Source organism: Paenibacillus sp. FW101-FHT12H11, assembly GCF_058790355.1.
Window position 1 is genome coordinate 1 of sequence record NZ_JBYTCO010000012.1, and the last position, 57,018, is coordinate 57,018.

54 protein-coding genes and 1 riboswitch (1 of these 55 only partly in view) are annotated in these 57,018 nt (G+C 49.7%); of the genes, 18 read left to right on the plus strand and 36 right to left on the minus strand.

Annotated elements, in window-relative coordinates; genetic code table 11:
• The first annotated feature begins 190 nt into the window (after positions 1-190).
• Positions 191-961: an exodeoxyribonuclease III gene (locus AC3WTJ_RS31590; RefSeq protein ID WP_492525062.1), complete on the plus strand. Its 771-nt coding sequence runs from the start codon at positions 191-193 to the stop codon at positions 959-961.
• Positions 962-1,317: 356 nt separating this feature from the next.
• On the opposite strand, the gene AC3WTJ_RS31595 is transcribed toward AC3WTJ_RS31590, so the two are convergent.
• From AC3WTJ_RS31595 to AC3WTJ_RS31610, 4 genes are all read right to left on the minus strand, one after another.
• Positions 1,318-2,193, minus strand: coding sequence for a spore germination protein (locus AC3WTJ_RS31595; protein WP_492525063.1), 876 nt, complete (start codon positions 2,191-2,193; stop codon positions 1,318-1,320).
• Positions 2,194-2,424: 231 nt separating this feature from the next.
• Positions 2,425-3,555 carry a hypothetical protein gene (locus tag AC3WTJ_RS31600; RefSeq protein WP_492525064.1) on the minus strand — a complete coding sequence of 377 codons (1,131 nt, stop codon included), beginning with the start codon at positions 3,553-3,555 and terminating at the stop codon, positions 2,425-2,427.
• A gap of 3 nt (positions 3,556-3,558) precedes the next feature.
• A complete protein-coding gene (locus AC3WTJ_RS31605; RefSeq protein ID WP_492525065.1) occupies positions 3,559-4,113 on the minus strand; it encodes a hypothetical protein in 555 nt (184 codons plus the stop codon).
• Between the two features lie 105 nt (positions 4,114-4,218).
• Positions 4,219-4,668, minus strand: coding sequence for a hypothetical protein (locus tag AC3WTJ_RS31610; protein WP_492525066.1), 450 nt, complete (start codon positions 4,666-4,668; stop codon positions 4,219-4,221).
• A 228-nt stretch (positions 4,669-4,896) separates the two neighbouring features.
• Between AC3WTJ_RS31610 and AC3WTJ_RS31615 the strand changes: the two genes are divergently transcribed.
• On the plus strand, positions 4,897-5,475 hold the full coding sequence (locus AC3WTJ_RS31615; protein WP_492525067.1) for a TetR/AcrR family transcriptional regulator: 579 nt from the start codon (positions 4,897-4,899) through the stop codon (positions 5,473-5,475).
• Between the two features lie 94 nt (positions 5,476-5,569).
• Here AC3WTJ_RS31615 and AC3WTJ_RS31620 read toward each other — a convergent pair whose 3' ends face one another.
• From AC3WTJ_RS31620 to AC3WTJ_RS31635, 4 genes are all read right to left on the minus strand, one after another.
• The gene (locus tag AC3WTJ_RS31620; RefSeq protein ID WP_492525068.1) at positions 5,570-6,406 is read right to left on the minus strand and encodes a sulfurtransferase; all 837 of its coding nucleotides are present in this window, start codon (positions 6,404-6,406) and stop codon (positions 5,570-5,572) included.
• 138 nt (positions 6,407-6,544) lie between these two features.
• Positions 6,545-6,835, minus strand: a complete 291-nt coding sequence (locus AC3WTJ_RS31625) for a hypothetical protein (RefSeq protein ID WP_492525069.1) — start codon at positions 6,833-6,835, stop codon at positions 6,545-6,547.
• 116 nt (positions 6,836-6,951) lie between these two features.
• A complete protein-coding gene (locus tag AC3WTJ_RS31630) occupies positions 6,952-7,425 on the minus strand; it encodes a GNAT family N-acetyltransferase (protein ID WP_492525070.1) in 474 nt (157 codons plus the stop codon).
• Positions 7,426-7,500: 75 nt separating this feature from the next.
• The gene (locus AC3WTJ_RS31635) at positions 7,501-8,172 is read right to left on the minus strand and encodes a hypothetical protein (RefSeq protein WP_492525071.1); all 672 of its coding nucleotides are present in this window, start codon (positions 8,170-8,172) and stop codon (positions 7,501-7,503) included.
• A gap of 39 nt (positions 8,173-8,211) precedes the next feature.
• Between AC3WTJ_RS31635 and AC3WTJ_RS31640 the strand changes: the two genes are divergently transcribed.
• Positions 8,212-8,715: a GNAT family N-acetyltransferase gene (locus tag AC3WTJ_RS31640; RefSeq protein ID WP_492525072.1), complete on the plus strand. Its 504-nt coding sequence runs from the start codon at positions 8,212-8,214 to the stop codon at positions 8,713-8,715.
• Here the strand turns inward: AC3WTJ_RS31640 and AC3WTJ_RS31645 are convergent.
• From AC3WTJ_RS31645 to AC3WTJ_RS31655, 3 genes are all read right to left on the minus strand, one after another.
• Positions 8,712-9,020 (minus strand): 4a-hydroxytetrahydrobiopterin dehydratase, encoded by a 309-nt coding sequence (locus AC3WTJ_RS31645; protein ID WP_492525073.1) that lies wholly within the window; start codon positions 9,018-9,020, stop codon positions 8,712-8,714. The genes AC3WTJ_RS31640 and AC3WTJ_RS31645 overlap by 4 nt on opposite strands.
• A gap of 65 nt (positions 9,021-9,085) precedes the next feature.
• On the minus strand, positions 9,086-10,894 hold the full coding sequence (recQ, locus tag AC3WTJ_RS31650) for a DNA helicase RecQ (protein WP_492525074.1): 1,809 nt from the start codon (positions 10,892-10,894) through the stop codon (positions 9,086-9,088).
• 35 nt (positions 10,895-10,929) lie between these two features.
• The gene (locus AC3WTJ_RS31655; protein WP_157318283.1) at positions 10,930-11,223 is read right to left on the minus strand and encodes a hypothetical protein; all 294 of its coding nucleotides are present in this window, start codon (positions 11,221-11,223) and stop codon (positions 10,930-10,932) included.
• Between the two features lie 191 nt (positions 11,224-11,414).
• Here AC3WTJ_RS31655 and AC3WTJ_RS31660 point away from each other — a divergent pair, with 191 nt between their 5' ends.
• Both AC3WTJ_RS31660 and AC3WTJ_RS31665 read left to right on the plus strand, forming a co-directional pair.
• A complete protein-coding gene (locus tag AC3WTJ_RS31660; RefSeq protein WP_492525075.1) occupies positions 11,415-13,007 on the plus strand; it encodes an SWIM zinc finger family protein in 1,593 nt (530 codons plus the stop codon).
• Positions 12,995-15,868, plus strand: a complete 2,874-nt coding sequence (locus tag AC3WTJ_RS31665; RefSeq protein ID WP_492525076.1) for a DEAD/DEAH box helicase — start codon at positions 12,995-12,997, stop codon at positions 15,866-15,868. The genes AC3WTJ_RS31660 and AC3WTJ_RS31665 overlap by 13 nt, the downstream gene beginning before the upstream one ends.
• Before the next feature lie 310 nt (positions 15,869-16,178).
• On the opposite strand, the gene AC3WTJ_RS31670 is transcribed toward AC3WTJ_RS31665, so the two are convergent.
• The gene (locus AC3WTJ_RS31670) at positions 16,179-17,366 is read right to left on the minus strand and encodes an EAL domain-containing protein (RefSeq protein ID WP_492525077.1); all 1,188 of its coding nucleotides are present in this window, start codon (positions 17,364-17,366) and stop codon (positions 16,179-16,181) included.
• Between the two features lie 217 nt (positions 17,367-17,583).
• On the opposite strand from AC3WTJ_RS31670, the gene AC3WTJ_RS31675 reads away from it, so the two are divergent.
• From AC3WTJ_RS31675 to pyrH, 3 genes are all read left to right on the plus strand, one after another.
• Positions 17,584-20,493: an ATP-binding protein gene (locus AC3WTJ_RS31675; protein WP_492525078.1), complete on the plus strand. Its 2,910-nt coding sequence runs from the start codon at positions 17,584-17,586 to the stop codon at positions 20,491-20,493.
• Between the two features lie 157 nt (positions 20,494-20,650).
• The gene (locus AC3WTJ_RS31680; RefSeq protein WP_492525422.1) at positions 20,651-21,946 is read left to right on the plus strand and encodes an MFS transporter; all 1,296 of its coding nucleotides are present in this window, start codon (positions 20,651-20,653) and stop codon (positions 21,944-21,946) included.
• Between the two features lie 237 nt (positions 21,947-22,183).
• A complete protein-coding gene (gene pyrH / locus AC3WTJ_RS31685) occupies positions 22,184-22,924 on the plus strand; it encodes a UMP kinase (protein WP_127456781.1) in 741 nt (246 codons plus the stop codon).
• Between the two features lie 114 nt (positions 22,925-23,038).
• On the opposite strand, the gene AC3WTJ_RS31690 is transcribed toward pyrH, so the two are convergent.
• Positions 23,039-23,938, minus strand: coding sequence for a GNAT family N-acetyltransferase (locus tag AC3WTJ_RS31690; protein ID WP_492525079.1), 900 nt, complete (start codon positions 23,936-23,938; stop codon positions 23,039-23,041).
• Between the two features lie 170 nt (positions 23,939-24,108).
• On the opposite strand from AC3WTJ_RS31690, the gene sigY reads away from it, so the two are divergent.
• From sigY to AC3WTJ_RS31705, 3 genes are read left to right on the plus strand one after another with little or no spacing between them, the layout of a single operon-like run.
• The gene (gene sigY / locus AC3WTJ_RS31695) at positions 24,109-24,630 is read left to right on the plus strand and encodes an RNA polymerase sigma factor SigY (protein WP_492525080.1); all 522 of its coding nucleotides are present in this window, start codon (positions 24,109-24,111) and stop codon (positions 24,628-24,630) included.
• A complete protein-coding gene (locus tag AC3WTJ_RS31700) occupies positions 24,631-25,008 on the plus strand; it encodes a DUF5345 family protein (protein ID WP_492525081.1) in 378 nt (125 codons plus the stop codon).
• Positions 24,998-25,222 carry a sigmaY antisigma factor component gene (locus tag AC3WTJ_RS31705; protein ID WP_127456785.1) on the plus strand — a complete coding sequence of 75 codons (225 nt, stop codon included), beginning with the start codon at positions 24,998-25,000 and terminating at the stop codon, positions 25,220-25,222. The genes AC3WTJ_RS31700 and AC3WTJ_RS31705 overlap by 11 nt, the downstream gene beginning before the upstream one ends.
• Positions 25,223-25,299: 77 nt before the next feature.
• Here AC3WTJ_RS31705 and AC3WTJ_RS31710 read toward each other — a convergent pair whose 3' ends face one another.
• Positions 25,300-26,100, minus strand: a complete 801-nt coding sequence (locus AC3WTJ_RS31710) for a DUF6597 domain-containing transcriptional factor (protein ID WP_492525082.1) — start codon at positions 26,098-26,100, stop codon at positions 25,300-25,302.
• Between the two features lie 92 nt (positions 26,101-26,192).
• Between AC3WTJ_RS31710 and AC3WTJ_RS31715 the strand changes: the two genes are divergently transcribed.
• Positions 26,193-26,642, plus strand: a complete 450-nt coding sequence (locus AC3WTJ_RS31715; protein WP_492525083.1) for an SRPBCC domain-containing protein — start codon at positions 26,193-26,195, stop codon at positions 26,640-26,642.
• A 52-nt stretch (positions 26,643-26,694) separates the two neighbouring features.
• On the opposite strand, the gene AC3WTJ_RS31720 is transcribed toward AC3WTJ_RS31715, so the two are convergent.
• Genes AC3WTJ_RS31720 through AC3WTJ_RS31735 form a run of 4 tightly spaced genes read right to left on the minus strand, consistent with a single transcriptional unit; the run spans position 26,695 to position 30,014 of the window.
• Complete coding sequence (locus tag AC3WTJ_RS31720; protein ID WP_492525084.1) at positions 26,695-27,366, minus strand: GNAT family N-acetyltransferase; 672 nt, start codon at positions 27,364-27,366, stop codon at positions 26,695-26,697.
• 17 nt (positions 27,367-27,383) lie between these two features.
• Positions 27,384-28,082, minus strand: coding sequence for a GNAT family N-acetyltransferase (locus AC3WTJ_RS31725; protein WP_492525085.1), 699 nt, complete (start codon positions 28,080-28,082; stop codon positions 27,384-27,386).
• 24 nt (positions 28,083-28,106) lie between these two features.
• Complete coding sequence (locus AC3WTJ_RS31730; protein WP_492525086.1) at positions 28,107-28,964, minus strand: carbon-nitrogen hydrolase family protein; 858 nt, start codon at positions 28,962-28,964, stop codon at positions 28,107-28,109.
• Between the two features lie 60 nt (positions 28,965-29,024).
• Positions 29,025-30,014: an acrylyl-CoA reductase family protein gene (locus AC3WTJ_RS31735; protein WP_492525087.1), complete on the minus strand. Its 990-nt coding sequence runs from the start codon at positions 30,012-30,014 to the stop codon at positions 29,025-29,027.
• 110 nt (positions 30,015-30,124) lie between these two features.
• Here AC3WTJ_RS31735 and AC3WTJ_RS31740 point away from each other — a divergent pair, with 110 nt between their 5' ends.
• Entirely contained in the window at positions 30,125-30,265 is a 141-nt protein-coding gene (locus AC3WTJ_RS31740) for a hypothetical protein (RefSeq protein ID WP_492525088.1), read from the plus strand.
• A gap of 153 nt (positions 30,266-30,418) precedes the next feature.
• On the opposite strand, the gene AC3WTJ_RS31745 is transcribed toward AC3WTJ_RS31740, so the two are convergent.
• Genes AC3WTJ_RS31745 through AC3WTJ_RS31755 form a run of 3 tightly spaced genes read right to left on the minus strand, consistent with a single transcriptional unit; the run spans position 30,419 to position 34,193 of the window.
• Entirely contained in the window at positions 30,419-31,999 is a 1,581-nt protein-coding gene (locus AC3WTJ_RS31745) for a UDP-glucose--hexose-1-phosphate uridylyltransferase (RefSeq protein WP_492525089.1), read from the minus strand.
• 25 nt (positions 32,000-32,024) lie between these two features.
• Positions 32,025-33,011 (minus strand): UDP-glucose 4-epimerase GalE, encoded by a 987-nt coding sequence (gene galE / locus AC3WTJ_RS31750; RefSeq protein ID WP_157318298.1) that lies wholly within the window; start codon positions 33,009-33,011, stop codon positions 32,025-32,027.
• On the minus strand, positions 33,012-34,193 hold the full coding sequence (locus tag AC3WTJ_RS31755) for a galactokinase (RefSeq protein ID WP_492525090.1): 1,182 nt from the start codon (positions 34,191-34,193) through the stop codon (positions 33,012-33,014). It abuts the gene before it with no gap.
• 198 nt (positions 34,194-34,391) lie between these two features.
• Here AC3WTJ_RS31755 and AC3WTJ_RS31760 point away from each other — a divergent pair, with 198 nt between their 5' ends.
• Positions 34,392-35,249, plus strand: coding sequence for an AraC family ligand binding domain-containing protein (locus AC3WTJ_RS31760; protein ID WP_492525091.1), 858 nt, complete (start codon positions 34,392-34,394; stop codon positions 35,247-35,249).
• Positions 35,250-35,690: 441 nt separating this feature from the next.
• Here AC3WTJ_RS31760 and AC3WTJ_RS31765 read toward each other — a convergent pair whose 3' ends face one another.
• The 6 genes from AC3WTJ_RS31765 to ilvA all read right to left on the minus strand — a co-directional run bounded on the left by AC3WTJ_RS31765 (position 35,691) and on the right by ilvA (position 43,784).
• Entirely contained in the window at positions 35,691-36,674 is a 984-nt protein-coding gene (locus AC3WTJ_RS31765; protein ID WP_492525092.1) for an ABC transporter permease, read from the minus strand.
• A 1-nt stretch (position 36,675) separates the two neighbouring features.
• A complete protein-coding gene (locus AC3WTJ_RS31770) occupies positions 36,676-37,755 on the minus strand; it encodes an ABC transporter permease (RefSeq protein ID WP_492525093.1) in 1,080 nt (359 codons plus the stop codon).
• Complete coding sequence (locus tag AC3WTJ_RS31775; RefSeq protein ID WP_492525094.1) at positions 37,748-39,289, minus strand: ABC transporter ATP-binding protein; 1,542 nt, start codon at positions 39,287-39,289, stop codon at positions 37,748-37,750. Before AC3WTJ_RS31775 ends, AC3WTJ_RS31770 begins: the two co-directional genes overlap by 8 nt.
• 127 nt (positions 39,290-39,416) lie before the next feature.
• The gene (locus AC3WTJ_RS31780) at positions 39,417-40,487 is read right to left on the minus strand and encodes a BMP family lipoprotein (RefSeq protein WP_407873186.1); all 1,071 of its coding nucleotides are present in this window, start codon (positions 40,485-40,487) and stop codon (positions 39,417-39,419) included.
• A 265-nt stretch (positions 40,488-40,752) separates the two neighbouring features.
• On the minus strand, positions 40,753-42,282 hold the full coding sequence (locus tag AC3WTJ_RS31785) for a putative bifunctional diguanylate cyclase/phosphodiesterase (protein WP_492525095.1): 1,530 nt from the start codon (positions 42,280-42,282) through the stop codon (positions 40,753-40,755).
• An 86-nt stretch (positions 42,283-42,368) separates the two neighbouring features.
• Positions 42,369-42,457, minus strand: a riboswitch (cyclic di-GMP riboswitch).
• A gap of 70 nt (positions 42,458-42,527) precedes the next feature.
• The gene (gene ilvA / locus AC3WTJ_RS31790) at positions 42,528-43,784 is read right to left on the minus strand and encodes a threonine ammonia-lyase IlvA (protein ID WP_492525096.1); all 1,257 of its coding nucleotides are present in this window, start codon (positions 43,782-43,784) and stop codon (positions 42,528-42,530) included.
• A 171-nt stretch (positions 43,785-43,955) separates the two neighbouring features.
• On the opposite strand from ilvA, the gene AC3WTJ_RS31795 reads away from it, so the two are divergent.
• A complete protein-coding gene (locus tag AC3WTJ_RS31795) occupies positions 43,956-44,117 on the plus strand; it encodes a hypothetical protein (protein ID WP_186456555.1) in 162 nt (53 codons plus the stop codon).
• 142 nt (positions 44,118-44,259) lie between these two features.
• On the opposite strand, the gene AC3WTJ_RS31800 is transcribed toward AC3WTJ_RS31795, so the two are convergent.
• Together AC3WTJ_RS31800 and rluF are read right to left on the minus strand one after the other, a co-directional pair.
• Complete coding sequence (locus AC3WTJ_RS31800; protein ID WP_492525097.1) at positions 44,260-46,617, minus strand: S-layer homology domain-containing protein; 2,358 nt, start codon at positions 46,615-46,617, stop codon at positions 44,260-44,262.
• A 150-nt stretch (positions 46,618-46,767) separates the two neighbouring features.
• Positions 46,768-47,496 carry a 23S rRNA pseudouridine(2604) synthase RluF gene (rluF, locus tag AC3WTJ_RS31805; RefSeq protein ID WP_492525098.1) on the minus strand — a complete coding sequence of 243 codons (729 nt, stop codon included), beginning with the start codon at positions 47,494-47,496 and terminating at the stop codon, positions 46,768-46,770.
• Positions 47,497-47,659: 163 nt separating this feature from the next.
• Here rluF and AC3WTJ_RS31810 point away from each other — a divergent pair, with 163 nt between their 5' ends.
• Positions 47,660-48,280: an NAD(P)-dependent oxidoreductase gene (locus AC3WTJ_RS31810; protein WP_492525424.1), complete on the plus strand. Its 621-nt coding sequence runs from the start codon at positions 47,660-47,662 to the stop codon at positions 48,278-48,280.
• Between the two features lie 76 nt (positions 48,281-48,356).
• Here the strand turns inward: AC3WTJ_RS31810 and AC3WTJ_RS31815 are convergent, their stop codons facing one another.
• From AC3WTJ_RS31815 to AC3WTJ_RS31825, 3 genes are all read right to left on the minus strand, one after another.
• The gene (locus AC3WTJ_RS31815; protein WP_492525099.1) at positions 48,357-48,662 is read right to left on the minus strand and encodes a hypothetical protein; all 306 of its coding nucleotides are present in this window, start codon (positions 48,660-48,662) and stop codon (positions 48,357-48,359) included.
• Positions 48,663-48,784: 122 nt separating this feature from the next.
• On the minus strand, positions 48,785-50,839 hold the full coding sequence (locus AC3WTJ_RS31820) for an ABC transporter ATP-binding protein (RefSeq protein ID WP_492525100.1): 2,055 nt from the start codon (positions 50,837-50,839) through the stop codon (positions 48,785-48,787).
• A gap of 43 nt (positions 50,840-50,882) precedes the next feature.
• Complete coding sequence (locus AC3WTJ_RS31825) at positions 50,883-52,628, minus strand: ABC transporter ATP-binding protein (protein ID WP_492525101.1); 1,746 nt, start codon at positions 52,626-52,628, stop codon at positions 50,883-50,885.
• 544 nt (positions 52,629-53,172) lie between these two features.
• On the opposite strand from AC3WTJ_RS31825, the gene AC3WTJ_RS31830 reads away from it, so the two are divergent.
• Positions 53,173-53,349, plus strand: coding sequence for a hypothetical protein (locus tag AC3WTJ_RS31830; protein ID WP_181646511.1), 177 nt, complete (start codon positions 53,173-53,175; stop codon positions 53,347-53,349).
• A 254-nt stretch (positions 53,350-53,603) separates the two neighbouring features.
• On the opposite strand, the gene AC3WTJ_RS31835 is transcribed toward AC3WTJ_RS31830, so the two are convergent.
• From AC3WTJ_RS31835 to AC3WTJ_RS31845, 3 genes are all read right to left on the minus strand, one after another.
• Entirely contained in the window at positions 53,604-54,155 is a 552-nt protein-coding gene (locus AC3WTJ_RS31835; RefSeq protein WP_492525102.1) for a DUF2231 domain-containing protein, read from the minus strand.
• Positions 54,156-54,242: 87 nt separating this feature from the next.
• Positions 54,243-55,085, minus strand: a complete 843-nt coding sequence (locus tag AC3WTJ_RS31840; RefSeq protein ID WP_492525103.1) for a M56 family metallopeptidase — start codon at positions 55,083-55,085, stop codon at positions 54,243-54,245.
• Between the two features lie 2 nt (positions 55,086-55,087).
• Positions 55,088-55,507, minus strand: coding sequence for a BlaI/MecI/CopY family transcriptional regulator (locus AC3WTJ_RS31845; protein ID WP_157318316.1), 420 nt, complete (start codon positions 55,505-55,507; stop codon positions 55,088-55,090).
• A 163-nt stretch (positions 55,508-55,670) separates the two neighbouring features.
• Between AC3WTJ_RS31845 and AC3WTJ_RS31850 the strand changes: the two genes are divergently transcribed.
• Complete coding sequence (locus tag AC3WTJ_RS31850) at positions 55,671-56,450, plus strand: pirin family protein (RefSeq protein WP_492525104.1); 780 nt, start codon at positions 55,671-55,673, stop codon at positions 56,448-56,450.
• Positions 56,451-56,913: 463 nt separating this feature from the next.
• On the opposite strand, the gene AC3WTJ_RS31855 is transcribed toward AC3WTJ_RS31850, so the two are convergent.
• A protein-coding gene (locus tag AC3WTJ_RS31855) for a hypothetical protein (RefSeq protein ID WP_157318318.1) crosses the window boundary here: on the minus strand, positions 56,914-57,018 show its final stretch. Its footprint extends 150 nt past the window's final position; the window shows 105 of its 255 coding nt (coding positions 151-255); its start codon lies off the right edge, out of view; it ends in the stop codon at positions 56,914-56,916.

Genomic DNA, 57,018 nt, shown 5'->3' on the forward strand with positions numbered 1-57,018 from the left:
TATGTAAATATTTTGAAATATAAGTAATGTTATTCATTTTTTTGAGTGATGTTAGGTTTCTCGCAAACGTAGTGGATTTCATCCAATGGGGCGTAAATCCCCCTCTCAAACCGCTCACTTAATGTAGCAGTAAAGATCTTATGTTACACTATGGTGAGAAATCATCGCGAACGTTAGGAGAAATTGACGAATGAAATTGGTATCGTGGAATGTAAATGGGTTGCGCGCATGCGTGAATAAAGGCTTCGTGGATTACGTCAAGGAGACGGATGCCGATATCATCTGTGTTCAGGAGACGAAGCTGCAAGAGGGACAAATCTCGCTCGAACTGGGCGAAGATTATAAGCAGTACTGGAACTATGCCGTGAAAAAAGGCTACTCCGGCACGGCAGTTTTCACCAGACTCGAGCCGCTTGCCGTCCGCTACGGCATGGAGGAAGATGAAGAGCCCGAGGGTCGGATCATCACGCTCGAGTTCGAAGAATTTTATCTGGTGACGGTGTATACCCCGAACGCCAAACGCGATCTTTCCAGGCTGGACTACCGCCTGGAGTGGGAGGATCGCTTCCGCAGCTATCTCGGCCAGCTGGACACGAAGAAGCCGGTTATTGCCTGCGGCGATCTGAACGTCGCCCACCAGGAGATCGACCTCAAGAACGCCAAGGGCAACCACAACAACTCCGGCTTCACCCTTGAGGAGCGTGGGAAAATGACCGAGCTGCTAGAGGCAGGCTTCATCGACACTTTCCGGCATCTCTACCCGGAACGCACCGACGTCTACAGCTGGTGGTCCAATATGCCCGGCGTGCGGGCGCGGAATGTCGGATGGCGCATCGACTATTTTATCGCTTCAGCGAGACTGAGCTCCAACATCGTTGCCGCCGATATTGACTGCGATATATTGGGCAGCGATCATTGCCCTGTTCGTTTGGAAGTGGATTTTAACCGGGGGAAAGGCTAGCTCCCTCTCCCGGGGGCCGGCTTCCTGTATGCTTCCTTTTATTTCTACGAATGTAATAGAGGCCTATTAAGAGCAACGGAATCATCATACAAATGCTGATATCGTAATAGCCCCAAACTTTGACCAAATATTTAAAATAAGCGGAATCCGGTATAGCAACAAAGATACATCAAAAACAAATCATTGCGGTTGGGATGGTCAGCATTTTGTACGCTTTCAGCTTCAAAGGGGCATATCCCGTATCATCTGTCAAATATTCCCTAAGCACTAAAATACATTGCGCTACTATAACGTTTATCACAGCCCCCCCTATAAGAGCTCCGATGAGAAAGTTTTTTCTTAGTTTCTTGCTCTCCTTAACATAAGGCACGAGGATCTACAAGAATCGCTACGCGTCCCTCCAGGAGTCCCGCGGCAATCGTGTCAGGGCGCTCGGAGTTTGCCAATGTCGGAAAAGGCGACCATGTTTCGTCTTGAATATATTCCTCGATATAACCGCTTTCTAATATAGCGTCAATGTCAATCCGATCTAATCGCTGCCTGATTTCTTCAACGACGCCGTCATCGGCTATTCCTTTGAGGTACATAACCGCTACTTCCGTTCTTGTTACCCTGCCGATCTCTCTGGATTCCAGCCAAAGTCTGGGATCCTTGATCTTACGCCTGATCATGGCTGTATTGATGCGCAGCGATTCCGTGAAACCCTCGCGTGGCCCCCGGATCAGGGACTGGGCTGAAGGCTCTTCCACGTTCCGGTGCTCCCACCCCCTGGTACCTGCAGCTATCGCCCTGTCCCTGTTTTCCATTAAGATCACGCTGTCACCGGATAGCATAGCCAATAGCAATGTCTCGAAGTCCGTCACGTCGGCAAGATCTTCAATGGTCAATACAGTTTCCTTTAAGAAGCTCATCGGATCCGGATGGACTAACAACTTTGCGCTAAGTTCGGCAGACTGCTTGATTCCCGTCATCAGAGGATCTACAACAAAGTTTTCCAGGATTTTCTTATCAACCAGTCCATCTACGTAGACAACCGCCATTTGAATGGAACCATCGCCGATTCGAAACTGTTTAATCGCCAGATCGCCGCTATTTCCAATAATCGCCCTGATTTTATCTAAATTAAACTGTAAATCATTGCTCAACGGTTCCTTGACCTTCTGTTGATCACTTATACGGGCATGTGTTTTAACTGGGCGGTGTTCCGACAATAGCTTTTTGAAAAAACTCATTTCTCTCCCCCCTTATGAGGTCCGAATATCATTCTTTGATTCTCCCTTTTCTCGTAAATCTACAGATGAATAGTAATAATACAAGACTAATAGATCTAGTATTCCCGATGTTTCATAGGATCATACAAGAGATTCATAGAGTTTGATATTGCCTCAGCGAGGCTGTACGCCACATCGTCGTAAAAAACCAAAAAGCGCTCTCTCACCATCCGGTGGGAGAACGCTTTTTAGCTAGGAATAATCATATGTCAGGTTACGTCGCCGACGAACGTAGGTTAGGATGCATCTATACATATAGAATAGAAGCACAAACATCTCAAGCCCCCAAATGATATAGGTCGACGTCTCGCTCACTTCAATTTGCAAGTAGTTAAAGTCCGCAAACTGCTTGCGCACGAATTGGTCCGCCACCATCTGAGCCACATGATTCACAATCGGCACGAAGTCCTTGCCATACCCCTGCTCTGTCATATAGTCCTGAACTTCCAGCTTAAGCATATCGACTTCACTCCACGAGAATGCGTGCACCCATTTCATAGAGCCATCCGAAGCTGGACTAAAGCTGACGATGAAATCATTCTTATTGCCGTTCTTCCATTTATCCTGAAGAGCATAGCCATACGCTTGCGGCAGATCTGTCCCCATATTCACAAAAATGAGATTGACCTGCTTCCACGACTTCGTCTCCCCAGGACGATCCGGGTCAGGCACCGATTTGTTCAACTCGGTATTCCATGCCGCCAACGCCGCCAAGGCATTTTGCCTGTTTGGCACATTACCCACGATTCTATCAACATGAAGCACCTCCGAGACGAAGCTCGGATATTCAGGCAGATCAGGAAATTCTTTCAGATCAATGTCGCTATGTTTAAAAAGACTGTAAGAACCCCTCACCTTATTCACATACAGATGCACGGAGGCCGAGGGTGTCCCAGGAGGAAAATATTTGGCCAACTCGGCTGCCGAGTTGGGTGATCTGTCCGTAAACCTAGTCCTTCCGTCCATGGACCTGCTCACCTCAAACCATCCGTTATCCGATGTTTTAAGTTTGTTTACCGCCTCGTGGTGCTCGTAGTGGCCGGGCTCTTTGGTACAGCTCTTTCGACCTCTGCTGTCCGTAGAGCATTCTTCGCTGCCTGCAATCCACTCGTCCCACTCTTCTTTGTGATCCCAGTCCGTAACCGCCCCGGACCAGACCTCCGTATCGACCGTCCTTAGGAAAAAATCACTGGCTACTACACCCGCGAACAGGATGACGGCGAGTACGGATGTCAGCACGTATCGCCACCATTTGCGGCCCGTTATAAGTTCAATGGCAAAACCCACAATCAGTACGAGGAATAACGCTGCCCAATACGCCATCTGCTACCTCAGCTTCACTTCGTTATCTTTGCCAGTTTGATACGCATCGCTCGTACGGTCCGAAGTAATAATAAATTTCTCTGCGTCCATCGTTTGGAAATGGAAAATCGCATTCATCAGCACATGTTTCCGGATATGCGTGTTGTACTCGCGGACTTGATCGGCAATTTTCTTCTGGTTCCGATCAAACTCGGTACGAGCCGATGATACTTCATTTTGCAGCTTCGAATACAAATCCTTACTCATCTGCGGGTTCTGCTCCTGTACCACTTTGAAAAGCACCTGCGTATCCGTGTAACGGCCTGCAATGAGGTCGGTATATACCTTTTTGATATCATCTGCCTGCATATCGGTGACTTGGGCCATTTCCTTAAACCTTTTCCACATGTTATCGTAGTTTGACTTATTTGCGACGTGTTGCGACTTAATTTGTTCATCCAGCGCAATTGCCGTCCCCCGTTGCCCCCATACAACAGCTGCTGTGATGATTGCAATTAACACTAGCAATCCGATAAAACCAAGGCAACCCACCAAGAAAATCCCACTCTTGTTCCTCATCAACAAACCCCTCTGCATATAATTTCCATCTGTTTCTCTTATTCTAGCACATCGGGACGACATAATAGGTCAAGATTTTACAAAATTTATGGGCAGCAGATAGAATTATGGTAATTTCAAAAGCACCGGCACGTTTTCAGGGAAAGCCGTGACTTGTATATGAAGGTTATATGCTCCTATTTGAAAATGAAGCCTATCTTTTTCCAGGGTGTACGGGATGTTTTTACCGTCTAAATTGATACTGATTTTGTTTAACACTTGGGCACTTGGCGCCCCGAACGTAACGTTCATAGCAGGCTGCAGGGCCGTCATGGCAATAGGGAGCCATTTTCTCCTTTTCGAAACAACAACGACATGCGCGGTTCCCCCGATAGCAAAAGTAAAATTGTCCTCCACGTTATCCAACTTAAAGTCAAAAAGCTCCACAAGCAGCGCTCTGAATGCAAGTACATCGTCAACCGGAAAGCCGATTTCTCTCAAATACAGGATCTTTAGATAACCGCTAGGAGGAAGGACTCCTTCTTGTACATAGGGATGCGCAAGAACCTCTAGCAAATTGCCGTCACCGTCCCGAAAATAAACATTTCTGCCTGTTTCGAACTCGTCGACAGATCTGCCATCAGACCACTGCAGAAGCGTATAGTGCCAGAATTGGTAAGGGGATAATATTTGACAGTAACCGTGTTCTTATCTAAAATATTATAGACAGACCTGTCTCTTTATTTATCAAAAGCCATTCTTTTTTAACATATAGAAAAATATCTTTTGGTAGGTGAATTTCCGATGGAAAAGAAAGAAACAGCCAAGGAGCGCATTTTGCGAGTTGCCGATGAGTTGTTTTATCGTGAGGGTGTGCGCGCGGTCGGCATCGATCGGATCATTCATGAATCCGGTGTGGCCAAAGCCAGCTTCTATCGAAGCTTCGCGACCAAAGATGAGTTAGTAGCTGCGTACTTAGAGCTTCGTCGACTCCAGTTTATGTCGAATATCGAGCATGCACGGAAGGAGCATCCGGAGTCCAAGCTCGCGCAGTTCCTTTTTTTAATGGACTATTTAGCTGAACGTATGAAGCGTCCTACGTATCGGGGTTGTTCCTTCATGAATACAATTGTGGAGTTCCCTGAACCGGCGCACCCTAACCATGTCAAAGCACTTGCGAGCAGAAGCGACTTCTGGGACGAGGTAACTTTATTGGCCCAGGAGGCTGGGCTCCCCAATCCCCGCGACCTTTCCGAGCAGATACGTATGTTATGGAGCGGCGCCGCCATGGTAGCTTATATCAACAAGGCTGATTTCAAGCCTGAGTTGTTCTCCGTAGCGGCTAAGACGCTAATCAGCAGTCACCGCGTTACGGCAGGATGAGACATCGAGATGACACGGCAAGGTGAAAAAAGCCCGATTCCCATTAAGGGAATCAGGCTTTTTTGTTTGTTGGCTGAATCTGCTAGGTTAACTCTTACTCTTCACCCGTCGCAATCGGGTTATCTTCCCAACTGATCCAGTCGCTCCAGCTTCCGCTGTAGAGTTTCACGTTGTCAAAACCCGCTTCGCTCAGGCCCAGCACGTTCGGGCAAGCCGTCACGCCGGAGCCGCAATAGACGATGATTTCATCGGCATCGCGCAAGCCGGCAAAATGCTGCTCTTGCTTGGCCGCAGGCAGCCAAGCGCCATCAGCGCCGAGCACGCCTTTCCAGAAGTAGTTCCGTGCGCCGGGAATGTGACCGGCCACTGGGTCAATCGGCTCTTCCAAGCCGAGGTAGCGGCGCTCCTCACGCGAGTCCACGAGCACGACACCTGGGCGCCCGAGCTTGTCCTTGACCTCATCCATGGAAGCCAGCATGGTGCGCTGCACTTTCGGCGAGAAGGTCCGCGGGTACGTGGCGGGCACTTCATCTGTAACCGGATAGCCCGCCGCTTTCCAAGCGGTATATCCTTGGTCGAGCACGTACACCTCGGAGTGCCCGAGGAACTTCAGCATCCACCATAGGCGCGAGGCCATGGCTCCGCCTTGATCGTCGTAGGCGACGACGGTTTTGGTACTGTCGATCCCGAGGCTGCCCACAAGGATGGAGAATGCACCGAGATCAGGAAGCGGGTGCCTGCCTCCGTGCGCCATAATGGCACCGGACAGGTCCTTCTCCAAATCTACGTATACAGCTCCCGTTATATGATCTTGCTCATAAAGTTTTCTGCCAGATTCAGGTTGTCCTAACGCAAAACGGCAATCCGCAATGACGATATTGGCATCGCCCAGTTGTCCGAGCAGCCATGATTGACCTACGATATTTTCCACAGATTATGCCACCTTTCCCTACCTGCAATGAATTCCAGTTACCTCCACTTATTTTATCGTAAAAATGTTGCGCACGGAAGTTATGTTTCGGACCTACGAAAAAGACCGCCGAGGCGGTAGCCTGACAGTCCTCCTTCCTTATTCAACCTCAAACAAAGCGACTTGTGCAGATGTCGTGACTTCCCTTGTATCGAGAAAGTCCGACCAGTCGAGACGACCGTGGAGCAATGATTGCCTGAGATCGGCGATGGTCTTACCCAATCTCGAGGTGCAGGAGCGGTAACCTTTTGCTGCCCCCATAGATTTAGAGGAACTATAGTCCTCTAATTCTGCAATTCTCGTGCATTCCACTTCCTCAGCGGAACTACAGGGCTCTATTTGCCCCAGCGGCTCCACATTTCCGCCAATTCCGGCGAAATAGCGGCTCATAGTTCCCCTTCATCCATCAGAGGGGCAACTATCGCACGAATAGCGGACCGTAGTTCCCTCCGTGTCCCCTCGCTACCTTGCTGCCCACCGCAACAGTCAGTCGCAGCAAGCTACAATTAATCCCCGATACCAATCGTTGGATTAACAGAATAAGTGAGCCAATCGCTGCGATCTCCGCCCATTTTATCGTAAAAAGCCTGCGCACGCAGGTTGTCCGTTGCTGTGGTCCATGAAAGATTGGCGTAGCCATGTCGGGCCGCATACCCTTTGCAGGCGGCAAAAAGCTTCGCAGCCGCGCCCTGACCGCGTTCCGATTCGATAACGTAGAGATCGTTCATAACCGCTACTTTGGAGGCACGCAATGTACTGAAGGTAAAATATAAGGTCGCAAAACCGACCAATTTCCCATCTTCCGATTCCGCTACAAATTGGATGCCGTCCTTTTGCTCCAGCAGATGGTGAATCAATCCGTTCAACTTCTCATCCTCTGGCTGGCGATATTGGTAAAAGTCCACGATATAAGCGATCATTAACGTTTTTAACTGGGAAATATCTTGTCTAACAGCTTCACGAACTGTAACTTGGGCCATGGAAATGACCTCCTCATCCAAATAAAATCGTTATCGTTATTGTATCCAAAATCCAGAATCTCCAAAATCCGTCTTTCACTGCTCTTCCATCTCCTTGCGATACAGCAGGTAAATCATCCAGGCTAACACGAGGCAAAATCCAGCAGCCCAATAGAAAATGGACGCCACATGCCTGGATACGCCATAATAAGCTGAGGAACAAAGAATAAAAGCAGTTAAAAGAGCGGGAAAAAACACATGATTCCGGGGACGCCACGCTTGATTAGCATGTTTGAAATCATTACGTTCCAGCCGCATCGTGAAGCCTAATCGATTCTTGTTCAAGAGCATTGCCGTCAGGCACGCAAGCAGTGCGGCATAGATTTTCAGAGGACGATACCAGGAATCCAGGCTGTCAAAATAATCGTAAACGGGAACATCCGTTACAAGCGCCACCCCGATTAGAACAATGAATAAATAAATCGTATAGCCCACAGCTCCAAGCAATACGATCATGAGTGCATGCAGCTTGCGCAATCGTAATACATAGTGAACACAGATGGCTTCCAGCACGATAGCAAGCATGGGACTCCAAGACTTCGTATCCACAAGGAACGTAAATAGTTCGACCAAACAGGAGATAATCAAGGTGAAGATGAGCACAAGTGGCCATTTCTTATTCACAGAAATTCGAAATGTATGTAGTCCCAGCATGAGCATAGAAAACAGAATACATGTAGTAAATGGAATATGTAAAAGCCAACCCATGCGATCCTCCAACCGATAAAAGAAAAGGTGATAATAAAAGTGGTAAAAGCAAGCTTACCCTGGCGAGTTGTACCGTTAACTAACGCGCAATGCGAGGAGTTATGCACGTGGAAATATCCGTCTCCCTACGAGCTGTACAATTGGCCCTCTTGGGAAACCATGTTGCGGGAGCAAACCGAATTCGCTGACCCGCACATTCGGGCGGAACAGTACCGAGCCATCGTCGATGATAGTGGCGAGCTAGCCGGCTTCGTTCAGTTCTTCCCGATTGTCGGCGTCACGCGCTTAGGTCTGGGACTCCGTCCGGATCTCTGCGGGAAAGGCAGCGGAATTGGCGTCCAATTCGTGCAGCTCCTGACCCGTGAAGCGCTAAAGCACGCCCCCGGGCAGGAGGTCGACCTTGAAGTGCTTGTCTGGAATGAGCGCGCCATCCGCACATATAAGCGTGCTGGTTTCACCATCACGGATACTTATGAAAAGCAGACGCCCACAGGCGCATCGAACTTTCACTGCATGGTGTACGACGAGAGCTTACACAATTAAGCATCCCTGGAACCTGCAACAACCTCTTCAAATGCTTGATCAAACCTGGCAGCAGATTGAAAATCCAACTCTGTTAAACCGCCTGCATGCCATGAGGTAAGCCGCAAGGTCACCATTTTATAATCAATGGCGATCATGGGATGATGGTTATCCGCTTCAGCGATACGGGCAACATGATTTACAAAAGAAATGCCCAGCATGAACTCCGCGAAACGGTATTTTCGCAAAATCCATTTATGATCGTCCGTCGTCCAGCCTGCGAGCGCCCCAAGCCTTTGATCAATCTCGCTATGCTCCAGTTTCACGTTCTTCCGCCCTTTCCAGCCTTACTCGCTCTCCCGAATTCCCCTACTAATTCCTTACTTACCCCTTACTCAAAATCATAAGCGACCGCCTCGGCTTCGCTCTCACCCGCATACGTGCGCAGCAGATCAAGGAACGGCTTCCCGTAGTTGCGGTATTTGACCTCGCCGACACCCTTGATTCGCAGCATCGCGGATTCCGAGGTCGGGCAGCTTTCACTCATCTCACGCAGCGTGCTGTCGGAGAATATAATATACGGCGGCACTTTCTCGCGTGCGGCAATTTCCCGGCGAAGCAAACGCAGCTGCTCGAACAAGGTATTGTCGATAGCAGCAGCTTTGACCGGTTGTTTGCGCACCTTTTGGTACACAGGCAGCTTCCCTTGAAGCACTTCCGCTGCAGGCTGCATTAATCGGACCACAGGGTACTGGCCTTCGGACAGCTGCAAGAACCCTTCCGAGATCAATACATTGATCAGATCGGAAATTTCTTTTTCCGGCAAATCCCGCATAATGCCATGCGTCGGCAGTCGATCGAACCGATATTCGACAATTTTCTTCGCTTTCGAGCCCTTCAGGACAGAAGCAACCATTGAAATCCCGAAACGTTCATTCATGCGGCGGATGCAGGAAAAAATTTTCTGCGCTTCAACCGTAATATCCACGGTATCGCGATCGTCTTTGCACGAGCTGCAGTTGCCGCAGGTGTCTTTCACATTCCGCTCATCGAAATAATGCAAAATAACATTCCGCAGACATCTCGGCGAATAGCAGTAATCGATCATCGTCTGCAGCTTTTTGTATTCGTTGGCTTTGCGTTCAGGCGAAAGCTGGTTCTGTTCAATGAGGAACTTCTGCGTCATAATATCCTGCGCGCTGAACAGCAGAATGCATTCGCTCGGCTCCCCGTCACGTCCTGCGCGACCGGCTTCCTGGTAATAAGCCTCCATATTTTTCGGCATATTGTAGTGGATAACATAACGCACGTTCGACTTATCGATGCCCATCCCGAAGGCATTCGTGGCGATCATCACCCGAACATCGTCATAGAGAAACGCTTCTTGCATGTAGGAGCGCTCATCATCCGTTAATCCGGCGTGGTACTTGCCTGCGGCGTAGCCTTTTTTCCGCAATGACTCGTACAGCTCCTCCACATCCTTGCGGGTAGCGGCATAGATAATGCCGGGCTGGTGCGTATGCTCTTTCACATAATTGTGAATGTAATCCCGCTTGTTCTCTCCGCGAAGAATCGTCAGCTCCAGATTATCCCGCGAGAAACCGTTCACAAAGATGCCCGCATCCGACAGGTCGAGCAGCCTTGCAATATCTGCCGTCACTTCGGCTGTCGCTGTAGCGGTAAAAGCCGCTACAATCGGGCGATTCGGGAGCTCGCGAATAAACGGAGCAATCGAGACATAGCTGGGACGGAAGTCATGCCCCCACTGGGACACGCAGTGCGCCTCGTCAATGGCTACAAAAGGTAGATTCAGCGCCGACATCCGCGCGCGAAACCGCTCTGACTCCAGCCGCTCGGGCGCGATATACAGCAGCTTGTATTTGCCCTGCATCGCGCCTTGCATCCGCTGTTCCACTTCTCTGGCTTCCAGAGTACTATTAATGAACGTCGCCGGAACTCCGAGCACGCCTAGGGCATCCACTTGGTCCTTCATCAAGGAAATCAGCGGAGAGATGACGAGGGTCACGCCCTCCATCAGCATCGCAGGAACCTGATAGCAGATCGATTTACCGCCGCCCGTTGGCATAATGCCAAGCGTATCCTTCCCCTCAAGCAGGTTGGAAATGATATTTTTCTGCCCCTCGCGGAATTCCGGGTACCCGTAAACTTGTTGTAAAACCTTCCTTGCCCCATCCAGCATAGCTTTTATACACCTTTCTTGAGCTCACTCAAAAATCAGACCAAATAGATGACGGAAACGAGCTTTTCCCCGTCGTGAACCTTCAACACGTGATTACTCGGATCATGGCGAACCGAGCCTGCACCAACATGCATCACAGGGCTGTTGCCCAATCCATAGAAAATATCGTCAGCCAGCGTACGCAGGCACTCTTCCTGTTCTTCGGGCTCAAGCTCCTCCCAATCGTCCGCACTCATCTCCAGCAGCTCGTAGAAACCATTCACCATCTCAATGCCGCGTACAAAATCAGTGACAATATCCTTATATTCTCTTCCGAATTTAATACCCATTGTAAAGTCTCCCTTCGGTAGCTAACCTTCTAGCTTCACTTTATCATATTATAGGTTTGAATGCAGGGTTAACCGTTTTTCCCCCGGATAAAAAATTACCCTTTGGCATAAACTGTGGAAATGGGCAATTTCGGAAAAAATCTGTTACTATGGAAGAAGGAATGTACCGCTCGGAGGGTAGGAAAGCACACATGCTGAAACTGCAGATTCCCAAAAATCGAATGAACTACCTAATCAAGCAAATCCCGCTGCATTTTGATGCTGCCGTACTGGAGCAGGGCTGGGAGTATTATCATAAAGGCCGTGTGGCGGATGTCGATCTGAAGGGCACAAGCATTCAGTCGACGGTTGCAGGCAAGAGACTGCACAACACGACGGTGAACTTAGAGAATTTTCAGGACAGCTCCTGCAGCTGCTCCTTCGATGGTTTTTGCCAGCATATCGGTGCTACGTTCTTCAGCTTATACGCTCCCTATGGACGGCCCGAACTGCTGCTGCAACAGTTAAAGCAACAAATATTCGCCCGCAAAAAACCATTGCGGGGCGCCTCCCCGGCACAGGAACGCAAAGAAGCCGCCAAGGCCACGAAACCCGAAGAAACGGCTTTGCCTGCTGATTGGCATCGTTTTTTTGAGGGGAGATTTCATGGGTTCTCGATTTCGCATCAGCACTCCATTGAAACGTTTTATGATTCTGCGTTAGAGTCTTTGCCTGGCTTTGCCGCCGATTGGAAAAACTCAATGCGCGAGATCTATATGCTTCATATCGTGCTGTTCATGATGCGTAAGATCGAACAATTTTATCAAGAGACCAAAAGCTCTTACTTGTCTTATTATCACGAAAACGGGTGCAAAATCGCCGCAAAAAACTGTGAGGATAAGCTCGCCCAGCTTACACAAGGGATGGATCTGAACGCCTCCTTCGCGGCTGAGCCCAAACATATGCTGGCTACACTCAAAATGCTCGGTGAATTCGCGCTGCAAGGAAAAGACAGCCCGATTGACTGGCTTTTCGTGTATCGATTCATCTGGTGGAAGCTATCCGCGCAAACAGCCGCGCAGAAAGAGGAGATTCAGCGCCTCGACGCCCTTCTGTCCAAGAAAGATCAGCCTGCTAAGAGAAAAGATGCGCTGATTGCGGCTAGAGCCCATTTTCACATTATTCAGGGAGATACAGACAGTGCCTTCAAGCTGCTGGAACTTTTGGCTCATCCTCATGCTAAGGATTACTTCCTGTACCTGAATTATTATTACAACGATCAGCAGTGGAACGACATGCTGGTCTGGCTCCGCTGGTTGTTCAAGTCGATTGCCCAGGCCAATCACGATGATTTCCGGACCTTTTGCCAATACTGGCTTGACACGACCAAGCATTTGGAATCCGACAGCGAATGGGTACAGGTCATGGAGTCCCTCCTGCCTCGCTCTTACTACTATTACACAGCCTATTTGCTGCAGACCAAAAGGTATCGGCAATGGGTGGATTTGCAGCTGGCAAACCGTATTTCGCCTTTAAATCTATACACGTTGGAGCTAAAAGCAATCGAAGAGCACGATGCCGCTTTGCTCCTCCCTCTGTATCATCAAGCGGCGGAACGTGCGGTTTTGGAGAAAAACAGAGCTTCCTACAAAACAGCTGTCCGGCTTCTGAAGAAGCTGCACAGCTTATACAAACAGTTAGGCCAGAACGATCGCTGGGAGCACTATGTGTATCGTTTAGCGGATAAATTCTCACGCTTGCGTGCCTTCCAAGAAGAGCTTAAGAAAGGAAAATGGATTCGATGATCGAAACCAGCGCGCTGACGGTTCATGTAAGCTCCCTCCCCAGCGGCTCCTTGTTTCTATGGGGATCCCGCGAGAACGGCGGCATTTGGGACGCCCTTGATTTGAAAAATATGCTTTTTGCCTGGCACCGCGCTTCCTTCTATGGCACTTTCATGGAACCCAGCGAATGGCAAAATCGCGAAGGCATTGAGCTGCAGCCACTTGAGGCGCTCGATTATTTCAGCGATCCGCAGCCTGTGCAGCATTTGCAGCTTAGCTGGCATCAGGACTCCGCGGATTTCATCCGCTTGGCCCCTGCGGTTCGTGAGGCATTAGCCACCGGAAGCTTCATGCCGGATTACGAGAAATGGAAGGCCGGCGAGATGGGCTGGAAGCTGCAGCTCCCTGAGGAGTTGCAATCTCTGGAATCGCCAGCCGTTTCCCGCTGGATTCATGCGCTCATCCCCGAATGGGTGGACGCAGACGGCATCATGAAAGACAATCTGCGCAAGCTGGAGGCGGCGTACCCGCTCATGCGGCGAGGCGAAATCGCCGCCGACCTCTGGCTCGACGAGGAAGACTGGCTCGTCGCCATCGGCTGGCGCCAAGACCGGTCGCCGATGCGCACGTGCCTGCAGCTCGCAGAGCCGGACCTGGCGCATGGCGCAGGCTGGCAGCTGCGCGTGCTGCTGCAGGACCGGCTGGCGCCGGACGTGCTGCGCACGGTGACGCCCACCGGCGAGCCGGTGGCGGGCGAACTGCCTCTGCCGGAGGCGTGGCAGCCGGAGCTTAGCCGCGTCGAACGTGACGCGGCCAAATGGCTGCGCATCCTGCCTTGGCTGGATGCGGACGAAAGCACCCTCCGTCAGACGTTGACGGAGGAAGAGGCCTGGCGCTTCCTCGCAGAGGGAAGCGTGCGGCTTGTGGAGTCCGGGACCAGTGTGTTCCTCCCGGCCTGGTGGGATCGCATCCGCAAGATGAAGCCGAAGCTGCGCGCGAAGATCAAGTCTTCCGTCGGTTCGGGACGCGAGACGATGTTCGGGCTCACCCAGCTGATGCAGTTCGACTGGAAGCTGGCTGTGGGTGATCTGGAGCTGACGGAGGAAGAATTCCGTTTGCTCCTGGAAGAAAAGCGCAAGCTGATCCAGATTCGCGGCAATTGGATTCAACTCGATCCGAAGTTCATGGCACAGGTCGAACAGATCATGAAGCAGGTCCAGAAGAAGCAGGGCCTCTCCTTCCGCGACGTGTTAGAGCTGCATTTCGCTGGAGATGCAGCCGGGCTGCTGCCTGCGGAAGATGATCCCGATGCGATACGCTACATCGAGATGGAAGTCGAGTTGAACGAGCAGCTGCGCCACATGGTTGACCAGCTGACGCAATCAGCTGCAATTCCCACCATGGAGCCGCCACCGAGCTTCCAAGGCTCGCTGCGCCACTATCAGGTGGACGGTATCTCTTGGCTGCTGTTCTTGCGCCGTTTCGGCCTTGGCGGCTGTTTGGCGGACGATATGGGTCTAGGTAAAACGATTCAATGGATCACTTACCTGCTCACCGTCAAAGAGACGGAGCAGCCAGCTGCGCCTTCTCTGCTGATTTGCCCAACCTCCGTTCTCGGCAACTGGCAGATGGAGCTGAAGCGCTTCGCCCCTTCTCTCAAGGTGCATCTGCATTACGGGCCTCAACGGTTCAAGGGAACCGCCTTCACGGAAGCTGTCGGCAAGGTTGATTTAGTACTAACTTCTTATACGCTGTCCCATCTGGATGAAGCGGAGTTGGGTGAAATCACCTGGAACTCCATCTGTCTGGACGAAGCGCAAAATATAAAAAACGCTTATACCAAGCAAGCTTCGGCGATTCGCCGTTTGAACGGTTTTCACCGCATTGCCTTGACAGGTACACCTATTGAGAATCGGCTCACGGAGCTATGGTCGATCTTCGATTTCGCGAACCCCGGTTACCTGGGCACAGTGCGTGAGTTTACGCATCGCTATGTGAATGCGATCGAGAAGACGCGTGATGTTGAGATTATCAACAAGGTTCAAAAGTTAATCCGTCCCTTCCTGCTGCGCCGCGAGAAGAAAGATCCCGCGATTCAGCTCGATCTGCCGGAAAAAAACGAGTCCAAAACGTTCATCTCCCTGACCGCCGAGCAAGGCTCGTTATACGAAAACTACATCCAGGACATGTTCGACCGGTTGGATACGCTCTCTGCTATGGAGCGGCGCGGACTCATTCTCGCCGCGCTGACGAAGCTCAAGCAGGTGTGCAACCACCCTGCCTTGCTGCTCAAGGAAGGCCTGACCGCTCCATGGAGCGGTCGTTCGAACAAGCTGGAGCGCCTGCTCGAGATGGTGCAGGAGCTGCGCCAAGAAGGCGACAAGTGTTTGATTTTCACGCAGTTTGTCGAGACCGGCAACCTGCTGCAGCATGTGCTGCAGCAGGAGCTGGGCGAGACCGTGTTGTTCCTGCATGGCGGAACAACCAAAGCGGGTCGCGATGAGATGATCGCGAACTTCCAGGACAATGCTGAGCGGCCGGCAGAGGAGCAGCGAAATGTGTTTATTCTTTCGCTGAAGGCCGGCGGCATCGGGCTCAATCTGACGGCGGCGAATCATGTGTTCCACTATGATCGCTGGTGGAATCCCGCCGTCGAGAACCAAGCGACGGACCGCGCCTTCCGCATCGGGCAGACGCGCCATGTGCAGGTGCACAAGTTCGTCACGCTCGGCACGCTCGAAGAGCGCATCGACGAGATGATCGAGCGCAAGCTCGGCCTGAGCCAGCAGATCGTCGGCACGGGTGAGAACTGGATCACCGAGCTGTCGACAGACGAGCTGCGTGACTTGTTCTCGCTGCGACGGGAGTGGGTCGAGGCGTAGTTGGTGCGACTCATTCTCCAGAGGATGCGCGCATTGTTTGTCGCAATATAAGGGAACCGTAGGCCTCTATTCAGACTAAAATCGAGTTTTCACAGTTTCAGGGGGAACTACGGGGCCTTATTTCATTGAAATTGACGCGTTTCTAACCGAAATGGAGAAAATAGAGAAACCTAGTTCCCCTATGTTTCTCCAGATGTCTATTCAGGCAAGATAGCGCCCAGTAGTTCCCATGTACTGCAAGGGGACTCCTAACCACACAAAAAGACCGTCTAGGCCAAAGTGCCAGACGGTCTTTTCTATGTTGCTCACCCTATATCAGTAAATCCAAAAACAAATAATACCCATCACCCAGCGCACAGGAGTAGGTCTGAATCTGATGCGAGGTATCCAGATCTGTGTATACTTGTGATAAGATCCCCTGCTTTTGCAGGTTCATCATGAGGATGTTGGAGATGAAATACGGGCGCCAAGTCCAATTCGCCCCGCGATAACTGTCGTCTTTGTTCCAGGCATCCTCTTTGCGTATGTAGTTGGATGAAATTTGATAGCCATCCTCCATGCAGATGTAGATCCGTATACAGTTTTCAGTCACAGTTGTCGTCGTATGTTCAATAAGCTGATCCGCGTCTTCTGCCGTTAGAATGCGAATAGCCGATTGAGTGACTGCCTCCAGGCTTTGATGAATGATGGAGAGATGGCGGTTCCGCTGAAATTCCCCTTGGCTGAAGAGGCCCATCTCTTCTTTCAGCATGGGTTTAAACCCATCCTTATGCTGCAAATATGGCTCCGCCTTCGAAAAGAGATAACCCTGCACATATCTCGCACCGACTTGCAGTGCGCTGTGCAGCTCTTGCTTCGTTTCAATGCCCTCGACCAGCAGGGAGGCGCCCATTTGAGCCGACAAGATGGAAAAAGATTGCATCAATGCTTTGTAACCCGCATGAATCGCGCTTTTTTTCAGTATATTAAGATCGATTTTCAATATTTTCGGCTGCAAACTGGCGATGCGATCGAAATTGCTGAACCCGCTGCCTACATCGTCTATCGCGATAATGCAGCCGAATTGCCGATATAGCTCTACAATTTGGGTAAGCTCTTGCAGCTTTCCTGTAAATTCCTCTTCGGTAACCTCTATCACGATACGCGCAGGATTGATGTCATATTTCCGCAATAGTTCAATCGTCGGCAGCACGCCTGTGCGCTTATATGTCCGATAGATCCATGAGGGTTTTAAGTTAATGAATAATAAACTTTCATCTTGCGTAGAGGCAAGCTGTTCAATAGCCCGCTCTCTTAAGTGTCGATCAATGAGAAGCTGCACATCTTCCGGAATGTCAGGATTTTTGAAAAAAGGCCCCAAGCTTTCGACAATATCCTCTCTAATTCGCCTTCCCAACGTCTCATAGCCGATGATTTCCTGCGTCTGAAGCGAGAGTATAGGCTGGAAGAACGGACGTACTTCATGTCTCAGCGGAATCCTGCTGTCTTTAACCTGCACGGTGTGCGCCCTCCTCCTGTGAAACCTTCATGTAGTTAAATGTCACATAAACTATGTAATGTATAGTATTGTAAACGACATTGTCGCTTCTTGCAATGAATTCATGGAAGAAAACATAACATGATTGATTTTTAGAGGAATATTGTTGAGCCTTGTCGAATTTCAAACGGATTCCGATTCATTTTATTCTATGTAGAATTCAGGTGACCAAGTGGCTATGAAAACATTCACGAGATCGCGAATCTCCATGTTATACGTTATTTTAATCGTGGCATTACTTGCTTTTGTCAGTGTATCGAACTATATTGCTTCCCGTAACATGGAAAGTGAGAGCAATGCGATCGTGAATGATGCCATTCCGATCTCCAAGACTACGAACAGCCTGCTGACCGACCTGATTAATCAGGAAACCAGCATTCGCGGTTTTGAATTAACGGGCAATGAGCAATATTTGGACCCCTATACCACAGGCAAAAAACAGTTGGAAGATGATCTGAACAACATCCGTATTTATGATAAAAAATATCCGACTCTCCAACTCATTATGGATACGCAGGCCATACCGGCGATCACCAATCTGCAGCGCTTTTTTGACAGTCAGTTGGAACTCATTCGCGCAGGTAAAACGGATGAAGCTCGAACCCGGATTAACTCAGGCAAAACGATGATGGATCGTTACCGTGTCATCCATTCCAGTATTGAGAAGACGATTGTACAAATCACAGAAGACGCCTACAACTCCTCTCTCAAAGCCGGCCAAACCTCTCGTACGATTACCATGGTTAGCGGCATTATTGCACTCATTGCAGGTGTGATGTCCATCTTCATCTCCTTCCGGGCTATTCATGCCGAAGAGGAGCTTCGTAAAAGCGAAGAGACCTATCGGTATATGGCCGAGAGTCTCGAAACCCAGAACGAGGAAATCATTGCGCAACAGGAAGAGCAGCAGGTCACTTTGGCCAAGCTGTCCGAAAGAGAACGAGATCTTGAGCTGATTTCTTCTTATCAAGAGAAACTGACCGGTTACGTGGAGCTCAAGGATTTCTTGAAGCACACGCTGCCTGCTCTGCTGAATTCGCTTCTGCAGGATGCGGCTCTCGTTGTTATGAAACGTGACCCCGAACCGGGCAATGGCGATACTGGCAGTACAGGAAGTACTGGCAATCCCACCTACGAAGTCATCCATTCTATCGGATACCCGAAGGAACATATTCGGGTTCATCAGGACGAGTTATTTGGACCGGCAAGGCGTGTTTTTGAAGAAGGCACGAACCTGGTGCACACGCGCGATGTAACCGGGCACGAGAAAGGTGTCCATGGCGGGATGATGCATGCCGTCGATCATTACGTTCCTCTGCTTGACGACAAACAGACGGTCATCGGCTTCTTGCTCCTAACGAGCTACCAAAGCTCCGTGTTCCAAGAAAACAACCAACGCCTGACGAAGGGCTTGGTCCGTCAGTTCGGCTTGGCCTTTTTCGCTCAAGTGATGAATGACGAGAGAGTGAAGCAAGCCGCTCATTTGGCGGAATTGAACGACGAGCTTATTGCCGAGAAGCTCTTAATTGAAGGGCAGCGCGACTTGATTCAAAATATTTTGGAATCGGCGCACGAAGGCATGATGATGTGTGATTCCGAGGGGACCATCCTTTTCGCGAACCATCGGATGAGCCGCTATTTCGGCTTAAATGAGCGCATCGGCGAGAATTTGGTAGCTGGCTGCCACGAGATCGCAGCTGAAACGCCGAGCTTCTTCGGCGCAGCTTCTTCAATCGAAGCGCTCATTAACGGAACGCATACGCATCTGACACAGCGATTTGGTTTTGTATTGGATGATCAGCCTCAGCATGCTGAGCTGTATGCGACTGTCGTCAGTGAAGATACGGAGCAGCAGGGTTATCTCTTCGTTTTCCGTGACCGAACGGAAGAAGAACGCGTTGACGAAATGAAAAATGAGTTCATTTCCATTGTCTCCCACGAGCTGCGGACTCCTTTGGCCAGCGTGCTTGGCTTCATAGAGATTCTGCTCCATCGTGAGCTGCCGCAAGATAAACAGAAGAAATATATGGAGACTATTTATAAAGAAGCTCATCGTCTCTCGAATTTAATCAATGATTTCCTTGATTTGCAGCGCATGGAGTCCGGGCGGCAGCTATACCACTTCTCCCCGATCAACTTGCTGCCGACCGTGCAGGAGATCGTTGATCAGTGGCAGGATAAGCAAAACCACAACATCGTCATCCATCGGCAAGAATCGGAACTCTGGGTGCGGGCAGATGCGGATCGGATCCGGCAAGTTTTCCACAACCTGATCAGCAATGCAATTAAGTATTCTCCGGGCGCGGAACGGATCGACATTTATTTATCCGCAGCGAACGGCAAAGTTGTTGCTTCCGTGCAGGATTACGGACTCGGCATCCCTGAGGAAGCGCATGACCAGATGTTCTCCAAGTTCTTCCGTGTCGATAACTCCGACCGACGTCAAATTGGCGGAACCGGCTTAGGGCTGGCCATTGTGAAAGAGATCGTTGAAGGGCACAACGGACAGATTTCTTACGAGTCTCAGATGGGTGCCGGCACTACCTTCCGGATTGAATTCGACCAGTATGAACTATCTTCCATGGAGGGGAAAATCGTTATTTTCGAAGATGATGATGATCTCGCCAAGCTGATCCAAATTGCGCTGAATAAGCTCGATCTTCCCTCCATCCAATTGCGCTCTGCCGAAGAGGGAATTATCGCTTTGAACCGTTGCAAAGGTGAGCCGATTCTGTTCATCGTGGATATCCATCTCGAAGGTGTAAAAAACGGATGGGATTTCATCGCTGACTTATCCAGGCATCCGTTGTACTACCAGACTCCGGTTATTGTCTCTACCGCACTGGATCAGCCACATGATTTCCATGAGAAAGAAATTCAGAAATATCTCAAAAAACCTTTCTCCATGGAGCGTCTAGTCCAAGTAGCGAAAAATTTGCTCGATAATAAGAAAAGCAATGCGTACGTTTTTCCGGCTCAAGACAAAGATTCTCTCTCTACTACTTTGCAGCGCAACGGCATCGACGTGGTTGAGATGAAGGAAAATATGGATATGATTGAGGTCGAAATCAAAAAGCCTTCTAGCTAGCCTGCCATCTCTCCTCCTCCTTGTTGAGGGCGGGGAGATTTTTTTATTGTAAAGCAACAGGGATTTCTCTGCCCGGCAGCCAATATACTAAAGAAACTAAGTCATTTACGCAGGAAGGGTGACCCCGGTGGCAAAGCTTGAACCCGCTTCCAATCCCATGCAGACACGCAGCGCTTGGACACTGTTCTTCTCCTTACCGATATTCGCTTGGGCCATGTACGATTTCGCGAACACCATCTTCTCCTCCAATATCGTGACGGTCTTTTACCCTTTTTATTTAAAAGAAACGTTAGGAAAAAGCGAAGAGTTGAATCAGATAGCCAGTACTTTCATCACGTATTCCAATGCTTTATCCAGCTTTTTTCTCGTCCTGCTTTCGCCTTTATTCGGGGTGTGGATCGATCGCACGGGCAAAAAGAAGGCCTACCTTGTCCCCTTTACGCTCATTGCCATCGTGGCGACTTTACTCATGGGCGCTTCGGCCATCTGGCATACCGATCAACAGTGGATGGGGCTTAACACCTCGATTCTAGGTGTGATTTTCTTTTTTATGATCGCCAAATTCTTTTATAATTCCAGCTTAATCTTCTACGACTCCATGATTTCGGATCTGGGCAGCGAGCGTGAAATCCCCATCATTTCCGGCGTAGGCGTAGCCGTTGGTTATGTAGGCACGCTAGTCGGACTTGTCGTTTTTCCTTTAATTAACGGCAATCATTATGAAAATACATTTATTCCTAGCGCGCTTATGTTCCTGCTATTCTCCCTGCCGATTATGTTTCTCTACAAAGAGAAGCCTTCCAAGCCGGTAAGCGAGAAAAAGTCGCTTCTGAGCGGCTACCGCGAGATCTGGGCAACATTCAAAGAGGCGCGAAAATATCAAGCCGCTTTCTTGTTCATGATCGCTTACTTTTTCTTTAATGACGCCATTGCTACAGCCATCGCTGTCATGGCGATTTATGCGAATACGGTGATGGGCTTCACAACGGGGCAGTTTATTCTCCTCTACTTGGTTTCTACCGTATCCAGCATTATCGGCTCCTTCCTCTTCGGCTATGTCACCCGCAGTGTCGGGCCTAAAAGAGCCGTCACGATCGTTGCCTTCGTACTTATCGTCGCGATCGCCATCGCGGCATTAGCGACCAGCCAAAGCTTGTTCTGGGTTGCCGGCAGTCTCTATGGTGTTTCAATGGGAGCCATGTGGGTAACATCCCGGACCCTGATCGTGCAATTGACGCCTGTGGAGAAACGCGGCCAGTTTTTCGGCCTTTTCGCTTTCTCCGGCAAGGTATCCTCGATTGTTGGGCCTGCTCTGTACGGATCCATTACCTTGGTTCTCGCCTCCACAGGGAACTTCGCCAGCCGCGTCGCGCTTGGTTCTCTTCTGTTGCTAGTCGTGATCGGACTCATCGTGCATATGCGGGTTCCGCAGAAATTGCATTCTTCCACTTAGTTCGTGTACAATAGCTTTTAATCATAAGCGGAAAGGAGTGAGGGATATGAAGGGTCCTGTGATCGTGCAGAAACAGCATCGTTTCCTATTTCTCATTTCTATTAAACACTAAAGCATTCGTTGCTTTAGTGTTTTTTTTCGCTCTGAAGCCGTCCTAATCTATCGGGCAGCGTTGATTTTGAAACAGTACAAAGATAGGGAAGAGAAACCATTTGTCTGATGGGAGGAGAGATCCATATGCGGTACAAACGAGTCCTCATTAAGCTAAGCGGCGGGGCTGTTGCGGGAGAAAGCGAGTTCGGTTTCGATCCGAAACAACTGGATCATATTGCCAATGAAATTATGACGGTTGTTCAGTTAGGTGTCGAAGTGTGTCTCGTGATTGGCGGGGGCAATATCTTCCGCGGCAATATGGGCGAGAGCTGGGGCATCGAGAAAGCGGAGGCTGATAATATCGGAACTCTCGCTACCGTAATCAACAGTTTGATGCTGCGTGGTGTGCTGAAGGCGAAGACCGACGCGGAAGTGCGCGTCATGACGGCCATTCCGATCGCCTCCGTGGCGGAGCCTTTTATCCGGCTTAGAGCCATTCATCACTTGGAAAAAGGGTACATCGTTATTTTCGCAGGGGGCAATGGACAGCCTTTCGTCACGACAGACTACCCCTCGGTCCAGAGAGCTATCGAAGTAAACTGCGAAGCGATCCTCGTCGCGAAACAAGGCGTTGACGGCGTATTCGACAAAGACCCTAAACATCATAAAGAGGCCCTCCAATACAAATCTCTCCACTACAACGACGTTATCCACCACAATCTGAAGGTCATGGATCAGTCTGCCTTTATTCTGGCGCGGGATTATCACATTCCCATCCATGTATTCAATTTCGACAAACCCGGCTCCATGAAAGAAATATGCGCAGGGCAAAATACAGGTACAATCATCAGCGGCTCCTCGGAGCTTATTTATCAGCAGGGCTAATAGAACTGTATTTTCGGCGAAATAACGGCCTGTAGCTCCGCTCACTAAGCACGAGAAGACGCAAAAAAAGATAGAGCACAGTATCTAGCAACTGCCGCTCTATCTTTCTTTATTTTACTCGTTTTGATCCAGCATCAACTCATAGTAATCATTCGCATTCTTCGTTCTAAAGCCGCAAGATTCGTACAAACCCAGCGCCTTCTCATTTTCGACCGAAACTTCGAGTTTAATCAACCCCGCCTTATGCTTCATCTTCAGCTCCCCGATAGTCTGACTCAAGATCAGGCGTCCATAACCCTGGCCCCGGCGCTCTGGCAGAACGCAAAAGCCATAGATGAATCCGCTGGCATCCGTCTCGATCATGGCTCCGATTTTCCCAATCGGCACACTCTGTTCCCCATGCCCGAGCTCTGCGATCCAGGTTTTTTCCTTATCGCCGGTAATCGTTTGGTTCACGTATTCTCTCGTATCCGCTTCGGGCATATGAAAGCCAGACATATTCAGTTGAACGAGCAGCTCGGTATCCTCTACATTGGCGGAGCGCAGCGTCAGCGATTCTTCGCCGTTTGGCGGGATGCCTTCCACCCCCTCCTGAAGCTCCATTACGTATTCCGAGAAACGATAGTCCGCTCCAAGCTTCTTCAAAAAAGCCTTCCCGCTCACTGATCCCCGTTCATTAATGAAAATCGCCTTCGGCACCCCTCGATGTCTGCACGCTTCCAACGCCGTCTGGACCAACTGCCCAAAGATACCTTGGTTTCGTGCCTCCGGGTGCACCATTCCGCTAATTTCCACTTCCGTGGACAGAAAAGAATATATCGCCAGAAAACCGACAATCCGGTCATCCTGGTAAAATAAAAAGTCATTCGTCACACCCGGCGGACGATCCGATAATGTCCCCCAGTTTAGTTTAATCTCGATATGGTCATGGCGGTTACATGTCTCCCATAGATCCCTAACTTCCTTCAGCTCCTGCGGTGACAGCCCTGCCCTTGCAAATATGCCTTGTTTCAATAGATTGTCCTCCGTACCTACTTAGTTGCTTGCCTACTGTCATTATACATGTCTGTTCTTCGGCGTGGTAAGCTAATAAATGATTTTACATAAAGTTTCGTGCACCGTGAACGATTGATCCCCGTTGTTCGTACTATCTAAGAATTCAGGCAGAGAGGGTGACCCTTGACTTGGAAGAGCAAGATTGGCTTGATCGGGCAACGCGGGGAGATCGCACCGCTCTGTCCCGGCTGTTACAGCAGCATTATGATTTTGTTTACAAATATTTGTTGAAAATAACGCTGAATCCGTCCATGGCGGAGGACCTCACACAAGATACCATGATTCGATGCATTGAGAAAATAAACTTATACAACGCGAAATCCAAGTTCTCCTCTTGGCTGATCACGATAGCCACCCGTTTGATGATTGATCAGGCGCGGCGGCGCAAACGCGAAAAGAAGTGGCAGGAGGAACAGCAGGCGCAGGCCCTGCGTCAGATGCAATGGCACGCCGAAAGCCGGAACGAAGATTGGCCCGATGTGCTGAACACTTTGGCTGAAATGCCCGAGGAAAGCCGCATTCCGGTTATTCTCAAGCATTACTACGGCTACACCTATGAAGAAATCGGTCAAATCCTTGCCATCGCGGAAGGGACTGCCAAATCAAGAGTGCATAACGCTTTGAAACAATTGCGAAAGGAGCTCGTGTAGATGGACGACTTTCAGGACGCTAATCATAAAAAGCCTCAGCAAAGCGGATCTTCAGAGGATCAGACCGATGCTTCTGCTAATGAGGCTGACGTTCTTAGGCTGCAGCAGGGGCTAGACGCGTTAGACGGCTTATTCCCTGCCTCGCGTCCAAGCAGCGCTTGGTTCGATCAACAAATCGCAGCCGTACAGAGAAAGCAGCGTTCGCGGCTGCTCGGTGATCTGCTCAAGCTGTGGGGAACCGCTCTGCTGCTGTTCTATCTCCTCTTCATGGTCGCAGCTGCACAGCCGGTGACTTTCATTACCTTCCAAGCTTTGGCGGTCATTGCGCCGCTAGCTTGGCTACTCTTCAGAAAGCAGGTGGATTCACATGAAACATGAAAATTGGGATGCACTACCTATATGGGCTTGGATTGGCATCGCCCTTATCCTGCTCGTGCAAAGCACATGGCTATTCGTTGATGCGCGCAAGAGGAGTGCTCGATATCCTTGGTTTTGGGGGATTTGGGGCATCCTTCAGGCACCGACTCCGCTTATCGTGTACTTGTTTGCGGTGCGCAAGATTCACCGCACCTTCTCGGGCAAGGGGAATTGAGATAAGGCTGACTAAAATCAATTAGCGTTATAATAACATGAAGAGCCAGCCCACTTATGGGCCGGCTCTTTTCGCTATTACTGCGCCTGCCGGGCATATTCATCCGGCGTCTGGCCGATAATGGACTTGAAGTCCTTAATAAAATGCGACTGGTCGTGATACCCCAGATCCATCGACAGCTTGGACCAGTTTGGCCTGACGCTCACATCGGACATTTCCGCTGCATTCTGAATGCGGGCCAGCTTAATGACCCACTTGGGCGTAACGCCTACGTAGTGGTCGAAAAGCCGTTGCAGCGTCCTTTTGTTCACATGGAAGTGCTCGCAGAGACTGTCTACCTTCGTGATATCCGGCTGCTCGTTAATATAATCAATGATCTCATTGATAAAGGTTACCTGCTCATCTTGTTCCGGCAGCTTAGGCCGGATCATTCGTTCAATCAGCGCTACCATTTGCGGTTCATCCATCTGCGCAAACATGTCGCTCTCTAACCTCCGCGGATCGGTATCAAAGACGTTCTGAACGCTCAGCGGGCTGGCCTGCATACCGGAAACCGGCCGCTTGAAGAACGGGTAGAAACCGCCGGGCTTGAATTTTACGCCAAAAACGCATCCCTGCCCCTCCAAGTGGTGGCCGTATTTCTCTTTTCCAGGACCATAAATCGCCGATTGACCGGGCTCAACGACCAAGTTGACGCAAGGATTCGGAATGACGTGCTGGGTATAAGGCTCTTGGCCTCTTAAATCCCATCGAATAATCCAATAATGGCGAATGAAAAAGGCCAGATCCTCCGAGGGAGCCACCCTGGAAAGCTGAAATTTCCGTGCAGTTTGCTGCAGATTCATAATGCCTAGACTGGGTTTAATAAGGTCTGACATGACGCCGATCACTCCTTGTCGCGTTTTTACAATACTTGGAGCGTACAAACTTCTATCATAAATTTAACACATGTCGAGGGAGTGAGTTTAAGTTGGAATTAAAATACGAATTTTATATTGGTGCAACTTGCAAAGAAGTGTGGGATATTCTGGTGACACCGGAGGGGACGCGCAAAATTCTTTTCGGCAGCGTGCTGGAGACCACGTTCGAGATCGGCTCTGACTTCAGGTACATTGGACCAGGCAATGACGGTGATGAAACGGTTCATGTCTATGGCACGATTCTCGCCTATGAACCGGAGAAACTTCTCTCCTGCATCGAGCATGCAGGCCCGTCCTATAATCCGAATCATGCGGATTTTCAGTCGCGGATGACGTTTACGTTAGAAACGGTCGGCAGCTGTACCAAATTGACGCTCATCAATGATGAATGGACACCGAACCACCCAAGTTTCGAGAGAACGAAAGCAAGCTGGTGGATGATTTTAAGCAATATTAAAACACTAGCGGAGACTGGCAAAACATTAGACTTTGGTTGGTAAAAAAGCGGCTATCTTCAAGGAGCAAAACGCCTTGAGATAGCCTTTTCTCTATTTATAACGGTAAAAGTGCGAGCGAAGCTTTCCCCTCAAGCCCCTCGACCATGGCATGCCAAGCTTGCGGTTTATTCGCGAGAACGGCATAGTAACGGCGCAGGAACGCCGCAACCAGCTTCGCGCTGATCTCCTCCGCGTCCTCATCCGTCGGAAGGAAGCAAAGATCCAGCTCTTCCACTGCTTCCCCGTTGTTTTCCCATGAAGGATGCACGTACGGGAAATCAATCCGCTTGTAACCGAGATGCGACAAGACTTCTCGCCGTACGTAAGGGTCCATCGGCTTCACGCCGCCGAACGGATGCCCTTCGATCCGGTACGGATCGTAGATCTCAGCGAACATTCCCAGCATCGGCTTGCCCGACTCAGCCGCCAGAGCCACCAGGTCAATCCAACGTTTGCGTGCCAGAAAACGGCCAATGCCAAGACCCGCTTGACCTATAATCGTAAAGTCCGTCATCGCCACTTGAAAATCGTCATAATAGCGATACTCTGTCGTACCAACGACCTTCCCTTCGTGCGCAGCGACGAACACCCGAATGCCCGGGTCCTCCAACGGTTCCTTCCACAGGGCATATTCCAGCACCTCTTCCGGTGGGAATACCTCCTTCATCAGATCATGCATCGCACGAAACAAAGGGTTGTCTATATTTGTTATCCGTATGTATTCCATTAGTTCCTCAAGCTCCTTTACGTCCTATTTCGAAATGGATTCCGCCACTCCATCAAAAGTGCATAATTCAGTGACTCCTCGTCCTGCAAATAATCCGGCACAACCTGCACCGGCGTTCTCCCGCAGCGCAGCAGGAACGTTATCACCGGGTCCTTGCAAACCCCTGCCATGACCGCTTTCACATAGTCCTCCACGGTCATCGTTTCAGCCTGCTTATGGTACCCCGGCATGCGCCCTCCGCCAAGCAATCTTCGCAGCCCCAAATGCACAACGACCTCATACATGGACTGCATCATCCATTTGCCAAGACCGAACTTGCGGTATGGGGGCATCACGCAGATATCCACAATATACAGGGTATCGCCGTCTGGCCGGTGCGTACGGATGTAGCCGTCGTCGGTCAGCGTCGACCAACTGTGGTCAGCGGCATGCTCTTCGTCATAATCGACAAGCAATCCCGTGATGGAGCCAACAATCCTCCCCTCCACCTCTACACAGAGTGCGCCTTGGGGGAATCTTGTAATGTGCTCCATGAGCTGCTCCTCGTTCCACCATAACTCCGACGGAAACGGCGGTGGAAAGCTTTCCTGCTGAACGCGAATCAGCGCGTCCATATCCGCTTTTTCGTAATTACGTATGACCGCCTCAATGGGCTTGTCGCCGTCGAAGACGTACAACTTTTTAGCGTAAAATTTGTTCGCATTCATATCCACCATGCTAGGCATACCCCCTCGCCCTGATTAGGACCAATCGGTGTACAGATCCGTCCTGCGGTCACGCCATGTGGTGACAGAGCCTTTTTCGCGGATAAGGGTTAACAAATCCAGATCCAAATCGGCTGTGACCACCATATCACCGTTGATTTCACCTTCGACCATGATCCCTTTTGGCGGGAAAGGCACATCATTCGGAGTAAGCACCGCGGCTTGCCCGAAATTCGCCCTCATGAAATCAACTGTCGGCAGAGCGCCGACTGTCCCCGTCGTGACGACGTAGATTTGATTCTCAATGGTTCGTGCATGGCAGGTGTAACGCACTCGGTGGAACCCGTGCCGGTCATCCGTACAGGAAGGAGCAAACAGCACATCAGCGCCGCGGGCTCTAGCCATTCGGACGATTTCCGGGAATTCTACGTCATAGCAGACGAGTATCGCGATACGGCCTTTGTCCGTGTCAAAAACCTGCAGGGAATCCCCAGCCCCCATATTCCATTCCTTCACCTCGGTCGGGGTGATATGCAGCTTTTTCTGCTCGCCGACACGCCCGTCCGGATAAAATAAAAAGGCCGTGTTATACAGCTTGCCCTCCTCAGAGGTAATATGCGTGCCCCCAATGATGTGCATGCCCGTTTGCTTCGCCAGTCCTTGGAAAAGCGTCCGATAAGCCTCTGTAAACGACGGCAATGCCTCAATCGGCAGCGCTTTGCCATGCTCATCGCCAATGGACATCAACTGTGTCGTGAACAGTTCAGGAAACAGCACAAAATCCGCCTCAAACTCCTGCGCTACCTTCACATAATGCTCCACTTGCGCAGCGAACTCTTCAAAATTGTGTATCGTGTGCAGATGGTACTGCACCGCGGAAACTCGCATTTTCAACGTCATCTCTCCCAATTTGTTCATCATTTCTATAGACCAGAGTTACAGGAATTACGAGAGTTACAAGCTAACAAGCACTCGCCCTCTCACTTTCCCGTCCAAAACCTCTTGCGTCGCCTGAACAACCCCGTCTAATGTCACTTCTTTGTACATCATGCGCTCAAGCAGCTGCGGTTTCAATTCCCCAGCCATCCGCTCCCACAGGGACTTCCGAATCTCGGATGGGCAATACACCGAATCAATACCCAACAGGTTCACCCCTCGCAGTATAAAAGGAAACACTGTCGCGGCAAACTCACCGCCACCTGTCACTCCGCTCAATGCTACGGACCCGCCGTATTTCATCCGGCTCAGGACATAGGCAAGCGATTCGCCTCCTACCGGGTCGACGCAGCCTGCCCAATATTCCTTGTCCAGTGGTTTCCTCACGGATGGAGATAACTCCTCCCGAGGCACTACACGCTTCGCGCCCAATTCGAGCAAATACGCATGATCGGCGGACTTGCCCGTACTGGCTTCCACCTCATAACCGAGCGCGGCCAGCATCGATACACTGTTACTACCTACTCCGCCGGTAGCGCCCCGGACGAGGACTGGCCCCTTCTCCTTGCTCAGCCCGTTCTCTTCCATGCGCTGAATCGAAAGCGCTGCTGTGAAGCCCGCCGTTCCCAATATCATCGCTTCACGATGGGACAGTCCCTTCGGCAAAGGCACCACCCAGTCGGCCGGGACGCGCGCATAGTCGCTAAACCCGCCGTAGTGTCCAGTTCCCAGTTCATAGCTGGTCACAAGCACCTCATCGCCCTCGCGAAAGCGCGGGTCTGACGAAGCGGCAACTGTACCTGCCAGATCGATCCCTGGCACGATGGGGTATTTTCGCACAACGCGACCGTTCGGCGTGCAAGCCAACGCATCTTTATAATTAATACCCGAATAGCGCACGCGGATCGTCACTTCACCCGGGGGTAAATCTTCTATTCGTAGCTCTTTCACTTGGGTGGAAAAATGCTCCTCCGTCTTCTCCACCACTAACGCCTTAAAGCTATCCATGCTGGTTTAGCCTCCTCGGTCCTCATAGGATTCAATCAAGTGAATTTTCCATCTACTACCCATTTAGTTTACTAAAATCGTGTTCAGTATTCAAAGGGTTCGACGCTTCGATGAAAATTCTAAGGGCGGTTGCAGTAGATGAACTACGGGGCCATATTTCGGGGGAATCGATCTATTTGTGGGTTCAGGTGGAACTACAGGGCTTTATTCACGCTCAAATCGGCTTAGTTACACCTGAATTGGCAAAATAGTGGACTGTAGTTCCCCCTCGCCGGCTCAATGCGCTAATCCCATTGAAATAGCGCCCTGTAGTTCATCTAACGGCACGCGGAGTGGGAGTGCTTCTCCTCCCACCACAAATCGCAAAAAACTCCCCGGCCGACGTGACCAGGGAGTTTCTCTTATTACTGCTGCTGCGCGAAACCCGCAGCTATCAAAAACCGTTCGAAAGCCGCTTGCCCGGCTTCATCACGCTTGAACACGCCGGCGTCGAGCAGCACGTCCATGAACTTGCTGCCGACTTCCTCCTGCAGCACCGCTTTCGCGCCGTCTGCCGTCAGCGCAGCGCCGTGCTTCGCAATCATCGCCTCGATCCAAGCCGCATGCTTATGCAGCGGATGAGCGGCCTCATCGCGGATTGCGCTGCCGAAGTCGGCTTCGCCCGTGAGGATCTTGGCGATATCCGCCAGCTCCTCCTGCAAGCGGCCTGGCAGTACCGCCAGCCCCATCACCTCAATCAAGCCGATGTTCTCCTTCTTGATGTGGTGCAAGTGCTGATGCGGATGGAAGATGCCATCCGGATGTTCGGCGCTGGTGCGGTTGTTCCGCAGCACCAGATCAAGCTCGTATTCGCCCCGTGCGTTGTTGCGGGCGATTGGGGTGATCGTGTTATGCGGGATCCGCTGTCCGTCCTTCTCGCTGAAGGCGAGGACGTCCGCTTCCGCATCGCTGTAGGCGCGCCAGTCTTCGAGCAGCTTGCTCGCCAGCTTGTAGAGCTGCTGCTTGTTATGGCCGCTCAAGCGAATGACCGACATCGGCCATTTCACGATGGCTGCTTTCACGCCAGCGAACTCAGTGTTCGCGAATGTTTGCTCGCTTGGAGCTTTCTCCATCGGGAACTGATGGCGTCCGCCCTGGAAGTGGTCGTGGTTCAGAATTGAACCGCCTACGATCGGCAGATCCGCGTTGGACCCGATGAAGTAATGCGGGAATTGATCGATGAAATCGAGCAAACGATAGAACGTATTCGGCGTTGTTTTCATCGGGATATGTTTCTCATGGAAAATAATGCTGTGCTCGTTGTAGTACACGTAAGGAGAATATTGGAAGTACCATTTCTCGTTATCCAGCTCCAAGGGAATGAACCGCAGATTTTGCCTTGCCGGGTGATTCACACGTCCGGCATATCCCAAGTTGTCTGCGCATAGCAGACATGCAGGATAGCTGCTTTGGGGCAGCGTTTTGAGCAGGGCAATTTCCTTCGGATCCTTCTCCGGCTTGGAGAGATTGATCGTAATTTCGAGATCACCGTAAGCGGTGGCCGCCAGCCAGTATTCATTTTTCTGAATACGATCCATCCGAATATAATTGGAATCAATCGATTGTTTATAGAAATAGTTTGTTGCCGCCTCTACCCCGTTGGTCTTCGCCGTGTTCCAGAATTGGTTCACAACCTCGGAAGGACGGGGCATGAGCAGCCCCATAATCCGTGCGTCCAACAGATCTCGGTACGTAGCTGTGTTCTCTTCCAGGAGGCCCGCCTCGAAAGCTGCATCGAGCAGATCTTCCAACAGGGATACAGGGCTGCTTAACTTCTCATCCGGTACTTCTCCTGCATAAGGCTCAGCAAGCCCGAATAAATCAATCAATGCATTTCGTGAAGTATAGACATCCAACTGCTCGATAAGTCCATTTTGCTTCGCAAACTGAAGGAGCCTCTCTATGGTCAATGCCGTTAACTGCGATGCTTCAACTGTCCGTTCCATGTGCTTCATTCCTTTCTAAACAAGCTTACTCCGCGTAACCGCTCGGGTTATTTTGGTGCCAATTCCATGCGCTCTCAATGATGGATTCCAATGAATCGCGGCTAGGCTTCCAGCCTAGTTCCGTTCTTGCACGCTCAGAGGAGGCGATCAATGTAGCAGGGTCACCTGCTCTGCGCGGCTCGATCACTGCTGGGATCGCATGGCCCGTTACTTTGCGGGCGATATCGATCACTTGTTTAACCGAGAAGCCTGTGCCGTTGCCCAGGTTATAAATATTGCTTTCTGCTCCGCCGCGCAGTTTCTCTACCGCAAGCACGTGGGCGCTCGCCAAATCGCTAACGTGGATATAGTCGCGCACGCATGTGCCGTCTTCCGTTGCATAGTCATCGCCATAGATGGAAATATGAGCTCTCTGACCAAGTGCTACTTGCAAAATAATTGGAATCAGGTGTGTCTCCGGGCTGTGATCCTCGCCGATTTTGCCGCCGGCGTGTGCGCCCGCTGCATTAAAATAACGAAGGGATACATATTTGATGCCATGGGCCGTGTCGAACCATTTCATCATTTTTTCCATTGCCAGCTTCGTTTCGCCATACGTATTCGTCGGCAGGGTACGATCGCTTTCCAGGATCGGAATGTTCTCAGGCTCGCCGTACGTCGCTGCTGTCGATGAGAACACGATATTTTTCACGCCATATTGATTCATTTTTTCAAGCAGGCAAAGCGTTCCGTACACGTTATTGTGATAGTATTTGGCAGGATTCGTCATGCTCTCGCCAACTAGCGAATTTGCTGCGAAATGGATGATAGCGTCAATGCTGTTTTCCGAAAAAACAGTATCCAGAAACGCGCTGTCACGCAAATCACCGACATACAGCTTGCCGCCAAGCACGGCATCTCTATGCCCTTGCTGCAAGTTATCGACAATAACAACCTCTTCCCCTTTTTCCAGCAGCTCCGCCACTGCATGCGAACCGATATAACCAGCTCCACCCGTTACTAGAATCGCCATTTACAATACCTCCCCAATTTGTTCGACGCCATTCCCGATATCACATACATAGAAGCTTGGCGTCAATCCTGTTTTTTCCGTATATTCTTTGCCAACTTGATCGATAAATGTTTGTACGCTGTCTTCGTGAACCAAGGAAACCGTACATCCGCCGAAGCCTGCGCCAGTCATACGAGCACCCAGCACACCCGGAACCTTCAGCGCCGCCTCAACCATCGTATCCAGCTCAACGCCTGTTACTTCATAGAGATCACGCAGTGAGTTATGGGAGCCAATCATCAACTGGCCAAAAGCTTCAAGATCATTCTGCTCTAGAACTTTAATCGACTTGAGCACCCGATCAATTTCCTCTACAACGTGCTGCGCTCTGCGGCGAACGGTTTCGTCCGGGATCAAGTGTTTGAATTCGTTGAACTGCTCCAGGTTTAACTGGCCAAGCAATGTGAGGGATGGGAATTGCTTTTGCAAGTAAGTAACCGCCTGCTCACATTGGCTTCTTCTTTCGTTGTAAGCGGAGTCGACGAGGCCTCTGCGTTTGTTCGTGTTTCCGATCACCAACTTATAGCTGCCGCTTTGGAACGGCACATGGCGGTACTCCAGCGTATCGCACATAAGCAGGATTGCGTGATCCTTTTTCCCATTGGCTACTGCAAATTGGTCCATGATTCCACAGTTCACGCCAACGAATTGATTCTCTGTTTTTTGCGCCAGAAGGGCGATTTTCACCGTATCAATCGGATACTTCTCAAGCGTCTCTAGGGCGTAGGCCGTCACTACCTCGATGGAAGCCGAAGAGGAAAGTCCAGCGCCGTTCGGAATTTCACCGTGGAACAAAAGATCGTAACCTTTCGTAACCGGCATACCTTCTTTGGCTAGGTGGGCAAAGATTCCTTTCGGATAGTTGATCCAGTTATCTTCCTCCTGGTAGGTCAAGTCATCTATGGAAATTTGTTTGCGAAGGGCCAGATTGGTCGATGCAAATCCGATGACACGGTCTTGTCTAGGGCGGATCAGCAGTGTCGTTCCGAACGTTAATGCAGCAGGGAATACATAACCGCCATTATAATCCGTGTGCTCACCGATCAGGTTAACCCGGCCTGGAGCATGGAACGCTGAAATTGGTGCTGCGGATTCCCCGTAAATTTCAATAAACGTGTCTTTTAAAGCTTGCAAATCTGCCATTCTGGCACCGCCTTTAGTTTTTTATGAGTATGATGTAGGAGCAAGTTTGTAACTTCAGTATAAGAGAAGAATCCAGTGTTGGCTATGGAAGCATGTTATTTTCACATGGAAAAATGTGATTTCACCATTTCTACTTGGCTGCTAAGTATGGTAAATTAAAAGGAGCATAAGGACATATCAACGGAGCTGAAGAAAGCCATGCCCAAGCAGGAAAGCTATTATGTCGTTTCGAACCCACTGCCATCCTCAGAGAGTGCTTTGACCGTACTGTTTGCAGGAGAGAGCCAGACTAAACCCGTGCATCGGTTAGGCCCTAAAGTGTACGATTACTACTTAATTCACTATGTCATTTCAGGGAGGGGCGTATTTTCCACACAAGGGGAAGAGTATGCGCTAGGCGCGGGAGACAGCTTCATCATCGAGCCGGAGCAGCTTATCAGCTATGTTTCGGATGACAACGATCCGTGGCATTACTGTTGGATTGCCTTTACAGGCGAACAAGCTTCCTCTTTGGTCGCTTCAACAGGCATCAATCCCTTGCAGCCAATCCTGCACAACAAACGCAATCGGCATATCCCCGTCTTGTTTCGCCATATTCAGCAAGCTTTGCGAGCCAAGAAAGGGAGTGCCCAGCTGAAATCCATCGGCTATTTGCTCCTTCTATTAGGCGAGTACTGCGAAGCTCTATCCGCGTCCACAACAGCCGGCGTCGTCTCAGACGCGGAGAGCGACCGGATCGTGCATCAGGCCATTCACTACTTGTCCACCCAATATGCCGAGCCGATTACGATTGAAATGATGGCAGAGAGCCTGGGCTATAATCGCGCCTATTTGTCTCGCCTCTTCAAGCGCCACACCAAGGTCACGCCCGTGACATTTCTGCTCAAGCTTCGTGTGGATAAAGCACGCCAACTGCTGCGCGAGCGGCTGGAATTAACGATTGAGCAGATCGCAGCTTCTGTCGGCTTTTATGACCCGTTATATTTTTCCAAACAATTCCGCCGCTTATACGGCGTTTCTCCGAGCGAATACCGGAATCAGATCAAATCTCTGTGAAGATGCGTGATTGGTGTCTGTTTAGGGAGGCTCGCGGGGGTTGCGGGGGTTGTGGCAGTCGGGGGCGAAATTCGAGGTTCGCCATTGCGGAATCGCGGTTGCGGGCTGTGTGCGGGCTGCGGACTTACGGATTTGAGGACTGGCAGCACCACAGGCTACCCGAGCCACTCAAAGGGAACTACAGTCCCTTATTTCAAAAGAACCCCCCCCTCATCCGTCCATCAAGGGAACTACGATCCTTTACTTTGCTGATTTTGGTCGAACTAGCCCGATTCAGGCGCGAATAAGACCCTGTAGTTCCGCCCGCCACTTCAAATCGGCTCATTTCGCCGAAATCAGGCCCACTAGTTCCCTATACACAAAGAAACACCCCTTTGAATTCCATCGAATCTACCCCAAAGGGTATTTTCAATGTCTTTTCTAAGAGGTGTTTCATAGTTCTTATCGTTTACCCGGATCGTAAGGCTCGCCAAGAGCCGATGGCGCTTTCGCCCGGCCAACTGCGCCTGCCAGAACCAAGATCGTTAACACATAAGGCAGCATGTAGAGGAACTCCTGCGGGATGTTCTTGGAGAAATCGAACAACCGCATGAAGTTGTTGAGCGCCTGCGCCATACCGAAGAACACGGCAGCGCCAAGCGCGCCAAACGGATGCCACTTGCCGAAGATCATTGCAGCCATCGCAATAAAGCCTTGGCCGGAAATCGTGTTATGCGAGAAGGCGCTTGTTGTCGTCAATGTGATGGTTGCACCGCCAAGGCCACCAAGCAGACCGCTGATCAAAACAGCGATGTAACGCACGCGCTTAACCTTAATCCCAACGGTATCCGCGGCACTTGGGTGCTCACCGACGGAGCGAAGACGCAGACCGAATGGTGTTTTGAACAGCACATAGTACGTAACTGCAACGAGTATTAGAGCAATATAGGTTGTCGGGTAAGCAGTAAATAAAGCATATCCGATATACGGAATTTTCGACAAAAGCGGAAACTCCCATTTGGAAAATACATCGTTTAACGTTTCCGTTTGACCAGCGCCATTGAATAACACTTTAACCAGAAACAGCGTGACACCGGCAGCCAAGAAGTTAATTACGACACCGCTGATGACTTGGTTCGCTTTAAAGGTAATTGTTGCTACAGCATGGATAAGCGCGAAGATGAGCGCAAACAGCATGGCCGTCAGCAAGCCGATCCACGGGGACCAAACGCCCATGTTTGCTTCTTCCGCATAATAAGCGCCAACCGCGGATGCGAAGGCTCCGGAGACCATAAGCCCTTCAATCCCGATATTTACCACGCCGGAGCGCTCCGAGAAAATACCAGCCAGAGCGCCGAAGATCAGCGCCGTCGAGTAAACGAGCGTTGTGTTAATAAGTTCACTGAATTTCGTGAAAAACGCGTTGAGCATTGTGAGCAGGTCCATGTTACGACGCCCTCTCTTTCTTGCGTTTGCTATAGAACGGGATGAGCACCCATTTGACAATACCCTGAGTGGCTACGAAGAAAATCACCGAGCCGATTACGATGCGGATAATTTCCGGCGGCACATCGGCCCCGAAGCTCATTCCCGCCGATCCGTAGGATAATCCGCCGAATAACGCGGCGCCAAGGACAATCCCGAACGGATTGTTCGCACCTAACAAGGACACGGCGATCCCATCAAATCCATATCCAGGCGATGCCGCGGCTACGACCTGATAGTGGAACACACCGAGAATTTCAAATACGCCGCCAAGACCGGCAAAAACACCCGAGATAAACATTGCTTTCACAATGTTGCGATTCACGTTCATGCCCGCATACTTCGCAGCATCAATATTATGGCCTACGGCACGCAGCTCGTAGCCTTGTCTTGTTTTCCAAAGAATGATATAGAAGACGATAGCCGCGAGGATCGCAATCACGGTGCCCCAGTGAATCCTGGCATGGTTCATCAAATCCGACAACCAAGTAATGCTAAGCGAAGCCGAGTCCTGAATCATATAAGAACGCTGCTGCTTCGGCTCCAATAAGAATGTATTCACGATATAGTTCGACAGGAATAACGCGATCCAATTGAGCATGATCGTTGTGATGACCTCGTTAACTCCGCGTTTTGCTTTCAAGTAACCCGCGATAGCTCCCCAGAGTCCGCCAACAAGCGCTCCGACGATAACGGCCAACGGCGCATGAATAATCCATGGAAGACCCGTCACTTTCACACCGATAAAAGTAGCCCCCGTCATTCCCATGACGAACTGCCCCTCAGCTCCGATGTTGAATAGGCCTGTCCGGAATGCAAATGCAACGGATAACCCCGTCAAAATCAAAGGCGTGATCGCACGAATCGATTCCCCGATGTCATACGAATTTCCGAAAACACGGGCAAATAATGCCCCGTAGGCAGCAATCGGATTATAGCCGCCTGCCAGCATGACGAGCGCTCCGAATAACAGCCCGAGCACAATCGCCACGATGGGATTCACCGCAGATTCACTTGTAAAAATACGAGCAACCTTATTCATGAGCCGCTCCTTTCCCTGTACGCTTACTGCCAGCCATCAGAAGTCCGATCTCTTGATCGTTCGTCTCTTGTGGCAATACTTCTCCCACAATCTGTCCTTCGTAGATAACGGCAATACGGTCCGATACGTTCATAATTTCATCCAACTCAAAAGAAATCAACAATACCGCTTTGCCCTTGTTGCGCTGCTCGATCAGTTGACGATGCACGAATTCAATCGCTCCTACGTCCAATCCGCGCGTTGGCTGAGCAGCAATAAGCAGGTTCGGATTCTTGTGTATTTCCCTGGCAATAATTGCTTTCTGTTGGTTTCCTCCCGACAAAGAGCGAGCCTTATTGTAAATGCTTGGCGTCCTTACGTCGAACTGCTTGATCAGCGCCTCCGCGTGGCGGTCGATCGCTTCATAATTGAGGAAACCCGCTTTGTTATAGGCAGGATGGAAATAAGTTTCCAACACCATGTTCTCACTCATGGAGAAATCAAGCACGAGTCCATGCTTATGCCTGTCCTCCGGAATATGCGACAAACCTGCCTCTGAGATCTCTCTCGGCGTATGGTTTGTAATGTCGCTTCCGGTCAGCAATACCTGCCCGCTATCAATAGATCGCAGCCCTGTCAGCGCCTCGATCAATTCACTTTGGCCATTGCCGTCTACACCCGCGATACCCAGAATTTCTCCGGCTCTCACTTCGAAATTAAGTTCTTTCAATGCAGCCAGCCCTTGTTGATTCCGAACAACCAGGTTCTTAACCTGGAGAACAGGTTCCCCAAGCTTCACATCTTTTTTATCCACTTTAAAGGAGACATCGCGCCCGACCATTTTCTCAGCCAAAATTTGTGGATTCGCGTCTTTGCTTGCAATGGAATCGATCACTTTCCCGCGGCGAATGATGGTTACGGTATCAGCAATCTCCATGATTTCTTTCAGCTTATGTGTAATGAGAATGATGGATTTGCCCTCTTTCACAAGATTGCGCATAATGACCATCAATTCACTAATTTCTTGCGGCGTCAGTACAGCTGTTGGTTCGTCAAAAATGAGAATATCGGCGCCGCGATACAGCGTTTTCAATATTTCTACGCGCTGCTGCATGCCGACGGAAATATCTTCAATTCTTGCTTTCGGATCAACGCGAAGCCCATATTGCTCAGATAGCTTGCGCACCTTCTCTTGCGCTGTTCTAATATCGACATTGAGCCCTTTTTTCGGCTCCATGCCCAAAATGATGTTCTCCGTTACGGTAAACGGTTGTACAAGCTTAAAATGCTGATGCACCATCCCGATGCCCAGCTCAATCGCCCGATTCGGACTATCAATGGAAACCTCGTTGCCCTGCACGTTTATAAAACCCTCGTCCGGTTGATACAGCCCGAACAAAATATTCATCAATGTGGATTTACCCGCACCATTTTCGCCCAGCAAGGCATGGATTTCACCCTTCATCAGCTTCAAGCTGATCGCATCGTTCGCCACGATGCCCGGAAACCTCTTCGTAATGTTGTTAAGCTCAACAACAGGGACTATTTCACTCATCAGATCACCCTAAGGATCAATTTTTTTTAAAACCCTCTAAACTAAGAACAAGGCTAGTTATTGTAACTAGCCTTGTTTGAACAAAGGAAACCTATCGTTCGTAACCGCTATGCTTATTATACCCGTATTATGGAGTTTCTGGGACTTTAATTTCGCCGCTGATGATTTTTGCTTTGTACTCGTCAACTTTTTTCAAGATATCCGGAGTTACGTTTTTCTTGGAAGTTTCCGGAAGGCCTACACCGTCATCTTTCAGACCCAGTGTAACGTTTTTGCCACCTTGGAATTTGTTGTCGATAACGTCTTTGGAAACACGAGCAACCGCGTTGTCAACACGCTTCAACATGGAAGTCAGTGTTACTTCATCGCCGAACTCAAGGGATTGGTCTTTATCTACACCGATAACCCAAACTTTTTTACCGTTTTTCGCACGGTCTTTTGCTTCGTTGAATACACCGTTACCTGTGGAACCAGCTGCGTGGAAAATGATGTCTGCGCCATCGTTGTAAATAGTTGCTGCCGCTGCTTTACCAAGGTCAGGCTTATCGAACGCGCCTGTGTAGTTGATTTGAATTTTCGCATTAGGGTTAACTGCTTTCACGCCGGCTACGAAACCAGCCTCAAAGCGTTTGATTACCGGGATGTCGATACCGCCAACGAAACCGATTTTGTTGGATTTTGTCGTAAGACCTGCAACCACACCTACAAGGTAAGAACCTTCTTGCTCGGAGAATGTTACGGATTCTACGTTTGGAGCTTCTACAACGTTATCAATAATCGCAAGTTTAGCATTCGGGTTTTGAGTTGCAACCGTTTTAAGTGCGTCACCCATCAAGAAGCCAATACCCCAAGTCAGGTTATAGCCGTCTTTTACGAATTGGTTCAAGTTCGGCGTGTAGTCCGCATCGCTTTTACTCTCTAGGTTCTTAACGTTTGCGCCAGTCGATTTCTTCAATTGTTGCAAACCTTCCCATGCGCTTTGGTTAAAAGATTTATCATTTACGCCACCAATGTCTGTGACCATGCCGATTTTGAAGTCTTTACCGCTGTTGTTGCTTGGCGCTGCGGATGCTGCGCTACTTGCTGCCGGTGAAGCGGAAGCGGCCGGTTTGGTTTCTTCTTTTTTGGCACCGCAACCTGTCAAAGCAACTGCGGACACAGTGACAGCCATTAACGCTGTTGTGAATACTTTTTTCATCATCTTTACCCCCAAAAATAAATTTAAAATTGTACCTTAAATCCCACATTCTAGGTTGACCAGAATCAGTTAAAATATGTATGTCTGACCATAGACCGAGTGTATCACTTCGGTACTTCAGTGAAAAGCAATCCTACGGCAAATGATCATAATTCGTGATGTTAACCAAGTTGACATGGTCTTTTTGTGTAGCCCCACAATATAGGTTTTAAGCCCCAATTATTTATTATACTACCGCCGGTCAATAAAATCTAGATGACCAATTTTAATTTTTTTTGGTCATCAATGTGAGGAATTGTCCCGAGGATAGCGGACTGCTGAACAGTTTTCCTTGCACCTCCGTACATTGCAGAAATTTCAAGTATTCGAATTGCTCTTCCGTTTCGACACCTTTCGCGATTAACTTCAATCCTAATCGGTGGGCCATCCGAACGATAGCAGCTGCAAGCAGTTGATTTTCGTCATCATCCACAAGGTCTCTGATCAGCGTGCTGTCCAGTTTCACACTATCCAGCGGCATACCCTCCAGCCCGCTTCGTGTAAAAAGCCCCGTACACAAGTCATCCATAGCAATGCGTACGCCAAGCTTTTTCAGCATCGTCAGCTTCTTGCTAGCTTCCTGCACGTTGGAAGACGTGATACTTTCCGTGAGGTCCAGCTCAACCAACCTGGGATCGATACCTGTTTCTTGCAGCACATCAGCTATATGTGCAATAAAATGATCATCTTTGAACTGTGAAGATTTAATGGTGAACGTCATTCTGAGCGGTTCTTGGCCAGCTTTCTGCCAATCCCTCATCTGCCTGCATGCAGCCTGAAACGCCCACTTGCCAATAGGGACCATGAATCCCAGTTCATCGGCTGCCTTCCGCCAATCCATGAGCTTGCTCAGCTGCTTAGACCCCTTCTCCCAGTGGAGGCTGACCTCCGTACCGATGAGCTTACGGCCTGCGATTTCATATTGCGGCTGATACCGTAATTCGAACTGTTCCTGCTCCAGAGCCAAGCGCAACTCATTCTCCATGTGAGCTTTGCTCTTCACCATCGTATCAATATCTGAGGCATAAAATTGGAAGCGGTTGTTCTCATGGTTTTTGGCCTCGTACATCGCTTCATCCGCACGCTGAAGAAGCTGTTCGGGCTTAGTCCCATCGAGCGGATATAACGCAATCCCCATACTAGCGGTGATCGTAACGGTTTTTCCATCCAGGATAAAAGGTTCATCCAGCACATTTTGAATGCGTATAGCCACTGCTCTGACGTCTTCCGGCTTAGAAAAAGATTCAAGCAAAATAATAAACTCGTCGCCGCCCTGCCGATACACCGTATCCGAACCACGCAGACAGCCTAACAATCTCTCCGCAGCCAAACGAATGAGCTGATCGCCAGAGGCATGGCCGTAAGAATCATTAATCTCTTTGAATCTGTCCATGTCGAGAAATACAACCGCCGCAAGCTGGTCATAACGCTGAGCATGAAGAAGCACACGCTTTAAGCGGTCCTCGAACAGCCGTCGATTTGGCAAGCCCGTTAATGTATCATGGTAGGCCAAGTAAGCCAGCTGCTTACTCTTTTCCTCCTGTTCGATGCTGTTAAGCCGCAAGTGACGGATGCGAATGGCAAAAAAGAAGCAAATGAGTGCTTGAATGAGGACGAACAAGATCATCTTCGGGGTAAATGTAAAAGAAGCAGCAGCAAGTAGATTAGCCGTCAGCAGAAAGAAACCAAGGATGCCCGCATAGCGCAGCTCCTGATCTTTCATCTGTTGAATCCACTTTATAAAAAGGCTTCTCATTCGGGGGGAACCTCCATTCCGGTCATCAAAAAAGGCTATTCCATTTGGAATAGCCGTAGGCGTACCTGTATCGGTAAACTGCTCCTCTCGGCAGCCCAGCCGTCATCGTTGCGGCGGCAACCTAAGACCCGGAGCTTTGCGTCCTTACCTTTCGGCAAGTTTGCCTTTTACAATATTCAGGTAAACAAAGAAAAAGCAGGACTATTTAACTATATCATAATTTTTTCTACTCTGCCTATTTTTAGTTAAATTAGCAAATTGAAAAGTTTAGGATCTTTATTGATCTCGATGTAATCATAGTCCTTGCGGGACAAACGCTCAATAAGGCCCTCATAATCATCTTTATTTTTCAACTCGATGCCGACTAGGGCTGGAGCATCATCCCGATTATTCTTTTTCGTATACTCAAATCGGGTAATATCGTCGGTCGGCCCCAAAACTTCCTCCAGGAATTCGCGCAAAGCGCCTGCACGCTGAGGGAAATTGAGAATGAAATAGTGTTTCAAACCCTCGTACACTAGCGATCTTTCTTTGATTTGCTGCATCCGGTCTATGTCATTATTACCACCGCTGATGATGCAAACTACGTTTTTGCCGCGAATTTGATCTCGGTAAGCATCCAGCGCCGCAACAGGCAGAGCCCCTGCAGGCTCGATCACGATGGCGTTGTTGTTGTAGAGCTCCAGGATCGTCGTGCATTCCTTGCCTGAAGGAATAACAACGATATCGTCCAGCTTTTCTTTGCAAATATCAAAGGTAAGCTCGCCTACCTGCTTCACAGCTGCACCGTCTACAAATTTCTCAATCGTAGACAAGGTCACGACTTTGCCTTGCTTGAGCGCCTCCTGCATACTTGCAGCGCCCTCTGGCTCAACGCCAATAATCTTGGTACGCGGAGAAACGCTGTCCACATAAGTCGCCACACCGGCTACAAGACCGCCGCCGCCGATGGTTGCAAAGATAAAGTCCGGCATATCGGACATCTGATTCATGATTTCCAGACCGACAGTCCCTTGTCCCGCGATCGTGCGAATATCATCGAAGGGGTGAATAAACACCTTGTTCTCTTTGGCGCAGTAGGCCTTGGCGTGATTGGAGGAATCATCGAAAGAATCCCCTGTCAGAATGACTTCTACAAAAGAGCCGCCAAATAATTTCACCTGCGAAATTTTTTGCCTTGGCGTCGTCGTTGGCATGAAGATTTTCCCTTCAATCCCTAACTGCTTACAGGAGTAAGCAACGCCTTGCGCGTGATTGCCGGCGCTTGCGCACACGACTCCCGCTTCGCGTTCTTCCGGCGTCAAGCTTTGGATCACATTGTACGCTCCGCGAATTTTAAAAGAACGAACGACCTGCATATCTTCACGTTTCAAATAAACGTTACATTCATACAAGTTAGAGAGCAGCTCATTGCGTTGCAGAGGCGATGGTTCGATCACCTTGCTGAGCACATGATTGGCCCTAATAATTTCTTCCAAACCTACTTTTCCGGAAACAACCATTTTCTCTTACTTCCTTTCTCTCCAATATGCGTAATAAATTTTAAAGATTATTGTAGCATACTGAGGAGCGCCTGTAAGAAAATATTATTGGAACATTTTATGAATGCTGATGTTTCACTCCAAAATATGGCGGGTATTAACTAGCAAGATACTTATAAGGGAGTGATTGCTATGTCGACACAGCCACGTAATATTGACATTGAAGAACGCCATGTGGAGAAAAAATCGGATTCCAGCTTAGTAGCCTCCACCTTCATCAAGTATGCTGCTTACATTATTATCATCTTCGGAGTTCTATATTTCTTAGTTCATTATGTATTTCCAATGTTTTAGAACATGAATAAGCGCGTGAAGAAATGGCTATCTTGCGGGTCTATGACCTGTAAGATAGCCTTTTTTCAGTGTACCCGGGAATGATTGCGCTAATCTCGCACCATTGGGGACGCGCTGCTCACACCGACTTCTTGCCCGCTTCCTAGTAGTAATAACGTGGCTGGTCTTGCAGTTCCGCCCGTTTCTGCAAGAAGCGGTAAAACGCGCTTGCTGCTTGAGCCTTTGACACTTCTTGTTGCGGCGCAAATTTGCCGTCGTTGAGGGACATAATGTTAAGCCCCACCACAATCGCAGCTGTACCTACTTGCTTAACTTCAGCGGCATCCGCGAATTGGCTGTTGAACACGCCGTCGAATTTCGCCAAGTTTTTGTATCCAAGTGCCTTAACGATCAATTGTGCCATCTCTTCGCGACTTAGCGTAGCCTCCGGGTTGAAATCAGCGCCAACATCCAGCAAACCGCGGTCAACCGCATTTTCGACATAGGCAAAATAAGGGGAAGCGTTGCTCACATCCGCAAAGGAAGCTTTGCGTTCCGCTCCGTAATAGATGCCGCCGTTCCCGCCATTCATCGCGATAACCAGCATTTTAACCAACTCGCCACGCTTAATCAATTGATCAGGGTTGACCTTGCCATCCTGCACATCAAGCGCTTGATAGTCCAGCATCAGTTGAAGCTCGTTCTTAGCCCAGTGATTGTCGATGTCACTGACAGTCACTTTATCCAGGGACATAACCTCACCTGTTTGGCTATTTCTCCATTTTCCAGTTTGCGCATCAAGCAGGAAGGATTCCCGGTTGAATTTTGGAATAAGCGTGTAAACAAGCTTGGCTTCTAATTTCTCATTTGCGTTGGTGACTGCTGCAGTTGGAGGAATTTCTCCCGCAGCGATCATCAGGTTGTATTTCTCAATTGGCATTACGCCATTGGATCCGCCATATTCGAGCACATAGTTCAGTTTAATATCGAACTGGGAAAGCCACAGCTCCTTAGCCTTGTCGAGCGCTAGAATCTCCGGTTTTTGCTTCGGATAAGGCATGTCGCTGAGTCCGAATTGATAGTTCATGATTTTACCCGTCACACGATCGATGCTGACTGTTACACCCTCGCCACCTGCACTGACACCATCAATGACGCGATTAAAGCGAATATCCCAATTCCGCATATGCTTCAGCTGCTCTTCCGAGTAATCCTTGGCGGACGGCTGGCTCAGCACCAACTGGTCCGTGTAGGAAGGAATCTGCGTTTTCACGAAATCTACGCTTTTGGCAACAGCATCCTCTAAGGAAACCTTACCTTCAATGTCCTTATTGTTATCAGGGCTGTACGGCACATAACTGTTAAAATTGGTGATTTCTCCGGTTTTGCTGTTTACATTGGCCCAGACTCCGCTTCCGGCTATCTTGCCAGTCGGGTCCTTCTCAGAAACGGTGTTCCAGCTTAAGTTCCAATTCGAGTTGGTTTCCCCGGTTTCAGGGTTCGTCCCTTCATTGTAGGTAGCCTCCTGAAGCTTGTAGTCTGAGGAAAGGTTGAACACCGTAATGACTTTCTTCACGGCTTCCTCCTTCGTCAGGTTCAAAGCAGCCGTCGGACGTTCAGCCAGCGGTTTGTCCGTTAAAGGCTTGGAATCTTCCGCATGCGGAACCGGATTCCATACTTCTCCGGTTAGCGCATTCAGCGAAAACGCTCCCATCATGTAAGAAATAATCGGTAGTTTTTTGCCTTTAGTACCATATGGAATCTGATAGAGAAGCGAGAGATCCGCTTTGTCATGGAATAATTGCGCAGCTTTTTCTTTCGTAATAGGTCCGGTATTCGCTTGGAAAGTGACGTCATCAGACCAATTGTAATTATAATTCGTTACCTGGCCATCGCCATTCACACCGACCGAAATACCATTCGCAGAAAAAGGAACGCCGTCAACCGAACGATCGAAGCGGATGTTGTACTGATAATTCCCGTTCAACGGTGTGCGGAACGCTTTCTCTTCCGAATCGTCGTAAAGCAGCTCTTTCTGCTTGTCTGGATTCACTTTGGCGATAAACGCGGAAGCGACATCTTTGGCTGCAGCGAAGTCAACCTTCGGCGGATACGCCGGTTTATGATCCGGATCACTGTCATTCATTGAATAAGCCGTCAGCGTTCCATCCAGGCCATTAATCGATACGTTCAAATAACCGTAGGTCTGATCTTTTACCTTTTTCGCATAATTAATGTTCCATGTCGGGATATTTCTGCCATTTGAACCATAGTAAGCATTTAAGCTAATCGATTGGAATGTGAAGCCCTCAGGTAGCGTGATATAAGCTTTGGCCCGCTCTATCGCTTGTTCTTTCGTAATTTTGGCATCTAACATCTTGCTGTCGACGACGCCAGGATAGGCAGGCACTGCAATCGCTTTACTGTCTACACTTACTTCACTGGCCCAAACGGCTGGAGCAGCCGTTAGCAGCAAACTTGAAGCTAGTACTAACGTTCCTGCTTGTTTGACTAATTTCAAAGTCCTCTTCCTCCTTTGGGAAATAAAAATTGCCATAATAACCCTTGACGCTGAAGAGAAGGAAAAAGTTGCTTTAAACATACAAAAAATTTAAAAATAAAAACACATGTTCACCCCCCCTTCAAAGAGGCATGAACATGTGCTGCTGTTTTAATTGCCGTTAGGCATCTTGCTCGTTTTGGCGTTTTCCTGGCTAAGGGTGTGCATGAGATCTTTCATTTCACCTTGCGTCAAATCGCGCCATTTGCCAACCTTTAAGCTCCCCAGATGAATATGCATAATCCGAACGCGCTGCAGGCGCACCACCCGATACCCGAACGCTTCGCACATACGGCGAATTTGCCGATTAAGTCCCTGAGTCAGGATGATGCGAAAAACGCGATCGCCCACTGGATAAATATCGCATGGCTTCGTTACCGTGCCCAGAATGCGCACTCCACTAGCCATCCCCTTAAGAAACATCGGCGTAATGGACTTGTTCACCGTCACAATGTACTCTTTGTCATGATTATTTTCTGCGCGCAAAATCTGATTCACAATGTCTCCGTTATTCGTTAAAAGAATGAGACCTTCCGAATCCTTATCCAGTCTGCCGATCGGGAAAATACGTTCCGAATGCCCCACAAAGTCAACAATGTTGCCTCTGATATGTGCTTCCGTCGTACTGGTGATCCCTACTGGTTTATTGAGCGCGATATAGACATGTTCCTTCTTCTCGCCAATCGGTTTGCCATCGATGCGGACTTCATCGCCAGGACCTACAACGCTTCCAAGCCCGGCAACCTCGCCGTTGATCGTGACACGTTTCGCTTCTACCCACTTGTCCGCTTCCCGCCTGGAGCAAACCCCTGTCTCGCTAATAAATTTATTGATTCTCATGCTTGGGAAATCCCTTCTATGCCGTAATCCTATTTTTCTGATATCCCCTATTATGATGGATTCCCTAAGTTCGTTCAAGTCAGTCCTGTACAAGGAGCATTTCTCTAACCAAAGCAAGAAGCGTATAATAGAATTCACAACGTTTGAAACATGGGGGCTTGTTATGCATTTTCTACTATTAGGCGCTACAGGAAGGGTCGGAACTCGCGTTTTAGAGCGAGCTTTGGCAGATAATCATAAAGTAACGGCACTGGTACGCAATCCGCAAAAGGTCAACCAGCGCTCTGAACAGCTTACCTTGCTGCAAGGTGACGCCTGCCGTCCCGAAGACATTCGCCGCTCCTTGGAGAGCGTAGACGTCGTCATCAGCTGCCTCAATACCGATGGCGGTACGGTGCTGACGGAGTCCACACCTCTTCTCATCGAGGCTATGAGGGCACAAGGCGTAAGCCGGATCGTCACCATTGGCACAGCCGGCATCCTGCAAAGCCAAGAGCACCCCGGCCTGCTGCGCTACGAAACGCCGGACACAAGGCGTTCCTCTACGCGAGCCGCCGAGGAGCATCGCAAGGCCTGGGAGCTGCTGCAGGCCTCCGGACTCTCTTGGACGGTCGTCTGCCCAACCTACCTGCCAGACGGCGAGGCGCTCGGCACCTACCGTGTCGCGCCCGATTTCCTGCCGGAGGATGGCAAGTCGATCTCCGTGGGCGATACGGCGGCTTTCACCTACAGCATTGCGTGTTCGCAAGAGTATGTTGGTTGCCGCGTAGGACTGGCCTACTAACGGAAAAGAGGCACTCCCAAAGTCATCCAATGACCAGGGGAGAGCCTCTTTTACCTTTTAATACCTTTTAATAGCGTTATCTTCTTTCTTTGGCCAATGCAGCAATGTTCAGCCATGAGATTACGATACCGACAATGCGGAACACGTACCCCGCAACCGGGATAAAGCTTAAAAACGCCATAATGATGTTAATGACTGTCTTTGTCGTCGTTCCATTATGGGTGAGGATCGCAAAGACCAAATTCACAAACACGAGCGGAATTACCCAAGTGTACGACCACAGGTAAACGAATGGGATCAAGCCTAGCAAATATCCGGCAGCGATCGCAATTTCCGACAGCAGCTGAAGCAAATTCAGTAATCGAAGTGTATCTGGACGCATACAACCCCTCCATTTTAGTAGGGAAATGATTTATTGCTGTTATTGTAGCATAGGCGGCACAAAAAAACCGCCCAGGCAGCATGGCCTGACGGTTTTTTCTCGTTTGCGCCTGAAAAAGCCGCCTACAAGCCGCTCCGCACCCGGTCCTCGTCGGCTGCTGCCGTCTCGGGATGTCCCTGCTGCAGCTGGTACATCTGATAGTACCGCCCGAGGTGCGCCATCAGCTCCTCGTGGTTGCCGCGCTCGACGATTTCGCCATGGTCGAGCACCAGAATTTGGTCGGCGTTTTTGATCGTCGACAGTCTGTGGGCAATGATGAAGGTGGTCCGCCCCTTCGACAGCACCTCGAGCGCCGCCTGGATGACGGCCTCGGTCTCCGTGTCGATGGAGGCCGTCGCCTCATCGAGGATCAGGATCGCCGGGTCGAACGCCAGCGCCCGAGCGAAAGAGATCAGCTGCCGCTGCCCGGCCGACAGCGTGCTGCCCTTCTCGATCACGGGCTCGTCGATGCCGTGCGGCAGGCTTTGAAACATAGCCGCTGCGCCAACCTCACGCAGCGCCGCCTCGACCCGTTCCCGGGTGATGGACGGATCATCCAACGATACGTTGGATGCGATCGTCCCTGTGAACAGGAACGGATCTTGGAGGACGATGCCCATATGCTGCCTAAGCAGCTGTTTGGGCATCTCGCGCACATCGCGGCCGTCGACCGTGATGCGGCCCTTGTTCACATCGTAGAAGCGGAACAGCAAATTCAAGATGGAACTCTTGCCTGATCCGGTGTGCCCGACAAGCGCAACGGTTTGCCCTTGTTTGGCCTCGAACGTGATGTCCTTCAACACATCTTCGCCTTCTTTATAAGCAAAACGAACATGCTCGAACTTCACGTTGCCCAGGTAACGCTCCGATTTCTCAGTCGCCACAGGAATGCCCTGCTCATCCAGCAGTTCAAGTACACGATCGGCCGATACAATGGCTCGTTCCAGGTTCGGCAGCTGATTCACAATCCCCACCATGGGGTGGAACATCCGGTTCAAGTAATCAACGAATGCGTATAGCACACCAACCGTAATTAACGAATGTAAGGAGCTTCCCCCGACGTACCAGATGAGACCGAAAAAGAACAAATTCCGCACAACGTTCATCAGGTTATGGGAGGTCAGCGAGTTCAGGCTGAGCAATTTATTTTGATAATGCGTATATTCCTCGTTCAATTGCTCGAATTCTTCCGTCGTTTCCTTTTGTCTGCGGAAAGCTTGAATGATCGTCATGCCTTGAATCGCCTCATTGATCATGCCGTTAATAGAACCGATCCGTTCACGAATCTCATGATTATAGTGCGAGGCATACTTACGGTAAACGATAATCCACACATAAAGCAGAGGAAGAACCGGCAGCGTGAATAAAGCCAAACGATAGTCTAGTATGAACAAAGCTACAATAATACCAACGATATAAATAGCCCCTGTAAAAAAGTTCGCCAACACCTGAACGTACAGATCTTTGACAGACTCCGTGTCGTTGGTGATCCGTGAAACAATTTTACCTGCAGGCTGATTGTCAAAATAATTGATCGGCAGCCGCTGAATTTGCGCAAACACATCGCTCCGCATGCGTTGAATGATCCGATTCGCCGCGGACTGCAGCAGATACCGCTGACCATAGGTAAAACCGGCGCCAATGAGAATTAACACGAAGTAGACACCAGCCAGCTTCATCAAACTGAAAAATTCAGGCTCATAAAACGTGTAAAGTTCCTGAATACTGAGCTTTTTAGCCGGATACTCCGCTTGGTCTGCTCCCTGTGTAACCGTCAGTTTCCCATCTTCCGTCAACTTACGGACGCCGTCAAAAACGAGCGGTTGATCCACCCACACAAACTGGGTGCCTACCTGGAGAATCCGAATTTCATGCCCTTTCGGCTCCCCTACCGCAAAATGATCGCTCCGTTTATAAAAACCTCCGTTCATCGGAACTGCATTCTCGGTTTTCGTTGCCGACGTAGTCTCGAACCACGGCTTCTCAATACCGAGAATGTGCGTGTCGATCATCTTCTTGGCGATGAACGGACCTGCCAGCTCCGTCGCAACGGCGACAGATAAGCATAACAGCGCAATCAGCAGAGGTTTTTTAAACAATGCTGCATATTGAAATAATCGCTTGCTTGTTTGTTTCATTATGGTTTTCACCTTCTTTTCATGAGATCATGGATTTGTCCGTTCAGCCAACCTGCTGCTCCTCTAGCTGCTGACGGTCGTACTGCTCTTTGTACCACCCGCCGAGCGCGAGAAGTTCCTCATGCGTACCTTCTTCCACGATGTACCCTTCATCGAGCACCAGAATCCGATCGGCATGTTGAACCGCAGACAGGCGGTGCGTTGTGATGAGTGTCGTTTTGCCGGCACGTTCGGAGCGAATCCCGCGGATGATTTCAGCTTCTGTCTTGGCATCCACGGCAGAAAGCGCATCATCCAGCATGAGAATTTCCGGATCTACATAAAGCGCCCGCGCGATGGATACGCGCTGCTTCTGACCACCGGATAAAGCCACACCTCGCTCGCCAACCAAGGTTTCCAAGCCTTCCGGCAGGAACTCCACGTCTTTGCGGAAGGCAGCCAGTTCAAGCGCTTGAATAAGCTGCTCCTCCGTGCCTTGGCTAGCGCCGAACTTGATGTTTTCCTTCACCGTTTTGGAGAAAAGAATCGGTTCCTGCGGCACATATCCGATCCATCCGTGTACGGTGTCGATCGTCAATTGGTCTATCGGCGTATCGGAAATGGCGATCGTGCCTTTGCCAGGCGGATATTCGCGCAGCAGTTGTTTCAGCAGCGTCGTTTTGCCGCTTCCGGTCCGCCCTACAATGCCTAACGTCTGTCCACGCTTGAGCTCAAAAGAGATATTAACGAGATTGTCTATAGAAGATGACGGATAGCGGAAGGTGACGGCTTGGAAGCTAATCGAATTGGGCAGCAGCATGGTTGTTGCGTTCGGTTCGTCTGTGACATCCGGTTTGTAGCCCAGGGTCTCATTCACCCGATCCAGCGAGGCATTGCCGCGCTGCATGATGTTCATGAGTTCCCCGATTGCGAACATCGGCCAAATCAACATGCCTAGGAACGTATTGAAGGAAACGAGTTCCCCAAGTGTCAATTCACTATGAAACACCATGTATCCGCCGTAACATAATCCAATTAAATACGAGATGCCGACCAGGATTTTGACCGTTGGTTCGAATAGCGCATCAATAAGTGCAACCGCAATATTTTTACGGAAAACATCGTCTGTCATCGTTTTAAAACTTTGTTCACTAGCCTTTTCCTGTACAAAAGCGCGTATGACACGCACGCCGGCAATCGTCTCAAGCACCCGGTCATTCATTTGACCGAAAGCATCTTGAGCGAGAATGAATCTCTCGTGAATTCGACCGCCGTAAATGGTGATCGCGGCAGCCATGAAAGGCAGCGGAAGGATGGAAGCAAGCGTCAGCTTCCAGCTAATGAAAAAGCCCATCATGCTCAGAATAGTCAGCATAAACAACGTGGAGTCTACGAAGGTTAAAATCCCGAAGCCCGCTGTCGTCGATACCGCTTGAAGGTCGTTCGTAGCTCTAGCCATGAGATCGCCCGTGCGGTTGCGTTCATAGAACGTTGGCGTCATGCGCAGCAGCTGCCTCATCAAGCGGGAGCGGAGCACGCGCTCTAGGACAAAGGCGCCTCCGAACAGCTGATACAGCCAAACATACGACAAGCCATAGCCGGCCACAATCAGCGTCCCCCAGAAGGCGAGCAGCTGGAACAGCTTGCTGCCTGTTAAAGTCCCCATGTGTATACCATCAATCGCATAGCCGATCAGCTTCGGAGGTATCACATCAATAATGCCGACGATAATGAGCAGCCCGATCGCCAGCGTATATCGCTTCCAATTCATGCGGAAGAACCAACCTAATTTTTTTAATACGATAAACATTGCTTTCATCACTCCTTTGCTTTACTTATCCACGCAAAAAGGCACACCGCACGCAGCGATATGCCTTTTCTTTTCAAAAATCAGAAAAGCGCTCGTTACGAACTTCTTCGTAACCCGCGCTTCTCTTCATTAGCGTATATGAAGGGGTTGCAGCAGCCGAACAAACACCATCAAGGCGTATCGGTATCGGCTAACAGGCGGGTTACTCCGTATGAAATTGTATGGTCGTTATCTTCGTGCTCAAAATGCGCGTTTGGATCCAGAACCAACTTAATCATCTTGAAACCCTCCTTCTCTACCGCAAACCAACTTGCGTCCTTAATCATTTTCCAAAAGTTGTATAACTCCGCTTACAGAGGTGATCTTAACACCCTTTTCAAGCCCCTGTCAATCGGAGAAAAAGACTATAAAAGAACTATCTTACCCTTCCATTTTCAGATCAGAATACTTGCTTTTTCCCCTTGTGCGATTGTCACACATGTTTCAAATTCTCGCGGCATATTCATTACATATGAGTTCATATCGCGCAGGGGAGTGGATGGGCATGGTCGATCAAGTGTTTGCCTTATTAGGATGGATTGCCGCATTCGGAGTCGTAATTGGAGGCGTTGTTGCACTCATTGCCAGGTTCGTTTCGCGCGATTCGACGAAGTACGATATGATTTTTCTGTGGGATAATCGGTATACGCTGGAAGAGTTAGAGCTGGACGAGCCGGTATGAGGATTAGGCAAAAACAGGGCTATCTCAACGGGTCTGAATGACCTGATGGATAGCCCTGTGTTTATGGAGTGGGAACTGTGATCCGCTATTTCGGCAAATGTAGTCCTTTGGTAGATGAAAGGGAACTAGGGTACTCTATTTGACCGATTCTTGTGGAGAATCAACCAATTTCGGATAAATTAGGCCCTGTAGTTCCTCTCACCCTCAAAATGTAGCCGTTTTGGCTTAAATAGCGGACCTCTGTTCCCTTTCATTTACTTATTTGAAGGTACTGACGACGATGCCGCGGGTGACGCCACAGGTCCCTTAGCTCCTTGACCTCCAGGCCCTTGTCCATTTGTCTCGCCTTGCCCGCCAGGGGCTTGTCCACCCGGCGCTCCGCCTCCTGGCGCCATGGCCGGGGCATTCATCGGTCTATGTACCATTTGACCGCCAAGATGGCCTGTATAGCTGACGAGGATCACAGCTGCGAGCGAGCCGATCAAATACATCGGATGCCGGCCGGCATCTTTCTTTTTCCAAATGAGCAAACCGACACGAACTAACGCAAGAACAATCGCTGCAAGCATAGTTAATTTCGCATAGAATTCATGAGGGACAACCAGGGGATTACGCCAAGGAGACGGGCCTGTCATGACAGCCGCAACCGCGCCAAGCGCACCTACCACAAGACAAAGCATGCCGGCAGAGTGCCACTCCCGTTTTTTCATAATCATTGCAATGATATCAAAAACAAAACTGAAAATAAGAAGTGCGATAGGGACATGCGTCACTATGAAGTGCAGATTGTTCAAGATATAATCCATTAATCTCTCTCCTCACTCATCTATTTTGTTTACACTACAAAGTGTAGTGTTAAATAAATGGAAAGTCAAGCCATGCCAATCAGGGCTCTAAATGAGCCCCATCAGCAGGATAACGATCAACAGGGATACCGCTATTCGAAGCCGTGGCCAAGGTAGTAACAAGGTCATTTGCGGGTCAAGAATATGTTTGATGCGAACATTCATGGATGTTTCAGCGAAAGAGGCGTGAGATAAGGATAGATTCGGTGCCGGTGATTGTAGTTTGAGTAGTTTGAGGAGAGCGCTGCCCAAATCGGCAGGTTGATTCATTTGACCAATGGCATACTTATCTGCCCTTAGTTCAATCATAATGGGGTATTTCTTGGCAAGCCATGCAAAGATCGGGATATACCACAGCGCTTTAGACATGATGGAAAGCAGGAAAATAGCGAGCGGATCGCGATGCTTCATATGGCATTTCTCATGGTCGATAACGGCATGAAGCTCTGTAGGGTCCAGCATGTCGAGCAACCCCGTCGATAGGATGATTTGCGGCTTCCGAAAGCCTATCGTCATGGCAGTTGGCGCTTTGGAAGAAATAATGCGCAGTTGATGCTCAGTAAGCTGGTACATGCCGCGGTATTGCAAGGTAAGCGCAGCATCCTGGTGTTTGGCAACCAGCTTCTTGGCTTTCATCGCTTGAAAGGCTTGCCGTGTGGTTAGCAAAAGGACCGCGCTAAGGGTATAAAGGATCACAACATTCACCAAATTAAGCGCAATGGGTGCTGGGATATGAAGATTTTTGAATAAGATGACGCACAAATCAAAGATGTTATAGCGTGCATGCCATTTGAAGAGATGCTGTCCCACAAAAAGCAGCATTTGTCCCAAGACAAGCCCCGACAAGGCTAAAGAAGCAGCGTACAGCCATTTCAATCGCTTTTCCATCATCGTTATCGATCCTTTTTCATTTCTTTGATTTTTTGCTCCAATTGGTCGAGCAGACCGGGATCTACTTTATCCAGCGCATCCACCATATGCGTCACCGCCAAGGAGCCGAACTCTTCAATCAAATCAAGCGTGAGCTCTTTGGACTGAGCTTCCATGAAGGCTTCTCTTGTAACAACCGGTTTGTATTGGTACGAGCGGGCAAGCGCCTTTTTCTGCAAAATACCTTTGTCCACCAAGCGGTTCATCACTGTCATGACGGTGTTGAAATTATTTGCTTTGCTGTCGTTGTCGAGCTTCTGTTGAACATCTTTAATCGTCATTTCCTCGACGCTATTCCAAAGAATTTCCATGATCTTGGCCTCTAAAGGACCGAAAAAACGGTTAAGCCCGCTTCCTTCGTATTTAAAATTTTGCATTTTCATGAGAGACACACTCCTTACACTACAAATTGTAGTAGGAGTCGTGCAACGAAGTCAAGATATGCGGTTAAAAGAGTGGGATTTCACTTTACATTTTGTTAAAAGAGATCTATAATACTTACATATAGTAAGTAATTAATTATTTTAAAGCAAAGGAGAGATTCTTATGCATATACAAATATTTTCGGCTGATCAACAAGGTGTTGGGGCGTTTGATGGCGGCAATTTTATCGAGCAGCGTGCCATTAGCTTTCCGCGTGAGAAAACGGCTGTAGATCGTGTAGGACCTTTATTTTATTGGGCTTGGGGCCATGCAACCGATGTTGCTGAGATTGGCATGCATCCGCATAAAGCGTTCGAAATCGTCACTTATGTGATTGAAGGTCTCGTGGAGCACCGCGATTCTCTTGGTTCTTTAGAGACTGTTTCTGACGGCGGCGCTCAAGTCATTCAAGCCGGATCCGGCGTCTCACATGCGGAAGCCTTCCGCGCCGCTGGCACCGAAGGCATGCAAATCTGGTTCGAGCCTCACCTCAGTCAATCGGTGAAAAAGCCCGCCACCTACAATCAATACGGACATGAGCAATTCCCGGTCGTTCAACAAGATGGCGTGACGGTGAAAAACGTCATTGGCGGAGAGGCTCCGATTCAGCTGGATACAGACGCCAACATGTTTGATTGGAACCTTGAGCCGGGTGCAGCGTTCACGTACTCCCTCCATCCGAAGCGGCAGCTTGCTCTCCTCGCTATTCGAGGACAAGGCAGCAGTGAAGCCGCCGCGGATGGCAACGGTCCTCAGGCCGTCTCCCATAAGGATTTCGTCGTTGTCCAAAATGACAAACAAGCGGATGAAATCCTGCTGTTGAAGGCGGATGACGAGCAGGGTCTGCGCATCATTGCGATTGAAGTTCCGGTAGACCCGGGCTATGCGTTGTACCATAAATAATACGATGAGATGCCGTCATCGCGGGGCTATCTGAGCAGTTCCGGAAGGATCCGGCGGATGGCCTTTTTGGCTTAGCTAGTGCGGTGTGGGAGTAGCTTGTGTAGATGGAGTAGCTAAAATGCGGAGTGTGACTAGTGTGCGGCGGGTGCAGTTGGGTGAAAAATCGGCCGAATGGGAACTACGATCCCTTATTCTTCGAATAACCTTCCCTTCGGCTAGTCCAAGGGAACTACGATCCTCTATTTCGCCGCTCACCGCCAAATGTGAGCTTTTCAAGTCAAATAAAGCCCTGTAGTTCCGTCTAACCCATGTAAACGACCCATTTTGCCAAAATAGCGCCCTGTAGTTCCCCCACGCAACCAGCTTAGCGTAAAACCAAGCCCCCACAGACAAACTATCGCAGAAAAATCAAAAGAGCTACCCACAAGTAGTTGAACTACTTACAGGATAGCTCTCTTTGATGCTATTCCAACGATTGAAGCCTAGCTTCGTCCTCGCTGAGCGATTCAGCAGCTTGCTGCACGGCCGGCGCGTCAGATTGATCGGTTGCCTGATCCAGCGCGTTCTC

What these genes read in the sequence shown, in the direction of transcription:
- AC3WTJ_RS31590 (WP_492525062.1), top strand. Translation starts at nt 191, where the DNA reads ATGAAATTGGTATCGTGGAATGTAAATGGGTTGCGCGCATGCGTGAAT.
- AC3WTJ_RS31595 (WP_492525063.1), bottom strand. Translation starts at nt 2,193, where the DNA reads ATGAGTTTTTTCAAAAAGCTATTGTCGGAACACCGCCCAGTTAAAACA.
- AC3WTJ_RS31600 (WP_492525064.1), bottom strand. Translation starts at nt 3,555, where the DNA reads ATGGCGTATTGGGCAGCGTTATTCCTCGTACTGATTGTGGGTTTTGCC.
- AC3WTJ_RS31605 (WP_492525065.1), bottom strand. Translation starts at nt 4,113, where the DNA reads ATGAGGAACAAGAGTGGGATTTTCTTGGTGGGTTGCCTTGGTTTTATC.
- AC3WTJ_RS31615 (WP_492525067.1), top strand. Translation starts at nt 4,897, where the DNA reads ATGGAAAAGAAAGAAACAGCCAAGGAGCGCATTTTGCGAGTTGCCGAT.
- AC3WTJ_RS31625 (WP_492525069.1), bottom strand. Translation starts at nt 6,835, where the DNA reads ATGAGCCGCTATTTCGCCGGAATTGGCGGAAATGTGGAGCCGCTGGGG.
- AC3WTJ_RS31630 (WP_492525070.1), bottom strand. Translation starts at nt 7,425, where the DNA reads ATGGCCCAAGTTACAGTTCGTGAAGCTGTTAGACAAGATATTTCCCAG.
- AC3WTJ_RS31635 (WP_492525071.1), bottom strand. Translation starts at nt 8,172, where the DNA reads ATGGGTTGGCTTTTACATATTCCATTTACTACATGTATTCTGTTTTCT.
- recQ (WP_492525074.1), bottom strand. Translation starts at nt 10,894, where the DNA reads ATGCTGGATGGGGCAAGGAAGGTTTTACAACAAGTTTACGGGTACCCG.
- AC3WTJ_RS31655 (WP_157318283.1), bottom strand. Translation starts at nt 11,223, where the DNA reads ATGGGTATTAAATTCGGAAGAGAATATAAGGATATTGTCACTGATTTT.
- AC3WTJ_RS31660 (WP_492525075.1), top strand. Translation starts at nt 11,415, where the DNA reads ATGCTGAAACTGCAGATTCCCAAAAATCGAATGAACTACCTAATCAAG.
- AC3WTJ_RS31665 (WP_492525076.1), top strand. Translation starts at nt 12,995, where the DNA reads ATGGATTCGATGATCGAAACCAGCGCGCTGACGGTTCATGTAAGCTCC.
- AC3WTJ_RS31675 (WP_492525078.1), top strand. Translation starts at nt 17,584, where the DNA reads ATGAAAACATTCACGAGATCGCGAATCTCCATGTTATACGTTATTTTA.
- AC3WTJ_RS31680 (WP_492525422.1), top strand. Translation starts at nt 20,651, where the DNA reads ATGCAGACACGCAGCGCTTGGACACTGTTCTTCTCCTTACCGATATTC.
- pyrH (WP_127456781.1), top strand. Translation starts at nt 22,184, where the DNA reads ATGCGGTACAAACGAGTCCTCATTAAGCTAAGCGGCGGGGCTGTTGCG.
- AC3WTJ_RS31700 (WP_492525081.1), top strand. Translation starts at nt 24,631, where the DNA reads ATGGACGACTTTCAGGACGCTAATCATAAAAAGCCTCAGCAAAGCGGA.
- AC3WTJ_RS31705 (WP_127456785.1), top strand. Translation starts at nt 24,998, where the DNA reads ATGAAACATGAAAATTGGGATGCACTACCTATATGGGCTTGGATTGGC.
- AC3WTJ_RS31710 (WP_492525082.1), bottom strand. Translation starts at nt 26,100, where the DNA reads ATGTCAGACCTTATTAAACCCAGTCTAGGCATTATGAATCTGCAGCAA.
- AC3WTJ_RS31720 (WP_492525084.1), bottom strand. Translation starts at nt 27,366, where the DNA reads ATGGAATACATACGGATAACAAATATAGACAACCCTTTGTTTCGTGCG.
- AC3WTJ_RS31725 (WP_492525085.1), bottom strand. Translation starts at nt 28,082, where the DNA reads ATGGTGGATATGAATGCGAACAAATTTTACGCTAAAAAGTTGTACGTC.
- AC3WTJ_RS31735 (WP_492525087.1), bottom strand. Translation starts at nt 30,014, where the DNA reads ATGGATAGCTTTAAGGCGTTAGTGGTGGAGAAGACGGAGGAGCATTTT.
- AC3WTJ_RS31740 (WP_492525088.1), top strand. Translation starts at nt 30,125, where the DNA reads ATGAAAATTCTAAGGGCGGTTGCAGTAGATGAACTACGGGGCCATATT.
- AC3WTJ_RS31745 (WP_492525089.1), bottom strand. Translation starts at nt 31,999, where the DNA reads ATGGAACGGACAGTTGAAGCATCGCAGTTAACGGCATTGACCATAGAG.
- galE (WP_157318298.1), bottom strand. Translation starts at nt 33,011, where the DNA reads ATGGCGATTCTAGTAACGGGTGGAGCTGGTTATATCGGTTCGCATGCA.
- AC3WTJ_RS31755 (WP_492525090.1), bottom strand. Translation starts at nt 34,193, where the DNA reads ATGGCAGATTTGCAAGCTTTAAAAGACACGTTTATTGAAATTTACGGG.
- AC3WTJ_RS31760 (WP_492525091.1), top strand. Translation starts at nt 34,392, where the DNA reads ATGCCCAAGCAGGAAAGCTATTATGTCGTTTCGAACCCACTGCCATCC.
- AC3WTJ_RS31765 (WP_492525092.1), bottom strand. Translation starts at nt 36,674, where the DNA reads ATGGACCTGCTCACAATGCTCAACGCGTTTTTCACGAAATTCAGTGAA.
- AC3WTJ_RS31770 (WP_492525093.1), bottom strand. Translation starts at nt 37,755, where the DNA reads ATGAATAAGGTTGCTCGTATTTTTACAAGTGAATCTGCGGTGAATCCC.
- AC3WTJ_RS31775 (WP_492525094.1), bottom strand. Translation starts at nt 39,289, where the DNA reads ATGAGTGAAATAGTCCCTGTTGTTGAGCTTAACAACATTACGAAGAGG.
- AC3WTJ_RS31780 (WP_407873186.1), bottom strand. Translation starts at nt 40,487, where the DNA reads ATGAAAAAAGTATTCACAACAGCGTTAATGGCTGTCACTGTGTCCGCA.
- AC3WTJ_RS31785 (WP_492525095.1), bottom strand. Translation starts at nt 42,282, where the DNA reads ATGAGAAGCCTTTTTATAAAGTGGATTCAACAGATGAAAGATCAGGAG.
- ilvA (WP_492525096.1), bottom strand. Translation starts at nt 43,784, where the DNA reads ATGGTTGTTTCCGGAAAAGTAGGTTTGGAAGAAATTATTAGGGCCAAT.
- AC3WTJ_RS31795 (WP_186456555.1), top strand. Translation starts at nt 43,956, where the DNA reads ATGTCGACACAGCCACGTAATATTGACATTGAAGAACGCCATGTGGAG.
- rluF (WP_492525098.1), bottom strand. Translation starts at nt 47,496, where the DNA reads ATGAGAATCAATAAATTTATTAGCGAGACAGGGGTTTGCTCCAGGCGG.
- AC3WTJ_RS31810 (WP_492525424.1), top strand. Translation starts at nt 47,660, where the DNA reads ATGCATTTTCTACTATTAGGCGCTACAGGAAGGGTCGGAACTCGCGTT.
- AC3WTJ_RS31815 (WP_492525099.1), bottom strand. Translation starts at nt 48,662, where the DNA reads ATGCGTCCAGATACACTTCGATTACTGAATTTGCTTCAGCTGCTGTCG.
- AC3WTJ_RS31820 (WP_492525100.1), bottom strand. Translation starts at nt 50,839, where the DNA reads ATGAAACAAACAAGCAAGCGATTATTTCAATATGCAGCATTGTTTAAA.
- AC3WTJ_RS31825 (WP_492525101.1), bottom strand. Translation starts at nt 52,628, where the DNA reads ATGTTTATCGTATTAAAAAAATTAGGTTGGTTCTTCCGCATGAATTGG.
- AC3WTJ_RS31830 (WP_181646511.1), top strand. Translation starts at nt 53,173, where the DNA reads ATGGTCGATCAAGTGTTTGCCTTATTAGGATGGATTGCCGCATTCGGA.
- AC3WTJ_RS31835 (WP_492525102.1), bottom strand. Translation starts at nt 54,155, where the DNA reads ATGGATTATATCTTGAACAATCTGCACTTCATAGTGACGCATGTCCCT.
- AC3WTJ_RS31840 (WP_492525103.1), bottom strand. Translation starts at nt 55,085, where the DNA reads ATGATGGAAAAGCGATTGAAATGGCTGTACGCTGCTTCTTTAGCCTTG.
- AC3WTJ_RS31845 (WP_157318316.1), bottom strand. Translation starts at nt 55,507, where the DNA reads ATGAAAATGCAAAATTTTAAATACGAAGGAAGCGGGCTTAACCGTTTT.
- AC3WTJ_RS31850 (WP_492525104.1), top strand. Translation starts at nt 55,671, where the DNA reads ATGCATATACAAATATTTTCGGCTGATCAACAAGGTGTTGGGGCGTTT.